This window comes from Lactiplantibacillus modestisalitolerans, from assembly GCF_005405425.1.
Taxonomy (GTDB): Bacteria; Bacillota; Bacilli; order Lactobacillales; family Lactobacillaceae; genus Lactiplantibacillus; species Lactiplantibacillus modestisalitolerans.
This window is the reverse complement of record NZ_BJEA01000002.1, coordinates 1-53,006: the sequence shown is the minus strand read 5'-3', so window position 1 is coordinate 53,006 and position 53,006 is coordinate 1. Positions and strand designations below refer to the sequence as shown.

Sequence of the window (53,006 nt, the reverse complement as noted above, 5' to 3'; positions counted from 1 at the left end):
CGGTTGCTGACTCGGCGGTTGCTGACTCGGCGGTTGCTGACTCGGCGGTTGCTGACTCGGCTGAATCCGCAGACCGCGCCGCCGAAGCGGCTAACGGCGTTGCGGATTCAGCACTACTGGTCGCGCTAACCGGCGCTAGATTAGTCGGTTCAAAGACTTCGGTCGGCGCGTTTGGCATCGCCGCCCGTACAACTGGCGCAACCGGTTGGACCGGCTCAAAAACTTCCACCGGCGCCACGGCCGATTGCGGTTGCGTGGGTTTAAACACGACGGTTGGGCCGGCGTCCGACTGGGGTGCCGCCTGACTTGCTGGTAGCGGCTGCTGGAGGTCAACGACGGTCGGGTCATCCGCCGTAGCGTCCGTAAACAGCAGAAAAGAATCGAGCTGTTTATGTAAACTAGCCTCGATTTCTAAATAGTTCCGGTCATCCGTTGAGCGAATGATCCCGCCATCGTTCAGCGCACTCTTCAGCTGTTCGGGCACGTGCGACGGGCGAAACGACCCGTGGGTGCCACCACTAAACGCCGCCTGGCTGGTCGCTTCGACCTGCCGCGGCCGCATCGGCGCTGCCGATTGGGCCCGTGTTGGCCGCGCTGGCTGCGCTGCTGAAGTTGGTGATTGACTGGCCGCGGCCGAACGATTCACTTGTGAATTTGGATTGCGATACTTCCGGAAAAACGCCGGACCATCATAATGGTTCATTTTCAATCATCCTAATTTATTGTCATCTTAATCGGTAAATAACGTTTGGGCGCGGTCAAAATCAAAGGCCGCCCCGACTGGCTGGTAATCAGCTGGTAAAATCAAAGCGCCGGGCCGTTGAGGAGCGTTTGGTAATTGCAATTCACGCCCAGACACGATCATCCCGTCACTTTCAACTCCCCGGAGTTCACCCGGCCAAATAATTAGTCCGTTCGGCATCATCGCGCCCACTTTAGCAACGACCACTAAAATGTCGGCTTGCATGTTGGGTGAGCCGCTCACGATTTGAAGCGGTTGGTCCGCCCCCACCTGCGTCTTGGTCACTTGTAAATGATCAGATTTCGGGTGGGCTTCGGCTGATTCAACGTAGCCGACCACGAACTTCGGGTCGGTATCTTGTTCTAATTCTGGTTCAAAATCATTAGCTTTTAATAATTGATTTAATTGCGCGACTTGTTCAGCCGTTAACTGAACTTGGCCGTTGGCGTCTAACGTCCCTAATGTCACTGAAACATTAAAGAAATTATAGCCGAGGGTTTGATCCGTTTTAACGTCGCTGATCCGAGTTACGTTAGCGTGTGATTCGACTTTTTGTTCGTCCGTATCCGGACGTAAAATTGCGATTAACGTGTCACCTAATTCGGTTGGATTATAACTTGTGATTAACATTAGAAACCCCTTTATTCTCTTTTTACGCGTTCAGTTACATATTATAGCGTATTTCAATGAAACTTACTGATTAATTATGACTTTTCTTTGTATTATCGTCAATCATTGGTATACTAAATTTAATGAAATAGTCCGTTTAGTTTGGTCGAAAGGAGTCCGAGATGATCATGAACAAACAATTACAATACGGCGGCTTATTAGCAGTTGGCATGGCTGGCATTGCCGGGGGCTTCTCCATTGGTGGCCTACTCAAACGACTACGCCGCCCCACCCCAAATCAGATTTTAAATCAAGTTAAGCGCGCCTTCTTAAAGGAAGCCCCAATTGAAGGTTCGTGGATTGAAATGAAAAAAGCACCGTTACAAAAATTTGCGCTCCGGACGGACGTCTACTACGGCGGGATTACCCGCTACGAAGACGGGCAACTCGTTCAGTACGAGTTCTTAGCTGACGCAAATACCGGGACGATTCTTGATATTTATCGTCTCTAATCAAAAGAAAACGTGAAGCTGACATTGGCTTCACGTCTTTTTTTGATTATTCGGCCGCATCCGCCGGTAAATACCACGCTTGAATGGTCCGAATCGTTGCCAAATCAAGGTAACGGACCGTCACCGTTTTCCGATCATCACCCGTCCGTAAGTCAATGATGAGGTGCGCGCTTTGGCGCCGTTTTAACCAGTAGGTTTGACTCGTTTCCAAGGATTGAATTTTTGAACGCGGAACGATTACAAGCTCACGGGTAAACCAGGAAGCCGTTTCCACGGCGAGACAATGCTGGTCCCGCAGGAGGGCCGCCCCACTGTGACGACTCGCGTAGCGTCCTTGAAGCCAAGCCCAAAGCAAGACAACGACGCTCACAGCAGCGAACAACGGCCACGCTTTGGTTGGTAACCAAATGAACAGCGGTACCGCCAATATTCCGAGCCCGAACGCCCCCACTAATAAACTATTGCGAACGAAGTACCAGCGCAACCGCGGGGGCACCATCGTCAGGTGCGGTGCTTGCGAAGGTAACCACGGGATAAAGGGCGCCGTAACCGCGAACGCCCGGGCAGTTTTAAGCACCGGAACTAGCAGTAATTGGTGATTAACGTTGGCCTGCCCAGCCTGACTAGCTGCAAGCGCCTGCACCGTGCTCAGCTTCAACCACTGCCGAATGACGTTTTGCTTAAAGACCACCGCCTGCAGTCGCTTCAACGGTGCGGTTACTTCGTTACGTTGAAAATAGCCGTGCGTCATGGTCAACGTTTGCCCACGCTTAGTTAACGTAAAGTGGTAATATTTTTGCACAATGTTTAAATAGGAAACTAAAAAACTCAGTACGATAATGAGTCCCGCAATGGCAATTAAAACTAACCCGGCGATCGCACTAATGCGCGCCCCAATGTCAGCTAACATTGCCTCTGGCATTAACTGTTGCGCCTTGTCGTAAAGCCACCAGAGCGCCACCACGATGGGGACGATTCCTAAGGAGCTGAGCGCGTACACGTTGAGGTCGTGCCAGTTTAGTTGGTACTGCCGTTCAACGTCGGCCAGATCAGTAGGCGTCGTTACCGCCGTTGCCCTAGTCGTTGCCGGTTGGGCTTGGCTGGTCACCCCGTCCACGCTCGCGCTAACTGCCGGTTGCGGCTGAGCTGTGCGCGCCGCCGTGCGGTAGTGCTCGATCAACTGTCCAACCCGGACTGGCACGGCCGGCAAGTGACCCTCGGCGTCGCTTTTGCCCGCGGTTTCTAACGTTAATTGTTCCAAATGGAATGGTTTTAAAAAGAACCACTGTTGGTGTTGAACCGTCTGCAACCGCTCGTACGGAATTTCCGTGACTTTGCGGACAAACAAGCCCTCCCGGATGGTCACGCCATTTTCGTCCACGCTATACGTAAAACAGCTATACGTTACGATTGGCGCCACGAGCATAATGGCAATGATTATCCCAATAATAAGCTTAGCCACCAGGTCACTGACGTTAATGCGGGCCATCAGCCACACGGCGCCTAAAATGAGCCAAAATAGCCACTGAAGCGTTGCGTACCAAAAGGTTCCCAACGCGACCCACGATAAGTGTTTATTGTGCATCGCGGGCCTCCTTTGCAAGCGCAATAATTTGGTGCCGTAAGCGGTCAGCAACCGCCGGCGTAACCCCCTCAATGTCGTAGCTAGAAGCCGCCGTCTCAACCGCGACCGCCTTTAACGCTTTAAGCTGCAGTAACGGTCCGGCTGACAAAGTCACGTTCTGAATGCGGCTAATTGGAATCGCGATTTCACGTTGAAAAATGACCCCCCGCTTAATGTAGACCGCGTCGGTTGTAATTTGGTAACGCCAAAACCGGTAGCGGTACGGGATTAATCCCAACTCGACAACCACGTCCAAAATGGTCAACCCTAATCCGGCCCAAACGAGCCACGGCCACCAGTTAAACCACTGGTGGGCAAGCCACAAGCCACCCGTAACACCGATGCCGATCACGCCGCTAATGAGTGCACTAAGTAGCCACACGCGCTTGATTGCTGCTGGTAATTGCTCCTCCATAAAATAACTCCCCTTAAATAAGTTAAGTTGAGTGTACCATACGCACTAAGCTCGTCGCCACCGCCGTTTGGGTCCTCAATGGGCTGCCCAGGCAAACTCTTTTTATTCGCCACGCGCCAGCAGTTGCATTTCCTGGTCAATTTTGTTAAGGTTAGCGACAATCAAAAAAATTATTGCCTATATAATGCCATGATAGGGATGGCGAGTTTCTACCCAGCGCCGTAAACGCTGGACTATAAGCGAATTGAGTCAACGGGTCCGTACCGCTCTATTTGCCGTACGGGCCCGTTTGCTTTTTTCCGGTAGGCGGAAAAGAGGACAAATTTTGAAAACTGTTGATATGGTGATTACTGGCGCCCAAGTCTTAAACGTGTTCACCCGAGAATTCGAAGCGACCAGCCTCTGGATCGATGCTGGTCACATCATTAGCAACCTCGCCGACGAGCCGTACCACGCCCGCCAGACGGTCGATGCTCGCGGTCAGTGGATCGTACCAGGGATGATCGACGCCCACGTCCACATGGAAAGTTCCATGGTTGCGCCTAGTGAACTAGGTAAGGTTTTGTTAAAACACGGTGTAACCGCAATCGCCACCGACCCGCACGAGCTGGCAAACGTCGCCGGTATTCCCGGCATCGAGTACTTAATTCAAGACGCCCGCCAAACGCCACTAGACGTCTTCTTTATGCTGCCATCGTCGGTCCCCTGCGTCCCCTTTGACGACAACGGCGCCACGCTCCATGCCGCCGACCTACGACCGCTATACGCCGAACCCGAAGTCCGGGGCCTAGCGGAAGTGATGGATTACGGTGCGGTGGCGCGCGGCGATGCCGATACCATGGCAAAAATCGACGATGCGTACGCAAACGGCACCCACGCGGACGGCCACGCCGCCGGTTTAAATCCGCACCAACTCAACGTAATGGTTAACGCGGGGCTGGACACCGATCACGAGTGTTCAACGGTTAAAGAAGCGCTGGACCGCGTTCGGGCCGGCATGCGGGTCTTCTTACGTGAAGGAACCGTTGAGCGGGACGTTTTGACGACCATTCAAGCGGTGACCGCCGCAAACGCGGACCGTTTCGCGTTTTGTACGGATGATAAAACCATCACCGACCTACTTCAGGAAGGCTCAATCGATTACAACGTCAAACTGGCGATTCAAAGCGGTATGCAGCCGGCCCTGGCTTACACTTTAGCTAGCTATAATGCGGCTCAGGCGCACCGCCTAACCGACCGCGGTAGCTTGAGCGCGGGCAAGTTGGCCGACCTCGTCGTTTTAGACGACGTTAAAAACGTCGCCGTGGCGCGCACCATGAAAAACGGCCAATGGATCACGCAGGAACCAATTTCTAAACCGCTCCCCTTTACCGCGACCCGGGTACGTCAACATGCGACCGTTGCTGATTTCAAGCTACCACTAACGACGGAGCGGGCGAACGTGATTGGCGTTCAACCTAACCATATTGAAACTGACCACTTAGTCTTACCGGTAACCCCAACCGCCAACTTCGAAGCTGACATTGATCACGACATTTTAAAAATGGTCGTCGTTGAACGTCACCACAATACCGGGAAAGTTGGCGTCGGCTTGGTTCACGGTTTCCACCTCACCCACGGTGCGGTAGCCGGCACCGTGGCCCACGATGCACATAACATTGTTGCCGTCGGAACGTCGAATGCCGCCATCATGCGGGCCATTCAACAAATTACCGCGACCAACGGCGGCATCGCCATCAGCGACGACCAGCAGATCAGTGCGTCAATGCCGCTTGCGGTTGGCGGGCTTTTATCCGCTGATTCTTACACCGTGGCTAACCAACAGCTAACCGCGTTACGCACCGCCTACCAGCAATTGTGTCGCGACGCCGTTACCTTTGATCCGTTCATCACCCTATCATTCATGACGCTCCCGGTCATTCCAACGATCAAGCTGACGGCGCGCGGCCTGTTCGATTACGACCAGTTTGACTTCATCCCGGTGTGCCAACCAATGCGGCCAACGGTGAAGGGCTAATACTTGCTAAGCACAATTAAACAAAAAACTACCAGTAAGGCCTGCACCCGGAATAATCGGATGCAGGCCTTATTGCTAGTTACAATTAACTTTATGTTGTTCAGTATTATTCAGCTTAAATTATTGCTATTCAGGCAAACCGTACTTCAAGATGCCTACCTAAGGCGAATGCGATTTTAGACATCGTATCAATTCAACGGATTATTTACAGTAAACCAACTAGCCACAATCAATTGTTGTTACTTACAAACGGCAACGGATGAGCCTTTTAGTCATGTTTCGGATGTTGTAGCGCTTGCTTCAATTGACGCTGCTTATATTCCCGATACACCGTGAAAATACGCAACGGATTACGATTATCCGGTTCATCCAATAAATCCAGTGCTAACAAACAGTCCCCCGCACGGTCAAGCCGCTCCCTGAGTTCCTGACCATGGTACGGTTCAAGTCCCATCATAATGTCATCCAGCTCAGCTCGTAACTGGACTCGGCGTTCAATTGAACTAGGTTGCTCATGCGTCATTAGATTCACCCCTTGATTGATAATTTTTCTTTATCAGTCTCAATTATATAATTGTTTTCCACCAAACAACGTGCAAACAACCAAAACTACTCTATTCAATATCATCCGCTTCAATCGTTTCGATTTTAACCTGCCTTACAGCTGATTTGCCACCATGCTCATTTACAAATTTTAAAATTTGTTCCGTCGTTGCGGACGTATCCTGCTCAAAATCATAGAGCCTCCGACCATCATTCACTGGCAAAGTAAAACCGGCTTCACCTTGCTGATCACCGTAAGCCATAACAATCGTTGCCCGACCGTTACCCCCCGCATTAATTTCAACCTGAAAAGTTTGATTACTACCTTGCCGTTCAAAGGCCTGATTATACTCAACCCAGCCACCCCCAGCATTCTTTAGACCATAAAATAACATAGTCTGATAATACAAGTGTGAGTCCTTCCAATCTGCAAGCGTAATCTTATCCGCCTTTGCCGCACCATTGTCGACCGTGACGGTCAGGTTACCAACACCTGACGCTACTTGATTGGGCTGAACATGATAATTGAGGTAAGTCACTATTTTTTTAATGGCGACCGTTGCAACGTTCGTCTTCCCATTAGCCTGATTCTGCACAAAGTAATTCACTTGTTCATTAGTCTCGCCAGTAAATCGATAGCCAATCTCAGAGTCCGCATTTAATGCAATAAGGTACTTGGTTTGACTACCGGTCCCCTTAACTTTTAAGGTTTGGGGTTGATTTAATATCGACTGATGATTCCGCCATACTTGATTAGGCAATTGATTAACACCGTAAAGAACGATACTAGTTGCAGCTAATTTTGGTTTGCTAGTTAAGTCTTCCACCGTGTAATTATTCAGGGCCGTAGATTGACTTGATGAACTTATACTTTCTTTAGAACGCTGATGCCTTTTTTGGTGCCTGCTAGTATTGGTACTACTAGTATTAGTCTCTTCAACGACCGTTTCTTTACTGGCACTTTGCCATAAGAAAACACCCGCTCCCCCTAATAACACGACGATAAGTAGCCCAATAATCAGCCCAAATTTTTTGCGTTTCATCCTTGATTTCCCCTTTTACATTACTACTATGTTTTACTAATTGAACTTAACTAATAACTACCGCTAACATCTACTTGGGCTAAAGCCCGTTGGCCGCCATGATGATTGCAAAAATCAACCATTGCATCAGCTGACGTTCCCGCATTACCAGCACCAACATCGTCTTTATTTTCCATAAAATCTACAACCGTCCCATCGCTTCCTAGATGGCTGAAGAAATAACGGTCTGGAGAACCACTAGCCGGGTTACCAGCACCAAAAATAAGCGCACAACCAGAATTACTACCATCGTCTAAGAAGATTAGCCCCCGTTCTTCCTGGTCTCCGTCCTCATCAAAGTAAATATGTCCGCCCTTTTGCACGTAAGCCTTTAAATTTTCCCAATCCGGGGTGATTCCGTTCATCAGGCCGTAGTAAACTGCCACTTTGGTTAGCGCGTTCTCCGAATTTTCTAAGTAATGCGCCGTAATTTTATTATTACTAGTAACGGGCGTCCCGTTTTGACGTGCCTGCTTTTCCTGAGTGCTTGGCCCATCTTTTGTATGATTGATCTGATCATCTACCGTCACTTGGCTAGCTAATTTATTAATCTCATTGGCCTTACCCTGCCGGTTAACATACGCGACGACCGTCTTTAGATTGGTCGTCTTAAGTACTCGATCATAATCATTGGCCTGATAAAAGTTGACGGTTTTGTCATTTTCGAGGGTATAACACGGATATGAAAAAAGTCCGGGGGCGTTAGTGCCATCCGACGTGGGTTGCAAATAATAGGCGACCCCCGTACCCGGCTTAACCATGTCCGCCACATTCTCAGTAGAAACATCAACCGTTAAACCAGCTTTCGTATCTAAAGAGTCATACATTGTAACGAAGGAGTCGTCAAAATGTCGACTACCATAAAAGGCAATTGCTGCCACCGTAGTTTTCGGTCCTAATTTAGTAGCCCTCAGATTATTGGCTGTTTTTTTAACTCGCGTTGGTTTAGTTACGTGTGACTTTTGGTTAGCCGTTGACTTTGACTTACTATTTTTAATTTTGGAGGTTGAAACCACTTGATTAGTTGCTTTTTTCTCGTGTGGTCGCTGTAACCACCAGAAAGTTCCCCCTAAAATAATAATAACGACAGCCATACTAGCAATCAGCCTGCGTTTCATGCCACTTTTCATATTGCTTGCCCCCTATTTTATTCTGTTAATACTGCCCATTTTGCTTCCTGCGACGCGCCCTTACCCGCGTTTCACAAACGGCACCTCCAAAATGTCCGTCAAATGAATCAATGATTAGTTTAAATATATACCTAAATTATAAGTAAGTTAACTAATCGTCGAAAGCGCTTGCACTTAACCTACTCAAAAACGCACAGCGGCATTAGCTCACACTGTGCGTTTAGTTTGCAATTTAATTTTAAGCCGTCGTTCCCACCGATAACTGCACTGGCAAAATGTATTCGGCCTTGGTCGGTTGTCCCGCAATCCGCTCCTGGAGCACCTTGACCGCGGTTGCCGCAATTTGATCCACCGGTTGAATCACGGTCGTCAATTGTGGCACGAGCTCGCGCACCAACTTGGTGCCATCATAACCAATCAGCAAGAGGTCCTCCGGGATGCGCAAACCGCGCTCCGCCGCCAGTTGCATGAGTAGCGCCGCATCCGTATCGTTAGAGGCAAAAATCCCCTCCACGTCCGGGTGCGCGGCTAAAATCTGCGCTAACTTTTGCTTTTTGACGGTTTCCGCAATGTTAAAGTCCACTTCATAGGTCAACGGCGTTAAGTGATGCGCGTTCATCACGTCTTCATAGGCTTCACGCCGCCGGGCTGCCGTGATTGGCAAGCTTTGCGGTCCGTTGATATGAATGATTTTTTGCGCGCCCCGTTCAATCAAGCGCTCGGTTGCGAGCCGACCGCCCGCGTAGTTGTCCGAGGCCACGGTCGGAATATCGCCGTTAACGATCCGATCAATCGAGACGATTGGCAAATTTAAATTTTGATACTCCTGGATTCCCTGGTTATGGGTCCCAACAATCAGCCCATCTACCTGCTTATTCAGCAGTTGTTCCAAGTAATCGGCTTCCTTACTCGGGTCGTTCATCGAATTCCCAATCAAGACTTTATAACCCAATTGATACAAGCGCCGTTCCAATTCGAGGGTGACCTCCCCGAAAAACGGGTTCGCGACCGTCGGCAACAGGATGCCAATCAAATTCGTCTGATTTTTATAGAGCTGTTGCGCGATTACGTTCGGCCGGTAGTTTAACTCCCGCATTGCCGCGTGCACCCGGTCAATTGTCTTTTGGCTCAGGTACCCCCGGTGATTCAGCACCCGCGAGACCGTCGTCTTCGAAACGTTCGCCAATTTTGCCACGTCTTCCAGTTTAGCCATGTTTCCACCCCTCAGTATAAGTTTCATTATACTATACTGACGGGCAAAACTCCGGGGAGATTATCCACGGAGCGCGTGACGCGCTAACGCAAAGTTTCCCAGCGTGGCCGACCCATTATCCGCCACCAGTGGCATGCATAAATAACTTTCAAGCGGCGGTACCGCCACGTAATCGTTTAACAGTTGTTTAAATTCCCGGCGAACCTTCACCAAAAACGCTTCGCTTACCACGCCCCCACCGAAGACGATTTTATCCGGCCGCAACGTCAAGGTTGTTTGAATCGCTGCCTGCGCCACGTAGTTTGCCATAATATCCCAAACGGGATCACTCAAAGGAACGTCCTTACCAGCGCGCCCCGTTCGGGCCTCAAAGGTCGGCCCCGCAACCAGCCCTTCCAGGCAATCGCCGTGAAACGGACAAATGCCCGCAAAGTCTTGGTCCGCTGGGTGGCGCTTCACAAAAACGTGCCCCATTTCCGGGTGCCCCAAACTACCAACTAATTGGCCGTTGATGACCGCACCGGCCCCAACACCGGTCCCAATCGTATAGTACACGAGCGACTGGACGTCCGCGTTACTCAACCGGGCCATGACCAGTTCACCGTATGCTGACCCGTTCACGTCGGTCGTCCAGCTGACCGGTACCTGCAGGGCGCGTTTCAACGGGCCGACGAAGTCGGTATTTTTCCAGTGGGGTTTGGGCGTGTTCGTCACGTAACCATAATGCGGATCAGTTTGCCGAATTTCAATCGGGCCAAACGAGGCAATTCCCAAAGCGTCTAACGAGAACTGCTCAAAATAAGCGCGCGTCCGTCGTAAGGTTTCCGCCGGCGTCGTGGTGGGAAAAACCTCCCGCGACTGGACCCGGTAATCTTCATCGCCGACCGCACAGACAAACTTCGTGCCACCCGCTTCAATACTGCCAATTAACATCTGCGTTTCCTCCTAATACGTCACTGCTTGTTGCGTCAAATCAAATAGTTGTACGTGTCCGCTCAGGGCTTGGTCACTTTGTAACTCAAAGTGGGGCTGACTTTGCGGGTAAAACCGTTCCGTAAAGGTGACCGCACCGTCGTTTAGGAACACTTCCAACGAACTCGTATCCAGCCACAGATCAAACGTCAAGGCCGTGGGCTGTCCCGAAACTTGGGCGTAGCGCGCGTCCGACCGGTCACTGCGGCGAAGCGTCAGTTCACCCCGCGCTTGGTCGTAGGTCAACGTCACGTTGACGGCGCCAGCCCGAACGGCCAACGTAACGACTGCGGGCGTAGTTGTTAAGTCCAGTTGCCCCTTAAATTCTGCTTGCCGGTGCGTCGGTTGAAAACGCTGCGGCGTCGCTTCGAGCGTAACGGTCGTATCGGTCAACGTTTGCGTTCGTAACGCCGTTAGCTCACGAGCCGGCTTCATCCGTAACTGCTTGCCAACCCGCGTCAACTCACGCGGGAAGGTCAACGCCCCGGCCCAACCGTCCGCCTGTTCAGGCATCACCGATTCCCACATGGCCATCCAACCAATCACGATGCGGCGGCCATCAGGTGTTAACGTCGTTTGCGAGGCGTAAAAATCATGCCCGTGGTCAAGTTCGCTAAACGCGCCCCGGTCAACCAGTTGGGGTTGCTGATAATCGAGCTCGCCGATAAAGTAACCGGTCTGGTTTAGATTTAAGAACCGCTTCGCTTCCGCTTGAATACCTTGCGGCGAAGTCAGTAACACCGTTTGACCATCTAATTCGAATAGGTCCGGGCACTCCCACATATAACCCTCAGTTTGCAAGTTAGTAGCCTGCGCAATCGGCCCTAAGTACGTCCAGTGCTTCAAATCACTGGACCGATATAAAATGACCCGTCCTAACTGATCTTGACCCTGGCTTCCTAAGATCATGTAATAGGCGTCCCCGTGTTGCCAAACCTTTGGGTCGCGGAAATGCTGCGTATTATCAGCTGGTGCCTGGGCAATCACGGGATTCTGCGCGTACTTCGTAAAGTGGACACCGTCCGTCGAATAAGCCATGTTCTGATTTTGCCAGAAGTGGTCCGGATCATTATCCCCGTAATAGTGGTGCCCCGTGTAAAGTAAGTATAAGCAGTCGTCCTTAACGATCGCGCTACCTGAAAAACAGCCATCTTGATCTTCCGGGTCACCCGGCGTCAAGGCAATTGGGAGGGTTTCCCAATGCACTAAATCGCGACTACGGGCATGGCCCCAGTGCATGGGCCCCCATTCGGCCCCGTATGGGTAATGTTGGTAAAAGACGTGGTAGTAACCCTTAAAATAGCAGAAACCATTCGGATCATTGATCCAGCCGGCCTTCGCCATTAAATGATCACCGAGCCGGTAACGGCTGTTCGTCACTGTAATTGGGGTTTGCGTTTGCATGTTATTTTCCTCCTAAAATTAATTGGTTTCGGCAACTTCCAGCGGTTGGCCGTTCACGTCCTGATCATCCTTCTTCAGGATAAAGAACGCGTAGACGCCAGCCAATAGAACGATTCCCGCGATAACTCGGAACGTGACGCTATAGCCAACGCTATCGCGGAGCATGCCGAGTGGCGTTGATAGGATGACTTGTCCCACCTGCGCGGCAACTTGGAAGCCGACCATGTAAAGCGTCGCGGATAACTTGGTATCAAAATGTAAGGTAAAGTAGCGAAACATCGGTAATGAGAACAGCGGCACTTCCAAAGCGTGCAACATTTTAATTAACGACACTGCAATTGGGTTCGTTGCCAAACCGCAACCACCGATGCGCACAAACATGACGAGCATCCCGAGTAACAGGGTCTTGCGGACCCCAATTTTCTTCATGATAATTGGGACGATTCCCATCATCAGGGCTTCCCCAAAGACTTGGACCGAATTCAAAGTCCCGTACATGTGCTGACCAAGCGCGGGCGTGGCAAACAGGTTCGTGTAAAATTCGGGGAACATTTGCTGATCAAAAACTGTGTAGAACGTCCAAGTAAACATGATGAAGGCAATAATCGCCCAGAGTTGCGGCATCTTCATGACACTCAACATTTCTTTGAGCGAGGGCGCCGACTTCTTAGCTAAGTCGCCAGCCAGCGCGTCCGCCTTCAAGGCCCGTTCCGCCTTGGGCTTCCAGAATAATAAGTTTAATAATAGCAATAAGCCAAATAACGATCCAAACCAGAAATTCAACTTAGGATCAATCACGAATAAGAAACCGGCCAAGAGCGCCACTAAGGCGTACCCAAACGACCCCCAAGCCCGGGCTTGACCGTATTCAAAGCCAAACTGACGACTAAACTTTTCGACCAGGGCTTCAAAAACGGGAGAAGCGGCCAAAAAGCCACACGAGAGAAAGACGGAGCCAACAATGATACCGATTACAAAATGGTGCGTTAATAGTGGTGCGTACACCCAAGTGAAGAACGGGCCAATCAACGTCCCCATCACCGCGCAGGCGATTAGGAGCGTCCGTTTCAAAACCAAGCGGTCTTGGAGGGCCCCGTAAACAAACATCAGAATCAAGGTAACCACCGAGTTGGCCGAATAAATCGTCCCAACCGCACTCCCGGATAAGCCGAGCCCATTTTTAGTCGACGTTAACCAGAGTTGGAAGAAGGACCACCAAACGCCCCACGAAGCAAAGAATAACAGCATTGTTAACGAACTTTGTAAATAAGATGGATTTTTCAACATCCGCAAATGACTATTTTTCATATTTTCCACGCTTTCCGTTGTAATTTGTGTCAACCGGTTGACAGTTCCTGAAAACGTTTACTATGATAAAGCGTTTTCATCGATATGTCAACCGGTTGTCATATATTTTTTTGACCTTGATTTGTCAAATCGCCCTAAAGCACCGTAACACCGATGAGGACTAACAAAAAAGACCTTATCCCAAACAGGATAAAGTCTTAGTGCTATTGGCTCAATTGTCGTTAAACGGCTGTGTGTCGCCACATATTAATAGCCCAAACGTGCACCAAAAGTCAGCTAATCGACTTTTGATACCCGCTCGTAACGCTACTTTGCCGCCGGGAAAGTCGCAATCAATTTATAGATTGGCCCCGCCTGACTAAATTTTTGCTCGTATTCAGTCTCGACGTTTTCTTCCGGCGTGACGACCGCGTGCAAGTCCAACCAGACCTGCTCAAACTGCATGCCGTAGTTATTCATGCTCGTTAACGAAAATTCAAACAAGCCGCGATTATCGGTCTTAAACTCAATCTGACCGTTGGGCTTCAACACTTCTTCGTACCCTTGGAGGAAGCTCTTGTAAGTTAAGCGCCGCTTTTCGTGCCGAGCTTTAGGCCACGGATCAGAAAAGTTCAGGTACAAGCGATCCACTTCGTGGGGTTCAAAAAACGCCGTAACCGCCTGCCCATCGGCGTGCGCAAGTGTCAAATTGGGGAGCGGTTCAGCCACCAATTTCTTCAAGATAATGGCAATCACTGACGTTTGGATCTCGATGGCCACGTAGTTGATTTCAGGGTGGCGCTTGGCCATTTCAATAATGAACTGGCCCTTCCCACTCCCAACTTCGATTTGGAGCGGCTGTGGCTTAGCAAAACGGCTCTGCCACTGACCCTTTAGTTGAGTGGGGTCTTCAGTAATGAGTTCTGGATGGGCGGCAATTAACTTTGGGGCCCACGGTTTGTTTCTAACGCGCATAAAATATAATCTCCTTAACGATTGCTGTAAAATCGCCGCGCAATCCGACTGGACCCGCGGCGACTAGGATATTCACTATTAAACTTCGTACTGCGATAACTTTTGTAAAAAGATAATTTCATGGTTCATTTGGTGATACTGACTCCGATAATAATTATCTTTGATATTTAGTAATAAATTAACCTTGGCATACCAGGCGACCCGTTGCCGTAACGCAGTCGTCATGGTCTCACCATACTGTTTGAACCACTGTTGCCAACCCGCTAGTGGCACGTACTCACAGAGCAACATGCTAATGTCGGAAGCCGGATCAGCAAACCGGGCGGAATCCCAGTCGACCAAGTATAGTTGGTGGTGGTCAGATAGTAACCAATTCTTATGATTTAAATCGCCGTGACAGACCCGGTAATCGGCCGTCGGGAGCGTTGGTAAGTTGCTTTGTAGTTCGGTCAGAATTGCGGCCATCAACGGATGCTGGCGCAAATCAGATGGTAGTTCACTGAGATACTGTTGGATAAAGTCGGTTGGTCGGACGACCTGTCCGCCGACCTTCGTTAACATTCGATGAAGCAACTTGGAATTGTGCACACGTGCCAATAAATGCGCCACTTCAGGCAGCCGCATTTGTTGCTTGGTTAAAGTTTGACCATTCAGCCATTCTTGGGCCGTCAACGTATCTCCACTGGAGATGCGTTTCGTCCAAATCAATCGCGGGGTAATTTCTTCCATCGACAGCGCCGCTAAAAACGGCGAGGCGTTTCGTTTTAAGAATAATCGTTGGTGATTTTTTTTGCCCATGAAAGCCTTGTTCGTATTTCCGTAGATTGGATAAACGTCCCAGCCATCATCAAGTTCGAAATCCATCAGCCCCACTCCTCTCAAAAAAATTTACTTATTCAACATACTTAACAATCACATTTTATAGACCAAATGCGCGCACGTCAAGTCCTTTTTAACCCTTGTTACGTCAACGTTTCAAGCCAATCGCATTTTGGCATACCACGCAACTAAGAGATAGATTTCAATCAGGTTAACGACCCCTAAAATCCCGACTTGAACTAACGGCGCGTTACTTAACGCCACCGCCAAAATAAAGATGATGGCCGTCGTCGTTAAGACAATTGTTAGTAAGCGTTGAAAGTTTCGTAAGCGTTGCTTTGCGCTTAATGGATAAATATGCGTAAAAACTATATTATCGTATCGTTTATAAAACGGCAACAATTGAAACCCAATTAAGTAGAGAAAAAGTACGTCGAGACCGATTGCTAACCAGCCGTGACCGCTGAAATACAGCAGAATGGCCCCGATAATCGTTAGCCGTGCGACCAGCCCACTAAATTCAGTGCCGCGAAGCATCCCGCGACCAAACAAGTAGCTAAACGCGTGCTGCTGATTTTTCGGAAGCCAGCGTAGCACCCAATCTAAGTAACGCCGCCGTTTAACGCTTCCCTGCACCATTGGGACGTCGGTAAACAGGTTAAAGAACCGGTAAATGCCGAGCATCCGGTTAGCTTCGAGTGTAACGTCTGCGCGCCACGCAACGGTACTTTGCGGCCAAAGCCGCCGGAACAACCCCCGGCTAACGAGCGCAACGATAACGGCCACGGCGAATCCCAACCAGGGACTGACTGCTAGTCCGAGCACTAGGAGCAGGCCACTGACCAGCCAGCTGGTCAAAGTTGACCAAGGCGCCAACCGCGGATGACGCCGATAGCGTCCCGAAAACGCGCCGTCAACTTGGTACAGTTTAATCATCGCTAAAGTGAGCTGATAGTCTTTAATGGCCAGTTGCAAGCCGACTAGTGCCACCAGCGCCCACCCGCTAGCACGGGTAATCAGGACAAAGAGGGGCATCACTAAAATCACGAGTGCCAATTGCACTAACTGCGCCAACCCCCAACTATAACGCCAAGCGCGGGCTAGGTACTGATGAAAATCTCGTTCCCGTGGTAACAAAAAGACCGTATCAGCCGGTTCAATTAAAGTGGCAATTCGACCGATTCGACTTCCAAGTAGGAGGATGCCCCCTAAAACCACGAGCAACCACTGATCATGAGGGCCAACCGTCTTCAGCCAGTTCGAATAGGCCAAACCAAGCCCGCCGACAAAGAACATTAGCGCAATGACGAAGTGATCATTAAAAACTAACCGTAAGTAACGGAGCATCCGCTGCAAGTGCCGGCCTAAACGTTGATGATAAAGCTCATTCATCGCGGGTCACCCCAGTCAATGCTAAGTAAATATCGTTCAAGGACGCGCCAGCATCTGGGTAGGCCGCCCGAATTTCTGCAAAGGTCCCCTGCGTCTGCACCTCACCCGAATGGAGCAAAACGAAGCGGTCACAGGCCTTTTCAGCCGTGTCCAAGACGTGCGTTGACATTAAGACCCCGGCCCCCTGAGCTTTTACTTCTTTAATGAGCGCGAGTAAGTCGTGAACCGCTAAGGGATCCAGCCCTAAAAACGGCTCGTCGATGATAAATAACTTGGCGTTCGTTAAAAACGCACACACGATCATAACTTTCTGTTTCATCCCCTTGGAAAAGTTCGCCGGGAACCAGCTCAGTTTATTATCGAGCCGGAAAATTTTTAATAGTTCGTGCGCGCGTTTCCAGGCTTGCGTTTGGTCAAGCCCGTATGCCAGCATGGTCATTTCTAAATGTTCTTTTAAAGTTAATTCTTCATATAAAATCGGCGTTTCAGGAATGTAGGCAATTTGAGCCTTATAAGCCTGCGGATTAGCCGCCAGCGTTTGCCCGTTCAACTCAATTGAGCCCTTCATCGGGGTTAGCAGACCAATAATATGGTTGATTGTGGTTGATTTACCCGCCCCGTTCAAGCCGATTAAACCAACCAGCTCACCGGGTTGAACCTCAAAACTAATATCTTTTAAAACTGGGATTTGTGAATAGCCACCTACGAGGTGCTTGATCGCTAGTGCCATGTCGTGAACCTCTTTCCGTGTGTTTTCAGTTTCTCTATTATAGCATAGGCGTTAACGGACTTTTTAAGTCAGCCCCCGCTTGCGACCGGGCTTTTGAATCATCCGCTTACATTAGTGTATAATGTAAGCAAATTCAAAGAAAAGAAGGTTATCTAATGGCAGCTTTTGATCCGAAATTTGATGATGATTGTATTTTTTGTAAAATTGTAAAGGGCGACATCCCGAGTTACACGATTTACGAAGATGACGTTGTGAAGGCCTTCCTCGATATTTCACAAGGCACCCCCGGCCACACGTTAGTCATTCCCAAAACCCACGTTGCGGATATTTTTGGCTACGACCGCGACCTCGCTAGCATCGTGTTTGCCCGGATTCCCGAAATTGCACGCGCCATTAAGGCTTCCGACGAACGGATCATTGGGATGAATATCGTTAATAATAACGGGGCCGTGGCTTACCAGTCGGTCTTCCATTCCCACTTCCATTTGATTCCGCGTTATAGCGATAAAGACGATTTCCGGATGATTTTCAAGGACAACGCTAAGAAGTATGATGAAACCGACTATACTCAATTGCAAAACGCAATCAAGGCGCAATTGAACCACTAGGAGGCACTGCCAGATGGCTAAATTTATTCGCAATAGTTTAATTGGACTGGGGCTTAGCGCCACGGCCTACATGCTCGTCAATCAAAAGACGCCTAAAGCGGTTTATCACGATATTAAGAGCTACGTGCAAGAAGTGCTCGACGCCGTGGACGATCTGCAAACGGCCAAAGAAGATTTAAGCGACGCAAACAGTAACCTCAGCGTGCAGTTTGCCCACGCGGCCGAAGTGCTCGACGATATTCAAACCGACATTGAAAAATTCCAGTTTAATATCGAACCACACCTCGCACTGATTAAAAAACATGGTGATCACTTGCAAGCAACCCTCGATAAACTGGGCGCCCATCCGCAGTCAAAATAGTCCCCCGACTCCCGTTTAGCGGGAGTTTTTTAATTCAGCAATATAAAGGAAGAACGCAAACCGCCCCCCGGCCTTAATCGCCCACCACGGCCTACTTATCACGGCTGGTCGTTCGCGTTTCAGTGCACTTTCTTCACAATCGCTTTACAATGTAAATTAGCAAGCCTGATTATTACCGCTTTATGAAGCGCGTGTGAATTCTCTGAAAATTTTGTAAAGATTTCGCTAGTTATGCAGGGAGCCGTTTAGATATGGTATAGTAGTCTGGTAAGTCTGTGAGAGCAGAACGATTTCAAGAATAGGATGTGTTTTCGGAATGAAAAAATGGCTAATCGCCCTCGCTGGTGTCTTGATGGCCTTTACATTGGCCGGCTGTGGTAGCAAGACAGTGGCATCGACTTCTGGTGGTAAAATTACCGAAAGTCAGTATTACAGTAGTATGAAGGGAACCTCTTCAGGTAAGCAAGTCTTACAACAAATGATCCTGAACAAAGTTCTTGAAAAAGATTACGGCTCAAAGGTTTCCAGCAAAACCGTTGACAAGCAATACAAGACTTATAAGTCCCAATACGGTAGCTCCTTCTCAACCGTCTTAACGCAAAACGGGTTAACGGCCAAGAGCTTTAAGGAACAACTCCGTTCAAACTTATTGCTTCGCGAAGCGGTTAAAGACAAGGTTAAAATTACCGACAAAACGTTGAAGAAGCAATGGAAGTCTTACGAACCAAAAGTTACAGTTCAACACATTTTGGTCAGCAAAGAAGACAAAGCTAACGAAGTCCTCGATGCTTTGAAGAAGGACTCCAGCCAAGCTAACTTTACGAAACTGGCGAAGAAGTATTCATCTGACACCACGACTAAGAACGATGGTGGTAAGTTGGCCGCTTTCGACAACACGAACACTAGCTACTCATCGAAATTCTTGAGTGCGGCGTTCAAGTTGAAGAACGGTGAATACACGACTTCCGCAGTTAAGACGAGCAACGGTTACGAAATCATTCGGATGATCAAGAACCCTGGTAAGGGTAAGATGTCTGATCATACCAAGGACCTGAAGGAACAAATTTGGGATAACGATATGAGCGATTCAACCGTCTTGCATAACGTCGTTTCAAAAGTCTTGAAGGGCGGGAACGTTTCAATTAAGGATAATGATTTGAAGGATATCTTATCATCATACCTTTCAACCTCCTCTTCAACGAGTTCTAATTAAATCAAATTAAGGCTTAACGGGCGCGCCTAGCAATTTGCTGGCGCGCCCGTTTTTAATACCAGTGATGTTGCGATTGCCGCCAGCAGCGGCTACTCAATTAAATTGACTTAATCTCGTTTGCTTATTTCGGCAGTCACAGCGAATTGATTGAAAATTTAATTAGCAGATCAACACTATCGAACATAAATCCATAAAAAACGCCCCACGAGCCATTGCTCGTGGGGTGCTTTGCTTAATGTGCCTACTAATTTGTTAATTTAAAACGGCTTCCCGGTCTGCCCACTGGTCGCCAGTGAATTTTTGATCATCGTAAATCAAAGTTGGGACGGTCGCAATTTCGTTTTGGAAGGTTTGTTGAGCCACCCGGTGCTTAACCTGTTCAGCGTGGGCGTATGGCCGAACCCCAAAGCGCTTTTCTAAGTATGCGGGGACGTCTTCGCAGTCGTATGAGCGTAAAATAGCTTGATTGTTAAAGACGGCATCCACGTACCGTAACGCCGTTTCAGGGTCATTGTAATCAATGAATTCCTGGGCGATGTTACCGTTAGTCAGGGCCGTCTTCTTTTTGTTCCAGAACTTCAAGTGGAGTACTAATTGGCCCTGGTCAGCAGCTTTCAATAGTTCCGCTTGGTTCGCCAACCACCATTTTTGCGATGCGGTACACCCTAAGTTTAAGACGGCGACTAACTTATGCGGAGCCGTAGCTGACCCGTACGTCAAAGTTTCTTGTTGATCAACGTTAAAATGAAACTCACTCATTGCGATAACCTCCTAAAATTGCGGCCGCTAATCGTTATGATAATAAAATCACAAGATAGCGGTCAAGCGAACACGACAACTGTTAACCTTTACCTTTAGTATAAAAGTCTCGCAAGCCACTGTCAATCCACTTTGTGCAATTTTGCACGTTAACAATCTAACCACCTATAATTAAATTGCGCCAACCGCAATCCCCATAATGGCGCAATTGAACGCGTGACCAGCACCGATACAAAAAAGTGACCCGGCCGTCTGGCTAGATCACTGCTTTACTAAGCCTCAATTGGAATCATTAAGGTTTGTTGTTCGCGTTGAATGTGCAAGTTTCCCGCCTCATCGTAGCTTAAGTGCTGCCAGCCCTGTTCATCAACCCCGTGGCGGTATAGCGCCATTTTGATCTGGGCAATCCACTCGCGATAAACTTGCGGATGGTGGGTCGCCAGTTCGTAAACGTCCGTACAATCATACTTCGTCATCAAATCAGCTAAGTGCGCGTCCACAAACGCCTGCCAAAATTGGTTAAAAGCTAAGCGTTGCTGGCCGCGAAGTTGCCGCACGACCTGATCAAATTGCTGACAAATTTTTTCTTCATCCATCATCAATGCCTCCGTACTCATTTCTAACTAGTATACGCCTTTTGTGGGATTGTGAACAATAATTTTAACCGTTTTCATTGTTGGTGTGACGCTTGCTCAGTGTTAATCAAGAGTGTGCTGACTTTTGGCGCACGTTTTGGCTACATGGCAACACCTACCGCCTAATCTTCTCTAACGACCACCCCCGCGCCAATTCATCAACCAGTTTATCCAAGATCCGAATTTTACGCATCAGTGGCTCTGTAATAGTTTCAACCCGTACACCACAGATCACTCCCGTTACCGCATCCGCACGGGGATTCAACGCTGGTGCTTGCTCGAAAAAGGCTGCCATAGTCACACCGCTCTCAATCTGCGCATTCAGAGTCGCATCCGAATAGCCAGTCAGCCAGTAAATTACTTGGCGTAAATCGGCTTCGGAACGCGCTTTACGGGTCACTTTATTGACGTAGGCCTCATAAATTTGTTTAAAGGTCATCTGATAGATTTTGGGGGTTGGCATTTGGAAGTCCTCCTTAGTGGTATTTTGGCTAATTCACTGATCCACTTAATTTTGCTTCTATCATACCGCATGAAGACCGCTCAAACAGCTAAAAACGCGTTTAGTGCTCCATAATCTAGTAGATTGTCCCCCTTAAATACAATAAAAACGACCAGCACTAGTCATTTCCAGCACATAGTCGTTCTTTGGTAAAAACCCATTCCTGTCATTATTAACCATTAGTATAAATCTGCCGTAACGCTGTTAGATCCGCCGTCGTCAATTTGGCCGTTCCCTGCTCGACTGGGTACATCACTGACGATTGGTCACTACTATGCGATAAACCAAGGGCGTGGCCAATTTCGTGGACCGCAACTGCCTCGGTTTGCTTACCCAAATAGGCCGTGTTGAGCTTCGCCGTTCCGTGGTTAGTTGGGTTGCCCCCGTTCCAAACGGTTTGGCTGACTTCCGGGCCACCGTGCCCCAGCTCAACCGTTCCCGAACTGTACGTCTGATGGTAAGTCCCTAAAGTCAGTTGATTTTGACCCAGTGGTGCCTTTCCCGCCACTAACTTAACAATACCGGTCTGATTATAAGTCTGAATGGCGGCCAAAAACGCGCGCTTCACTTTCGGGGTCACGTTGGCGCCAAATTGGTAATAGTACGTCCGCTTAAGCCCCGCCCCGTCAACTAACGAGTTAATCGGAGTTTGGCTGGTCGCGTCTTTCACGGTGTTCCCGCTTTGTTTAGAACTACTGGTTTGTTTCACATCAGTTTGCAAGGTCAACTGGTCTAAATCGGTTAAGCGTGCAAACCAGTTGACGTGTTTGCGCACCGTCTGCCACCCCGCCTGCCAGTCATTGGCCGATACGGACTGGGCTTGATTAACCCCAACGCCCGCGACGAAGAGCAGTGCACCCGTAACAATGGTCATTATTATTCGTTTTATTTTATACAACAAGGATACTCCAATCACAATTTAAAGCAGTAACATTTACCGATTTCACAAGTATACCGACATTGGTTTACAATGTGAAATACTTGTTGCTTATTTTCAAGTATAACTAACGGTTATTAAGCAAGTGGTAAGAAATTGTGACGAAAAATCAAAGATCGGGGATTCAGGGATTGTACACGACCCTAAATCTCCGATCTTAATTTAATCTCCATTTTACAACTGAGCTCAAATTCATTTAGGCACTTGCGCTATTACACTACGCACTTTTCGACGTCCTCAAAAAGCCCCCATACAGGAGTAGTGCCAGTAACGTCGTGACCACCCCAAATACAATGAAGGCGTTAGTCACACCAAACTTGGAAAATAAGCCCGAAACCAACATCGTTTCAACAAACATCAATCCCGCCGTCAGCGTGTTAACACTGGAAATCAAGGACGTCCGAATTCGATCGTTAGCAAGGTCTTGAATCACCGCGTTCAAAGCCACGTCAACGAACTCAAAACTAAACTGCATCATCAAGAAACCAACAATAACCCACGTGAACGCACCACTAAATAACGGCAGAAACATCAGCATCGTCACGATAAAAAAGGTAATAATTGAACGCTTAGTCCCAATTTTAAGCGAAATCTTTTCCAACATGACTGACGCGACCGCCGAAAAGCCGGTTGCGACCGTTAAAATAACGGCTGCCGCGTACGCCGAAAAATGTTTTGCCGAAAATAATAACTGTGCAAAGTTAATTAGAACCGATATCGAACCTTCAAACAAGGCGGCAGTCAGTACCAAGTAGCGAATATGCCGCATTTTAAGCGTGGCTAACAATGTCGCTAGCAACTGTTTGATTGATTGTGTTTCGTTTACGGGCTGGTCCGCCGAACTCGGACTAACTTTAATGAGCCCCAGTAAAATCATGGACCCCAGCTGAGTTACGATGCCAATCACAAAAATAGCCGACCACGCAATCGTCGTCAGGTAGCCACCAAGTAACGAGCTAAGCGCTAACCCAATAATTGTAATGGCTTCAAAGATACCAATCTTATGTTGATAGTTTTCCTCGGGATGAAATTGGTACAGTAAGGTCTGATCACTACCAGAAATTAACGATAGCCCCACCCCATAAGCAAGAAACCCAACGATCAAACTCGCATAATTAACCGCTAGTAACATTGATAATAAATAGACAATAATCAAAACATGGCCTAAATTCATCGTCCTTTTAGGCCCTAACCGATCCGTCAAGACGCCCGAAGGTAACTCACAAACAAACATGGCTAGGGTCAGTAACGTTTGTAACAAGCCAATTTGAATCGTCGTAAATCGCTGGTGCTGTAAGTAGTTAATCCAAATGGAACGCTCAAAAAATAAGGCCCCCCAAAACGCATAGATGTAAATCGTATTTTTCCTAATATGGCTCATGATCCGTCATCCCCTCACGTTGCTGTCTTCTTGCGTGCTACCGCAACGATTGCTTCAACCAACCGTACTCATAAAAAAACTTAACCAGGCTAAACGATGATCACCCCGGTTAAGTCCAACTCAAGTTTCTAATCGTATACAAGAAGATTTTAATTCTTAGCATTATTTAATGATAGGCGTACGATTCTAACGTGTCAATCACCATTTTATAATCATTGTGTCATTTTCATAAAATTAAAAAGGACCCACTCAAAGACGAGTTGGCCCTTACCCAAGCAGTTTCACCACCTTAGTCAATAGCTTATGACCAAGCCGCGGCTCACCGCTCGAACTTAATACACATTCATTTTTTTCATTAAAGCTAATCTTCAGAAACGCGATCCGTCAGCGCACTTTCCGCCGCAATCCGACCGAACGTAAAAATGTCAGCTAACGAGTTCCCGCCTAGGCGGTTACCGGCGTGAATCCCACCAGCAACTTCCCCAGCAGCGTATAACCCGTTAATGGTTTGACCACCAGCATTTAAGACGCGTGCGCCGGTATCGATTTTCAAACCACCCATCGTATGGTGGGTCGCTGGCTTCCGGGGCGTCGCGTAAAACGGCGCCACTTGGACCTTAAGGTCGAAGGCGTTCTTATGGAATTCAGGGTCGTCCCCCGCATCGACGTAGCGGTTATAATCCGCAATCGTCTGTTCTAACGCGGCGGGATCCATCTTGATCTGCTTGGCGAGGTCGGCCAAGCTGTCAGCTCTAAAGAGCGTACCGGCGGCAACTTGCTGATCAATTTTTTCCTGGGTCGTGTTGTAGGCAGTCTTCTTGATTTCATCATCCGCAATCAAGTAGAACAGGCTCCCATTATCGATGGCCGCCTGGGTCAATTCATCCCGGCTACCGTATTCGTTGACGAATCGGCGACCCTGTTGGTTGACCATCACGTAGTTCTGCGGTGGCACTTGCAAGCCACTGAAGAGCTCCCCAGTCTCCGGATCAGAGACCGGCATCATTTGTGAGAAGCCCATCCCAACGAGATCGGCCCCCACCCGGGTTCCAAGCTTAATTCCGTCACCAGTCATAGCTGGCGAGTTAGTTGTCTTGATGTCGTCATCAATCGCCGTCCAGTACGTATTGTAACGTTGGAGCATCTTGGTGTTCGCTGCAAAACCACCGGACGCCAGAATAACGGCCTTGGCGTGAACAACGACTTCTTCACCCTGAGGTCCGTTAGCGAGCACACCCGTAATTTGGCCGTCACTCGTCGTTAACTGCTGAACGTCGGTTTCAGTCATGATGGTGCCGCCATTATCGTTGACAAACTTTTTGAGGGTCTTAATGTAAGCAAAGCCGAGGTCGCCCATTGGCTTATGCCCGCGACGCCAAATGGCCCCAACCGGCATCGTGACCTGACTCTTATCAAACTGAACCCCGATACTTTCCAACCATTTTACGGAATCAAGCGCGTTATCCGTTAATTCCTTGACTAAATCGTACTGACCATAAATCTTATGGCCCTTTAAATCACGCCGCTTACCACCCAGGTAAGTTTGAATCCGGTGCAACAGCTTCGAATCAAACAAGTAGCCCGTTTGACCATCCGTTTGTTCGAGGTAGCGTTTGATTTCCGCCTTTAATTGCTGGAAATCAGCCAAGTATTCGGGGTCAATCGTGGCCTCGTCAATTGACGCTAGCGCCTGCAACGTGTGCTTTTCACCCGGAATGGCGTCAAATTGACTTTGCCAATCAGGATCCGCCGCATTCATTGGGCCCCCAGCCCGGACGGTGTTGCCACCAACGGACGGGAACTTCTCAAGCACGAGGGCGCGTTTACCTGCCTGCAAAACCTTGGCAGCCGCCGTTAAGCCGGCCCCACCGGCGCCCACGATTGCCACGTCAGTCGTGATTTCGTGGACGGCTGGTTCAGTTGTCTTAGCGGTTGTGCGTTGTTTTTTCAAAGCGTCGGGGTTGGCTCCGGCCTGCTTAATCGCCTGAGCGACCCCGTTAATGACCCCATTACTAGTAATCGAAGCCCCGGAGATCGCGTCAACGGCCAGCGTCTGACCATCAATAATTTCCTTCGGGATTCGCTCAAAGGCCACGTCCGCAATGCCTTCCGTTTCGGTCGAAGTATCAATATCGATCTTTTCAATTCGATCCTTGGACAAGGTAACCGCCATCGGCAACTCGCCGTTATGACCAACCGCCGTCACGTCGTAAGTCCCTGGCTGGTAGCTCACGGCATCCGGAACGTTCAATTCAGCAGCGATCCGCGCAAACTTTTGGAACTTCGCAAAGCAACTATCCAAAAAGTCCACGGTACCACTTACCTTTAGGTTGCCCTGATCGTCGAACGCATCCTGCGCCCGTCCCAGTAAAAATTCGGAACCAGGCATTACTATGGCGTTAACGCCTGGTGCGTCTAAAATCTGCCGTAAATGCAGTTGGGCCCGCGACGAACCTTGCACACTGTAAGCCGCACCGACGATCATGACCGGCTTACCATCCAGTGGGTGTAATTTAAACGATAACCATTCAAGAATGCTCTTCAAAGCGGACGGAATGGAATGGTTGTGTTCGGGCGTCGCAATAATTACCCCGTCGGCCGCTTCAATTTTTTGGTTAAAGCGCTGAATAACGGGACTATCCGACTGGTCATTTGATTCGTTAAAGAGCGGCACGTCGTCTAAGGATAGTAATTCAATCTCGGCTTGCGACTCAAAGTGCCGTTGCATAAAGGTTAGTAGTTGACGGTTAAACGAGTGCGCGGCATTCGTTCCGGCAATTCCAATTAATTTCATCGTTAGTCCTCCCCGTCCGTAATTTGTTTCCATGAAAATTGCTTAGTTTGATTAAAGAACTGGCTGCTAGGCAGCAATTTGTCAGCGAGCGTTACAAAGTTAACGAAGGCGTTAAAGGCGTTATCCAGTTCACCAACTTTGGCTTGATCAATCAAAGCGCCCTGCTCGTCAAAGGCTTGTAGCGAGTGCCCGAGCATGAACGAAACGTTCGGTACGATCAAAGCCTTTAATTCGGGGGCTTCTAAGATTTGCCGGAGGTGGGCCTGGGCACGCGAGGTGCCCAAAGCACCGTTAGACGCACCCACAATTAGGACCGGTTTATTGATCAATGGGCGGGTCGTATAGGATAACCATTCAATGGCACTCTTTAAAGCGGCTGGAATGGAATGGTCGTATTCCGGGGTGGCAAAAATCACCCCGTCGGCAGCCTCAATTTTATCTGATAGTTCCTGAACCGCAGCCGGAACGGTCCGGTCAGCGGGTTCGTTAAAAGCTGGTAAGTCTGCAATTTCACAAATAGTTAGCGTTGATTGGTTGGCAAAGTGCCGTTGCATGTATTGCAACAATTGCCGGTTGGTCGAGTGGGTCGCATTGGTTCCCACGAGTCCGACTAATTTCATCGTTCGACACCCTTTCTAAGGTTGTTCATCTTCATAACAAAAACATTATCTACCACATCACATGAGTTTAAAATTGCACTATTTTGTGGTCAAGATTAGTTTAGGGCAGGCGTCCTAGATTGTGAAATATTTATTTATCTATGCTATAATAGCAATATTGTTATCGCACTAAGGAGGAAGCTTCATTGCCACAGCCAAGTTCCATCAACATGTTGCGTTTTTTAGACGCGCTGTTAAAGCACGGCAACTTTACCCGCGCCGCTCGCGACCTATATATTTCCCAACCCTATTTAACCCAAACGATTCAACGAACGGAACAAAAATTAGGCGTCGCGATTATCAATCGGGACCGCAGTCCCTTAGCGTTAACGGCGGCCGGGCGCGTTTATTACCAATATTTAACGACCCTCGAAAGTGAAAAGGACCGTTTCGCCAAACAACTCAGCCAGTACACGACTCCCACCAACAACGTGGTCCGGGTGGGGGTGCTGGCCAGCTTGGGTTACTACTTGCTGCCACTGGTCTTGCCAACCTATTTAGCCCGCCACCCACAACTTCACCTTGAGCTGACCGAAGACACCGCCGAGCGCAACGAACAGCGTTTGTTACACGGTGAACTTGACTTTTTATTCGGTCAAAATCCAGAAACCGTTGCGCCCGGGCTGACCGTCCGTGACCGGGGTCAAGACGGTTACTACGCAATTATTCCCAAGACATCGCCGCTCTACCGGGCAAATCAGGCCACCCTCGAGGCTGATAGTCTCTCGATGCGCCAACTATTACAGGCCCCGTTACTAGTTTCACCGCGGGGGTCGTCAATTCGGCGCCAAGTCGACTACTTGCTGCAAAAATTTAAAATCGAGCCGCAAATCGTCCTTGAAAGTACGAATACGCTAACAATCGCAAAACTCGCCCAGCAAGGACTCGGCATCACCTTACTGCCGGATAGCGTGCACGTTGCACTCCAACCGGACGCGTATAACCTCTACCCGTTACCGCTGGACGTCGTTTCGTTGAACTACTTTATCGCCTACCCGACTGACAAACCCCTTAACGCGGTTGAACAGGACTTAGTCACCGTCTTCTTAGCCCAACTAACCGCAGCTTTAAAGCATTAAAAAACGTTGCCAACTTTTTTAGGCAACGTTTTTTTGACTAATTTTACTTATTTGACAGCAACTGCCAGGCTGGCGCTGGTTCACTGCTCGTTGGCGCGTGGATTGTCTTATCCCAACGGTGATCGCCACTCAGAAGTTTGTAAAGGGCCACGAACGGCACGATTGACAAGCAGACGTTATAACCCACCGCTTGCCAGCTTAATTTCACCGCCGTTGGAAAGGCCACGCCAGTCGTCTGCACGTATTCAAGCGCAAAGACGGTCCATAACAGCAGGGTTAGTAAAATAATAATTACAAACGCAAATATGACGGGATGCGGGTTACTAATCACCAGATTAACTAACTGGGTCCCCAGCGCAACTAAGTTCGCAATTAGTAGTACCATCGCACAAAACGGTAAGATTAAAAACAAGAGCAAATCACACTTGATCCGCGACAGCAGCTTGGGCGACTGCACAATTTGTTGTCCGTAGCGCACGAAGCACTGCATCGACCCCGTACACCAGCGAATTCGTTGGCGAAAAAGGGGCTTGAACCGCGTCACCGCTTCTTGGTAAACGACGGCGTTAGGTAAAAATAGGCCGTGGTAGCCCTTAAATAACCCCCGCACGGTAAACTCAAAGTCTTCGAGTAATGACGCACCCCAGCCGGTATCCAAAACCATCGCTAAGGTCATGAACTGCCCGTTTCCACTCGCAATCGCCGCCCCAATTCGGTTGCGGGCTTCCTGCATAAAGGCGTTGATCGCAATAAACTCAAAGTTTTGCATCCGGGTCAGCCAGTTGACCCGCGGATTAGTCATCGCAATGTTCGTTTGCACCATGGCGACCGGGTTCGCCGTAAAGGCCCGAAAAACCTTCATCAGGTCGGCCGAACTAATCAGCCCGTCCGCGTCAACTACCCCAATAATCGTCGTGGCCGGCGTTGCGTGCGCGGGCAGCGCCCGCTTAATTTGAGCGACCGCCGCATTCAACGCGGCGCCCTTACCTTGCTGAGCCTCCGGGAGCCGGCGCCGAATCAACTCAATCCGGGTCCGGTGCTGGGCCTGCGTTTGTTGTAAGGCCGCGACGTTGGCGGCCGTTGCATCCGTTGAGCCATCGTTAATCAACACCAAGTGTGGTGTAATTTGTGGCGCCAGCGCATCCAAGATTCGAAGTTGCTGCGCGACCGTCGTCAAAACACTTTCAGCCTCGTTTAATAGCGGCACCAGTAGATAAAACTGATACTTGGCGGAACGATTACTTAACGTGACCGAACGACGGCGCTGAAACTGAAAGGTCATAAACCAACCTAAACATGCGAAAAAGCCAATTGCCGAAATTACTAAAAAGCCGTTTCGAATTAAGATCATCTTAAATCCCCCTATCGAGTCAGGCGGGTTCATCAGGCGCTCCCGACTCGCATTCTGATTTAATGGTTGACCCCATTTTTACTTAACGGGGTTAACAATGTTAGTATAGCTTAATTCGTTCAACCGTCCAAGCATTTAATCATAAATGTTATATTATGTAAAAATACGTAAAAAAGGACTGTGACATTCGTCACAGTCCCCTATATGTCTAATGTTAATAGTCAAAACGGATGCTAACTTCTTTAACGACTAAAAATATGCTGCCGCCGCTCAATCAAGATACCAACCAGCGTAATCAAGGCGCCGAAGGCCCCACAAATAATGAGGGTGCTCGTCCAATTACCCCCGCTACTCTTAAGTAATCCAAAGCTAAACGGTCCGCCCGCCGCCAGTAGGTAGCCCAACGTTTGGGCCATTCCCGACACCTCGACCGTTTCGGCCGGGTTGCGCGTTTTCTGCGTGAAAAAGATGACCGCTAAGTTAAATGAAAACCCGGACGCAACGCCCATTAACAACGTTAAAGTCACCCCGTACCAGAGGACGTGACTCGGCCACAAAATACCCAGGGGGGCGAGTGTAAAGCCCACCCCAATCACCCATAATAGCCAACGCTTACCGTTAGTTGACTTAGCAAACCAAGGGGTCACGAAGGCACATACAAGGCAGGCAAGTTGGAGCAAAGTCACCAGCATGGCAGCGGTCACGGCCGAATACCCAGCCGTTTCAAAAATATTCGGTAACCACGTGACCAGCGAATAGTACAGCAACGCCTGAATCCCAAAGAACAGCGTGATCAACCACGCGAGCCGATCCGTCCACACCGATTGCGGTAACTTCACGGTTTGCGCCTCACGGGCCGTTTGTGCCGCACGCGGTTGCATTAATAAAAGACAACCCAGCACACTGACCAGCGATAAGCCGGCCAGCCCAATCATCGTCGTTCGCAACGAAAACCGCTGCGTCAGCAGGCCCACCGCCCCGGTCGCCAGCGAACTCATCAACACCATCGAAGTCGTGTACAGACTCACCCCAAACGTCGGCCGCTCGGGCAAACGATCCTTAATAATCGCCGGTAAAATTACGTTGCCACCGTCAATTCCCAGCCCAATCAGCAGGGTTCCCAGCAAGAGCGGCGCCACCTGCGGCATAATCCGCAAAAGCGAGCCCCCGGTAAGGATCAGAAAAGCCGTCAATAACACCGGGACGTGCCCGAAGCGCCGACTCAGTTTGGTAAAAGCGGTCGAAACAACCGCAAACGTCAGTAGCGGAATGGACGTCAGCAAGCCCGCCATCGTGGCCGACAAGCCGGTCGCTTGCTGAAGCTGGGCCATGATTGGTGGAATCGCCGTAATTGGTAACCGCATGTTGACCGCCACCAGAATGATTCCGAGACTAGTGACTACCTGTTTTCGTTGCATCTAACCGCCCCCTGACTGGCAGCCTGTTTAGACTACCAGTATCTTTCTACTTATTTAATAGTAGCACGCCAGCCCCTGCAAATTCTAACTTTTTCCGTCTTCTACCCCGGTTGAATTTCGGGTTGCAGTTGACGTCACCCCGAAAAATCCGTAAACTATGTCTTAATCTGTCAACGCTAATTAACCTTGAAGGAGTTTTTTAAATTATGGCTCAAATCTACATTGCAAGTCCCTTTTTCAGTCCCGAGCAGGTCGACCGGGTTAGTCGGCTTGAAGCCGCCTTGGAAAAGAACCCGACTGTTCGCGACTTTTACTCCCCGCGCCTACACCAGGACGCTCAGGCCGAACAATTCACTAAGCCGTGGGCAACCGAAATCTTCAAGCGCGACATGGCGCAAATTGCCGCGGCGGACGTAATCGTCACGGTGCTCGACTTTGAAGCTAAGAACCTTGATTCGGGAACGGCTTACGAATTGGGCGTTGCCACGATGCGTAACCTGCCAATCGTCGTGCTCCAAGAAAAGGACGAGGCCGTTAACTTAATGATTACCGAAAGTTTACATTGGTACACGAAGCAAGTTGCCGACTTTGAGCGCTATGACTTTAAAACCTTGCCGGCTGGCGAGTTCGTGGGCGAGATTTTATAGGCGGCAGCTTAGTTTGCGTTGCCTTCCAGAAACAGTTTCAGCCGGTAGCTGCGTTTCATTAACTAGTCAGCATTAACCATTCAAAAAAATACGCCATCGTTACTGACATTGAGTCGGTAATGATGGCGTTCTTTTTGCAGTACGGCTTTCCACCCCCGCGCCTGCGGGGAATACCGCACGATTAGCTCTGGATCAAGAATTGGAATAGGATCACCCCCGCGCCTGCGGGGAATACGCGAAAAATCGGCCTTCGTCGTACATTTCGACGGGATCACCCCCGCGCCTGCGGGGAATACAAAAGAGTGGACGCACCTTCCAGACGAAGGGAAGGATCACCCCCGCGCCTGCGGGGAATACTCTATACAAGTATGAGTTCCGGCGATTCGGCAAGGATCACCCCCGCGCCTGCGGGGAATACTTCCAACGATTAGCTAAATTGTATCACATGCAAGGATCACCCCCGCGCCTGCGGGGAATACGGATTGGCCGGTTACGGTTGTACTTTTTGAAAAGGATCACCCCCGCGCCTGCGGGGAATACAAAGGCCGGGTCAGACGCGCCGCCGCTCAAAAAGGATCACCCCCGCGCCTGCGGGGAATACCGTAGGCGGAACCCTCACCGCCCGGCCCTTCGAGGATCACCCCCGCGCCTGCGGGGAATACTGAACAGCGCCCCGGCGTTGCCTGATAATTTTAGGATCACCCCCGCGCCTGCGGGGAATACCTAGTTCGCTTCATGAAGGACAACGCAATTAAGGGATCACCCCCGCGCCTGCGGGGAATACAGTGGATCACTGCCAATATCTGGGGCGATCATGGGATCACCCCCGCGCCTGCGGGGAATACCAGGCTGTTTGCTTATTCAACTGCTCCGCTTGGGGATCACCCCCGCGCCTGCGGGGAATACGTTCCCACGGTATCGACGAACGTCAACAAACCGGGATCACCCCCGCGCCTGCGGGGAATACACTAACAGAAGCCCGTCAAATCAGCATTCTCAATTTCACATTTAGCCACTTTTTATTAGTTGCTTCGGTGTTAATAGAATAACATGTTGCTTGTAAAAACAACACTCATTTTTTACTTAAAACTAGATTAAAAATCAGCCTCAAAAGAAGCCAGGCCATCCTATGTTTAGAAAGCCCCGTCCCGCAGGCTGATTTACTCAGTATTAAACTTTAAATAATGCATTTCTTACTAGTACTTCGGACAGCTCAAACCCGCTGCGCCGTCCCCAACGGCGCCCCAATCGTCTGGTTCCACGCAAAGTACGCCGTTCCGCGGGTCAACTGCTCAAACTGGGGCACCGTTAACTGGCGCCAATCCCACGTTTGGGCCGCCAAATTCAGCGGGTCTTCCAACGCCAACGAAAATTCCTGCGCCCACGCCACCAACGCCGGAATTACGCTTAAATCGGTATTTAACAACCGGTAAGTCGCACTGGGTGTCGCAAGCGTCAGCATTAAGCGGTAGTGCGCGTGGTGGCGTGCTCCGGGACCCAGCTGGTGCACCTTCGCCCGGTATAATCCCAACCGCACCCCAGTAATCGCCGTCGGCACCGGCAATAGCGTTTGAAACGTCACGCCGTACTCGTCGGCCAACGTCAGCCGGTTCGGCGCAATCGTTAACCGGCCGTGGGCGGCGGCCCCCTCGTTGAGGGCCTTTAAAATGAACGGGGTCTTCTTGCGCGCCGTCGAATATTTATGCTGGTTCAGCACGATCGTCATGAACGCCGGCTGCCGCGCGATGTTCGTCGCAATGTCGGTGACTGCGATTGGCATTAATTTTTGCATTGTCTCGCCCCCGTAAAAAAACCGAAGCGCTAACCGCCTAACCGCGCGGAACGGCCGCTGGCGCTTCGGCGAACTTTAATCCCCTTGTTCGGGCTGGTCGCCCTTAGTGGCGTCGTGCAGTGGCCGGTAGAAGTTGCGACCGTCCATCGCGAAGATCCGTTCCGTGTACGTGCCGGGTTCGGCGTGACCAATCGACGTCTGCATCATCTGAATCGACGCGTCGAGTTCGTCTAAATCGTGTAAAATTTCCGCTTCCATGATGTGCGGCCGCACCGGCGAACCGTATTCCAATAGCCCGTGGTGCGCCAAAATCATGTGCCGTAGTAGCAACACCGATTCCGACTGTTCGTCAATTTTGAGTTGCTGGCACGCTTCCACGATCTGCTCGTCAATCAAAACGATGTGCCCAACTAAGTTACCAGCCAACGTGTACGTCGTTGAAACCGGCCCGGACATTTCAATCGTCTTGCCCATGTCGTGTAAAATCGCACCGGCGTACAGTAGCGCCCGGTTAACGTGCGGGTACTGTTCACTGACCGCCTGCGCCAACTTCAAAATGGATAAAGTGTGGTACGCCAAACCGCCCGCAAAGGCGTGGTGGTTTTTCTTAGCCGCCGGATAATTAAAGAAGTCGTCGTGGTACTTTGTCAGCAGCCGGCGCACGATCCGGTTCCAGTTGGGTTCCGTAATTGCGAACACGTACTGATTGATAGCTTCCTGCATCGTATCGGAATTTAGCGGGGCGTGTTCCACGAACTGCTGCACGTCCTGCGGCTCACCCGCGTGCGTTAGGCGCATCTGTTGAATCTTGATCTGCGGGTTGCCCTGATAATTTTCGCGCTTACCGTGCAGGTGCACCACCCGCCCGGCCTGAAAGTGGTCAACGTCCTGGTCGCTAGCGTCCCAAAATTTGGCCGAAATTTCACCCGAGGTATCCTGGAAATTAATCGCCAAAAATTTTTTACCGTTTTTCGCAATCCGCACTTCCGAATCCTTTAATAAAAAGTAGCCGTCGACCGTTTCATCTAGTTGGTAATCAAATAACTTTTTTGCCATGCTGTATAGCCCCCTATGCTAGTTCGTAAACTGCCGCACCTGGTATTGCCGTGCGCGCGGCCGGCTCGTTGGTGAAGTACAGTAGCTGGTGTGCTCCCGCGACCGTTGCTAATAACTGCCACGCCGCGCGCCGCCGCTCAACGTCAAAGTTCACTAACCCGTCGTCGATCATTAACGGCAGCTGGGCTTGTGGGCCGAGGTGCGCAATCAATGCTAAGCGGACGGCCAAGTACAGTTGTTCCTTCGTCGCGGTTGAAAGTTCCGCAACCGCAAACCGGCGTTGGTCCGTCGTCAAAACGACCAGCGTTGAACCGTTCAAACTAATTTTATTATACCGCTTCAAGGTCAGTTGCGCGAAGTAGGCGCTAGCCCGTTCTAGAACGGCTGGTAATTGTTGATCCGTTAGCCGTTGTAACGTCGTTTCAATCCACTGAGCACCCAGTTGCCGGGTCAGCCACTGGCGCGCCATGACCGTGATTTCCGTTTGCAAATCGGCCTGTTGCTGCCGCAAGCTGGTGTAGCGTCCGTCTTCCGTTAACCGGTTTAACTGGGTTTGGGCCGTCACTAAAGCCGCCGTTTTGGCGGTCAACTGTTCCTGCTGGTCAGCCTGCTGTTGCCGCAAACTGGTCATTTCAGCCTGCAACGCGTCAACGGACGCATACGCTGCGAGTGCAGTCCGGTCCGCGGCCGGCAGTTGCGCTTCTAGCTGGGCCGCCGCGCTCGTATTCGCCGTTTGCACCGCCTGGGCATCGACGGCTTGGGCTAGGGTATCCACGTCCGCCAACTGGTTGCGTTCCGCGAGGGCTTGGAGTTGGCCGGTCACTTGACGCACCCGTTCCGTTAACTGTTGGACCTGGCGCTGCGTATAGGCAAAGTCCGGTCCGGCCATCGTTTGGCGCTGCATCAACTGGTGTAACCGCTCGTAAAAGGCCGTCACCCGCTGAACGCTCCCCGCTAAATCCTGCTGGTCAACGGGGACCCAGTTAGCCGCAAATTGGTACGGTTCCAACTGGCGCCAAACCGTGGCGTGCTGGGCGGCTAGCTGCTGCTGCGCGTGCGTCGTGGCGGTCTGCGCCCGTTGCAAGGCCGCAATCAGTTCCAATTGCTCGCGGGCCTGGTTGGGCGAAAGCGTTGCCGGCAACCCGAGTGCCGTTAAACGTTCGGCCAGCGGATCACTGGTCGCCGCGGCAGTGGCGGGGTGCCCACCTAGTTCTTCATACCCGAGCCGGCCGAGTAATACTAAGCCGGCCACGATCAGCAGCCATTTAAACCCACCAAGTGGGAGAAAAATTCCCGCCACTAACGCAACCCCGCCAACCGGGAGTCGCCAATCCCAGCTAGTTCGGTGCTGCGTTTGTTGCTGCCGGGTCGGCGCTTCGTCGGCTAACGCCACCTTGAGTTGCGCCAGCGCGGTCCGCTTACTTGGGGCCAGGCAGGCCATGAGTTCCGGGTGTGCCGCCTGCTGGGCGTCGTAGGCGCTTTGCGCCGTTTGGGCCTGTTGTGCTAACGTTTGTGCTTGCCCGAGCGCTTGCTGCAAGGTCGGTAGTTCCGCCTCCAACGCCTCAAACTCCGTTTGGTGCTGCACGTAAAAGCCCATTAGGCCCTGCGACTCGTCGTCAACCGGCTGTTCGCTCAACTGTTGCCGCGCACTTGCTAGCGTGTGCTGCAACTCCGCGCGTTGTTGCGCCAGTGTCTGGTACTGCTGAACACTGGCTGCACTTAACTGCGCGTCGGCTTGCCCACTGGTGGCCGTCAAGCGCTGTAATTGCTGATAAACCGGCCACTGATTCCGTAAATTGGCCAACCGTTGCTGCTGCCCGTTTAGTTGCGTTTGCGCGCGTTGCAGCCGCGTTTGGTCCGCCTGTAAGTGCTGAATTTCGGCCTGCAAGCGCTGGTAGTCCTCGTAGTTCGCGCCCGCTGAGGCCACCTGGGCACTCAACTGCTGGTAGCGTTTGAGCGCAGCGTTTAGCTCCGGCTTACGTCCCCGGGGCTTATAGAGCTCGTCGGCCGTCGTCCGCAACGCGTCCTTCGTCGCGCGCCAGGGCGCACTCCCGACTAAGCCGACCTGCTGCAACTGCGCGTTCAAGTCGGCCGGACTCAGCGTCCGCAACGCCGTTAATTCCGCCTGGTTAAACGTAAACAACTGCTTATAGCGCGTTTGATCATAGGGCGCCAGCCACTTTTCCAGTAACGCCATTGGCTGCGCGACCCCGGTCGTCAAATTAACGAGCGTCGCCGGCTGGTCCCCTAGGCGCGTCAAGCGGTAAACGGTGCCGTTAACGACCAAATCTAAGGCGCCGCCGTACTGACTGGTCTCCTTCGGCTCGTAGCGTTCCAGCGGGTGCCGGCGCGACGGGAAGCCAAACAGCATCCCCAAAATAAACGCCCGCAGCGTCGACTTGCCGGATTCATTGGCCCCGTAAAGCACCTGCAGACCGTCCGCTAACTCAAATTCACGCTGTTTAAACTGACCAAAGCCAGCAATTTCAACCCGTTTAATCCACATCCTGCGGGCCCCCCGTCGTTAAGTGATACTGATCTTGCAATAAACGCAAGACCCGTGCTTGCCATTGTTGTGCGTCAAGGTCTTCTAGCAACGCGCGCGATAAAAAGTCCTCGTCTAGTAAGTGGCCCGCTAGCTCGGCGACCGCGCTTGCGGTCACTACCTGCTTGCCGGCCGCCTGCCAAGTCGCCTGATCCAGGCCAAACAACGGCGTCGCGGTATCGGCTGCTTGCGCCTGGTTCAGGGCTACCGGCCACCAGTGGTCGGTAGCGCGTTCACTGAGCTGGTGCAATAACGCTCCCTGGTCCAAGGCCAAGGTCGTCGCGTCGTCCAATTTCAAATCCGCCGGCAACGTCACCGTCACGAGTTGCGCGTCACTCGGATAAGCCGCGTTCAGCTGGGCCGTCAACTGTTCCAGCAGTTCGCGCCGACTCAATTCACCAGTCAACGGGGCCGTCCAGTCCCGCCACGTTAAGGTCGTCAACGCCTGAAACCGCGGCACCAACTGATTATCCCGGCTCGTCACCACTAAGCACCCCTTGGGCCCGCTTTCCGAACGGTTGCGACCCTGCGGATTACCCGGATAAACAATCGGCGGTTGCTGGTTCAAACTTTGGCGGTGATGAATGTGCCCTAACGCCCAGTAGTCGTAATGCTTAGCTAGCAACTCACCAACGTTAAACGGGGCGTAATGGTCACCGGCCGCCCCACTTTGCCCGTGCAACATCCCAATTTGGTAGTCCACGGCCGAACTTCTCGCCGGGTACTGCGCCACCATCGGCGTGGCGACCCAACGCTGCGCGTAACTAAACCCGCTAACCGCGACCCGGGTTTGATCAGCAGTCGTCAACGTGACCGTCGTCACTTGGGGACCAAACACGTGCACGTTAGCCGGAAAGTGCCAGCGGTTTAAATCGGGCTGATAATCGTGATTACCAAAGGATAACAGCACCGGAATCTGCGCGGCGTTCAACCGCGTTAAGGCGCGCATCAAGGCGGCTTGCGCCTGAACACTTTGCCCCTGCTGATCAAACAAATCACCGACTAGCAGCACGAAGTCGACTTGCTCCGCCAAAGCGGTATCCACCAAGTGACTCAGCGCCCGCGTCGGGGCCGTCAACAGGCGTTGCTGCCAATCAGCGCTCAGTCCGCTGACCCCTTGAAACGGGGTATCTAAATGTAAATCCGCAGCGTGTATAAATTTCATGCTAATTCCTCCACTAAAAAAAGAGCGTGTGCCAACAGGCGGCTGACCTTGGGCGCACGTTTCGGCGATTAAGATTCGACGACACAAAAAAGGCGGTGACGAATGTCACAGCCTCTTAATTCCACGTTGACTAGTTTTGGTAAAGTTCTTGAACTGGTTTCGTGATGATCTTGTTCAATTCGTTCATCAACTGGTTCAAGTTCCGTTCCTTACCCATTAACGCTTTAATTTCGTCAACGTTACCGACCTTGTCCGCAAGTTCATGGGCGTGTTTGACTTCGTCATCCGTCAAATCTTCCCCGTTCATTTGCTTTTGGGACAATTGCATCTGAATCTCTTGAAACTCTTTAAAGAGATCGTAAGCAGTCTTATTGGCTGCCATGGCGTCGTACGCCGTTTTTAATTCCCGGTATTCCTTCGTTTGACGTAATTGTTGTTCTAATTCGTTTGCAGTATCGTAAATATTCACGGCCATCAGTGATTCCTCCTCGAAGTATGTGTCAAAATAAGTTTATCATTTTTGGAACTAAATGGATAGCCACTAAGCTAGTTTCCAATTAACTTCTTGGCTTGTGAGAACCAGTCCTTAGCCGTGTCCTTGACCGCCTTGGCGCCCTTTTCAACGTTATCCCAAACTGACGAACCACTATCGGAATCATTCGAATCGTCGTCGGACTGGTTTGCTAACGTAGCGGCATCCTGCGTATCAAAACTGGTATTCTTCGTATTCGGCAGAATCCCCGTCAATTCATTTTTAAACAGGGCCGCCAGTTGGTTTTCAGACAGGCTCTTCAAATAGTGGGTACTGTTCGACGTATCGAAGCCGATCCAAGTCGTAACTACGATGTCGGGGGTGTAGGCAACCATCCACTGGTCCTTAGTCCCCGAACCAGTGTCGTAGTTGGCCTCGGTACTCCCCGTCTTACCGGCGATCTTGTAGCCGTACGGTTTCGCGGCCGCCCCGGTTCCACTATTGTATACGCCGAGCATCATACTGGTCATTTCCTTGGCGGTGCTAGCCGACATGATCCGCTTCGACTTCGTCTGGGTGTTGTCAACGATCGTCTTACCACTGGCATCCACGATTTTCGTAATGAAGTGGGCCGTGGTCTTCTTCCCACCGTTAGCAAAGGCCGTGTAGGCGCTCGTTAACTGCGCGGGTGAAACCCCGGTGGTTAAACCGCCAAGCGCAAGCGCCAAGTTTTTGTCGCCCTTTTTAACTGGCAAGCCAAATTTTTTAACCGATTGGTAACCCTTGTTGACCCCAATTTTATTCAGCAGCCAAACGGCCGGAATGTTCATACTTTGCGCCAACGCCGTATACATCGGGACCGAGTCACGATAAACGTTATCGTAGTTCTTAGGCGCATACTTATTGGCACCAAAGGTTTGTTGCTTATCGGATAAGTCGGAATCGTAAGTGTAGCCATTTTCCAGTGCCGGCGTGTAAACCGCCAACGGCTTGATCGTCGAACCCGGTTGCCGTCGGAGTTGGGTCGCCCGGTTAAAGCCACGGAAAACGTGCTTACCGCGGCCACCAACGACCGCTAAAACGCCACCGCTAGCCGGATCAACCGCAATTGAGGCCCCCTGGACCTTGGTGCCATCGTCCGCGTTAGCTGGAAACAGGGCGGTGTTTTCAAAGGAATCCTGCATCTGGGTCTGGTCGTCTTGGTCCAACGACGTATAAATCTTATAACCCCGGTTCATGATGTCCGATTCGCTTAACCCATACTTATTAATCGCTTCATTAATAACCGCATCAAAGTAGTACGGATAATTATAACTACTTTCATAATGGTAATTGTCGGTCAAGGTCATCGCCTTACTTGAATACGTTTGGTACTCACTCGCCGAAATCTTCTTATTATCAACCATCGTTTGTAACACGACGTTGCGGCGCTTCGTGGACGCCTGCGGATGGTTAATCGGATCATACCCACTCGGTGAGCTCAACATCCCGGCCAGCGTAGCGGCCTGATCAACCGTTAATTCCGACGCGTGCACGCCAAAGTAGCGCTCCGCGGCGTCTTCTGCGCCCCAAACACCGTGCCCGAAGTAGGCGTTATTCAAGTACATCGCTAAAATTTCCTGCTTACTGTACACGTTCTCAGTTTCGATAGCGAGAAAAATTTCACGCAGCTTCCGTGAAAAAGTTTGTTGTTGCGTCAGGTAGGCGTTTTTAACCAATTGTTGCGTCAGCGTACTCCCACCACCACTAATGTAGTCGCGTCCTAACAACTTATTGACCACCAACATGACCGAAGCGCGAGCAATCCCCTTAATGGAAAAGCCGTGCTCCTTATAAAAGTTGCGGTCCTCGGTCGAAATCACGGCGTCTTGTAAGTTCTGTGAAATATCTTTGAGGTGAACGTAAGTCCCCTTTTGCGAGTACAATGAGCCGGCCTTCTGGTTATCCTGATCATAAATGGTCGTGACCCGTTCCAGCTCAGCTTGCAAGTTGCCAATCTTAGCCGTTTTCGCTTCAAATGTTAAGTAGGCACTGACAATCAAGGTCGCCGTTAAAACTAGCACGATCAGCCAGCGCGTCAATTGACGACGGTGCCACTGATAACCAACAACGGCGGCAAACCGTTGCCAATATGGCTGTAACCAACGGCCAATGACGCGTAAACCGTCCTTGATAGTGGCCCAAAAACCATTCTTTTGCATAATCTTCCCCTTGTTTTGCAGGTCTCGAATGCGTGTACCTGGCGTCCGGCACTCGGTCGGTTGCGCCCCTGCGTGTCTTGTTAGCTTCAATTATTGTATCACAAAAGCTTAATCAGCCACCGATTGGCACCAACCTTGGCAAAATCTTCAGAAATCGGGCGGAAAACGGTTCTGTGCCATTGATGCTGAGCTTGCCGCCAGCAGATCAACCTCCCGTATCATAGAACCATAAAAAGTAACAAAAAAGCCCGATTACCCTAATCGGACTACTTTCGTCGAACCCCACGCCGGTTAGCGTTAAGTTCATTTTGTTGTTGCTTGAACTTTTCAAAGGTCGCATCGCGCTTCTTCTGATTATTGCGCGTCGATCTGCGTTTCGTATATTTCATTTTAGCGACTCCCTTCTTAATGATGATTACTTCTACTCTACCTTGCTTAGCGCTAAAATGCAAAAAATGTGCCAAAAAAGGTCCCGGCCCGGACCCCGTCCGGCAACCGTGACCTTAATCAAAGGACTGCATAATTGAGATTGATTCTAACACCAACAGCGGGTATCACCGGCTGGCGAAAAACCTACGGATCGTAGCGCCAATCAAAGCCAGTGCGCCTATTTAAGCTCACTGGGCCCCAACACACGCGCACCAGAGGCTGTGACATAAGTCACAGCCTCCCTTGCGTCCGAATGTTAATAGCCGAAACGTGCGCCAAAAGTCAGCTGGCTCCGCTTAACCCCGTAAGTCAAACAATCCAAACCCAGGATTATTCGCCTTACGCCGTTAATGCTCACCAGCTAACCGACTTTTGTCACACTCTTTCGCTCGGAATGTGGCTCGCAAAGGTGCGGTGCAACTGTTTCGCCACCTCAACACTCGGGCTCACGATAAAAATCGTGTCGTGGCCCGCCAACGTCCCGCTGACTTCGGGCAAGTCCAAATCATCAATAATCGCCGCTAACAAGTTCCCGTTACTAGGTAGGGTGTGGACGATGTTCATGAACTCGACCCGGTCAATGCCGGTAACCACGTCGTGCAGGCTTTCAAATAGCCGGTCCTGCTCGTTTGTGTTATTGGGCTTAAAAATCGCGTAACGGGCTTGGCCAGTTTCGTCGGGCGTTTTGACGATCTGCATTTCACGGATGTCGCGCGAAATGGTCGCTTGCGTGGCCGCGATACCGTCCGCCTTCAGTTTTGCCATCAGCTCTTCTTGAGTAGCGATGGGATATTGGTTAATCAATTGCGCAATGGCCGCTTGCCGATCAGACTTTTTCACTTCGCGGACCCCCCTTAATCTAATTGCCTACATTATAGCAAATATTCACTAGCCAAACTATCTTAAGAACGTTAAAAAAGGACATTTTTCAAGCTTTGAGCTCAAAATTGTCCTTGATTAGGTTGCATAACTATTTAATTTTTAGCATCAAATTGGCGTAAATAATCACTCAGCAACCGCAAGCCCCGTTGCAACGCCTGCGCGTCCGTGCAGTAGCCTAGCCGGGCGTGGCCCGGTAGGTCAAAGCGGCTCCCAGGGACGAGCAAGACGCCGGTATCCCGCAATAAGCGCAAGCAAAACGTTTCGTCGTCCAATGGAATGTCCAGCGCCACGCAGGACACCGGCACCCCGCGCGGAAAGACCATTTGGGCCCGCGGTTCGGCGGCGACCCACTTTTTAACAATCGCCAAGTTCGTGGTCATGATTTGGCGGTTACGCGCCAGGATTTTTTCCCGGTGCCGTAGGACCTGAACGGCCAGTCGGTCGCTGACGACACCGCCACAGATCATCGTATAGTCCCGGTACTTGCGAAAGCGGTCCGCCAAGGTCGCATCCGGCGTAGCCACCCAGCCGATCCGAATTCCGGGCACCGAATAAGTTTTCGACAAACTATTGACGGCAATTCCGTGTTCGTAAAGGTCCGCCACCGACGTAAACGGTGTGTCGTCGAGCGGTTGGTAAACCTCGTCGGCCAAAACGTAGGCCCCCACCGACCGGGCCAAAGCGACGACCTGCCGCAGCATCGCTTCGTCGAGTAACGCCCCGGTCGGGTTCATCGCGTTATTCAACAGAATCATCTTCGTGTCCGGCCGAATCAGTTGCTTCAGTTCGGCTAAAGTAGGTAACCAACCGCGTTCCTCGTGCAAACGCCAGTAATCAACCTGCGCCCCCAGCGATTTGGGGATGTCGTACAATTGCTGGTAGGTCGGGTATAACGCAATCACGTGGTCACCCGGTTCAATTAAACTATAAATCGCTAACTGGTTAGCCCCGGTCGCACCGTTAGTTTGTAAAACGTTGGCGGCGGGCACGTGCTGGTACTGACTGCTAACGAGCCGTTTGAATTCCGGGGAACCCTCAATCCAGCCGTAATCCAGGCGCACCGTTTGTAACTGTGTCGCCAAGGCCTGGCCGTCGTCACCATCCAGGGCGGCGACCTGCCCCAGTGTTAAGGCCGCCACCGAACTTTGACTAATGTCGGTCGTCGCTTCGCGTTCGTGTTCGTTCAACCACGCTTCGACCCCAAAACCGGCAATTTGCATGCTATCGTCCCTTCCATTCTCTAAAGTCCAATAGTTTTAGCATACCGATTCAGGCGCCACTCCGCAACTAAATTTTAGTCAAAAACGAGGCCAATAACTTCACGCCGTATAAAATAATCACTAAACCGCAAATGCGATTGATCCAAAGCAACACCCGAGGCTGCATCAAATGTTTAAACTTGCTAACTAGGCCGGTCAAGCCGATAAACCATACGATCGATGCGATAATGACGCCCAGCATGAAAAAGTGGCCCAGTTGATCCGGAATTGAGACCCGAAACGCGGCCAGCAGGACCGAACCGTCGATAATCGCCTGCGGGTTCAACCAGGCGACCGAAAACGCCGTAATGATGGCCGTGCGGTAGGAAAAATTCGTATCCAGCGTCCCCATTGCTTCCGCCTTTGCCCGTAATAGCCCCCATCCAATGTAGAAAACTAGTAAACTCCCGATGAGGAGTACCGCTAATTCCAACCAGGGCGTGCTTTGCAATACCTTTCCAATCCCGTAGAAACAGGCCAACGATAGTGACATATCAAAACCGATCACGATCAGCGCCACCCGGAGCGCTCGGCGGAGGGGTTGTTCAATCGCCGTCGAAACGACGAATAAGTTTTGCATCCCAATCGGCGCAATGTAAACAATCCCAAATAATAAGCCTTGTAAGAAAAACCGCATCAATTATCCCTCCAAATTCCAACCAATTTTAGCAATCGAAAGTACGGAAAGCTAGCATTGGCTTTTAATCCAGAGATGATTATAATGGAGACAATCAATTTTGTAGCCAACCAATTAGTAACTATTTACCCAACCACTCCAAGGAGGGATTTGATGGCAACGATTACAATTGACTGGCAGCCGGATAAAGCGGCCGCCGTCCCGATTTACCAACAAATTACGAATTATTTCCAGCACCAGATTGCCCGCGGCGACTGGCCGATGGGCGCCCAACTACCATCCCAGCGCAAATTAGCGGACCAGTTCGGCGTCAATCGCAGTACGCTGATTACCGCGCTCGAAGAACTAAGCGCGGTGGGCCTCATTACGAGCAACCCCGGCTCCGGCATGGTCGTTTCCGGGAACCACTGGTCAAGCCTGTTAGCCGAACACGTCGATTGGACCAAGTACGTCAAGGCCGGGCAGTTCAAGCCGAACTCGCACGCCCTGCAAAAAATCAACCAGTTTGAGACCGACGCGGTGATCCGATTGAGCACTGGCGAGCCGGCGCCCGAACAATTTCCGCGGGCCCTCTTTAAGCGGGCGTTTGCACACCTTGGCCAAAATTTAACCAGCTTAAACTACACGGAACCGGCGGGAATCCTCGCCCTGCGCCAACAAATTGCCCGTCATTTACAAAAAGTTGGGATTCAAACGCAACCCGCCAACATCCTGATTACTTCCGGTTCCCTGCAGGCCCTGCAACTCGTCTCCGTCTCGCTCTTCCCCAAAAACGCCACCATTTACACGGAAGCACCGACCTACGTTAAGTCGCTGCACGTCTTTCAGTCGGCCCACACCCGCTTGGCGGGCGTGCCGATGGATGATCAGGGCATGGCGTACTGGCAAATGACGCCGCCGACGCCCGACCAACACGCCATTATTTACTCGATTCCAACCTTCAATAATCCGACCGGAATCGTCATGAGCGCGACCCGCCGGCAACAATTATTGCAGTACGCTCAGGAACACCGCCTGCCCATTTTGGAAGACGCCGCTTACCAGGACGTATGGTTCGACCACCAGCCACCACAACCGCTCAAGGCCAACGATACCAGCGGCAACGTCATCTACTTTGGTAGCATTTCAAAATCGCTCGCACCGGGACTACGAATTGGCTGGACGGTCGCCAGTCAGCCAGTGATCGACCGCCTGACCGACGTACGGATGCAGACCGACTACGGTGCGAGTTCCCTCTCACAACTAGTCTTAGCCGAAATCTTAGCGGATCCCGACTATGAGACTTACCAGGCCCACTTCAGGACGGTATTGGCAGCCAAGGCCGCCCGTGCACAAGCGATTTTGACCCATTACTGGGGCGATTTTGCGACCTGGCAGGCGCCCAGCGGTGGCTTCTACTTGTGGGTGCGGTTAGCGGATTGGATCAACATTCCCAAGCTGTTTGACTTGGCAACCGCGCAAAACGTCCTGTTCAATCCGGGTAGTATTTACGATTTTCAACCTAACCAGTACGTGCGGCTCAGTTTTTCCTACGAATCGAGCGAGCGTTTTGAACGCGGCATTCAGATTTTAACCCGCCTGATTAAGGCGAACTTCCACCCTTAGGATACTGTCATTACCAGCCGGAAAAAGTGCCTTTAGACGCACCCCCGCTCAAGTGGTGGTAAGCTGGGTTTGTTTCAACTTAATAAGGGGGAGTTTTAATTATGAACGCAACACAAACGACCGTATTATCAATCTTGCAAGACTTAACCGGTGAAGATTTGAGTGACCACTTGGACACCAACCTCTTTGACGCCGGCTTACTCGACTCAATGGGTTCCGTCCAACTGTTACTAGCTTTGCAGGACCAACTCGGGGTGGAAGTCCCGGTATCCGAGTTTGAACGGAGTGAATGGGCAACCCCCGCTAAGATTGTGGCGAAGGTCGCCAGTCTACAATAACGTCAACATTAACGTGAATAACCTTAAAACGGGCGCCACAAGTCGACTGACTTTTGACGCCCGTTTCATGTTATTACCATTTGAAGATAACAAAATAAAGTTAGTCAAGCCCAGACAGTAAAAGCTTGCCGCCTTACCGGTTGGTCCTAAAGCGGCTGGAGCGTGGTGGACACGACTTTAAGCCAAGCAACCCACTTGTCTTAAAGCTCGGTCTTTGGGTAAGTCGGGAAACAACCCCGACTAACGCAAACGACACCACTGAGCCACTTTAGGACCGCCCTCACGGCTAAATGAGTGGTAACTAATCAAGGTTTTCTAATGATTGAGGTCGGCAATATTGATCATTTGAAGACTACTGAATTAGATTATCAAGTGCAAGCTTGATAAGCCATCACGATGATGGTTCGCGGATATTTGACGGCTTTATTCATGCAGACTGTCAGGTCCGATAATGCGTGGTGTTAATCTGCTAAAACAAGTGAGCAAGTTTGCACTCAATTTAGTGAACATGCCGCAAAACCAACTTTATCAGCTACAACTTATTGAAGTCAGCTGTAGAACTTAGTATTAGAGTCAATCTAGCCAGTAGCGGGAGGCTCAACATCAATTGGCACTTAGCTAATATTCCATTAAAATTCAAAAAGCGAGGCTGTGACGGAAATCACAGCCTCTTTTTGGGGTTTTTAAATTATTAGTACTCGCTAAGACCGCTTCGTCTTCGGCGTCCAAGCCAGCGCCATCAAGCTCACCGCTAAAACCGTGCCCACAACGACGACTGGCACCCAACCGTTACTCAACGTTACGGTTGGATGGTCCCACTTAACGTCGTACTGCGGGTAGGCGTGTGCTTGCGCGGTCACCCGCCCAGTTTGGGGTGCGTAGTGGGCAACCATCGCCCCGTAAGCCACTGGTCGTCGGCCCCGGTTCGTAATCGTCACCCGTAAGCGCCGTGCGGTCGTTGGCCGATACCGAATGGTCTGCAGTTGCGTAGCCGGCCCGAGTTTTCGGCCTAAGACCCGGTTCTTATCCCGGACGGTCACCGTTACCGGCTGATCGATTGCGGTCGTTCGTGGCGTTAATTGCAACCGGTCACTCGGACCACTCGTCTTAATGGTAAACCGCCAGTGCGCGCCAGCCGCCAGCCGGCGACTAGTTGGCAACACGTAGTCCCCATTTTCCTGCAACGCGACCCGGGTCTCCGTAAAACCGGTTGTCCGGCTCGTTTGCCACAACTCGGTGAGGCAAACCAGAGCCAGGCCACTCGCAAGGACCCGTAAACCCGCTTGGCGGTCCGGGACGCGTAGGCGCGGCCAGTCCGCCGCTCCCCGCGATGCGAGTAGCACCAACCCCGGCCACAACGGTAAGGCGTAACGCGGCTCAACTTCCCAGAAAAGGACGTGAAACGCGGTCAACCCCAGGATGGTGAGCGCCAAGTAACTGGTGGCCGCCCGCCAACGCCGCTGGGACCACAACACCCGGATGGCGAACAATAGGCAAGTCGCGTACAGGACCTGCGTCATGATCACCAACCAAAATTGAACCGTCCGTTGCTTTACCTGATACCATTGTGGCGCGTGGATCCACTGGGTCGTCAGCCGGAAACTATCAAAGTCCCCCATTGACCAGAACACCCGCAATTTTTGGGCCCAGTGACTCATCACACCACTCCAGCCCAACGTTTGGAAGTGTTGTTTGAGCAAGCGGTTCGCGGTTTGCCGTTTCGCTTTGGCGGTCGGTTGTAAATTCACGGTGTCAAAATCAGTGTGGTCGTACTCACCCGCAAAGCGGGGATCATAGCTCATCGCAATCCAACTAGTCGGTGGTAGTTGGCGGTCGGGGTTGCGTTTAAAGCCACTTTGGCGCTGCCAAGCGCTCATGAGACTAAAAACGAGTCCCAGCGTGGCAACGCTTAACAGTAGCGCCCCCACAGTTTTACGTCCCGACCAGTTACCTAAAAGTCGCTGAACCGCAAACGTCAAAACGAGGGCAATCCACACGACGACCATGTTTGACTTGACCGCTACCGCTAGCGCCACTAAGCCTAGCGCCAGTAACCGCAGGCCCCAAGCTCGCAGGCGCCGGGGGACCTGGGTGGCCCTCGTCAGCAACGCCAAACTATTGACCACGACCGGAAAAACTAGCGCATCCGTATACGCGTACAGTCCGTAGGCGTACAGCGGAACCGCCGTCAGCCACAGCAGTAGTAACCAAAAGTGCCCCGGTCGTGCGCGGTGCCAACGTTGCAACAGGTAAGCACTACTTAAAAGGGCGGTGTCCATCCACGCAAAGCGAACCACGTTTAATAGCCGCCACGGATTAGCAGTCACCAGCGCGCTGAGTTTCAGCGCAACCCCCGCAAGTAGCGTCCCATTAACGTTATTCGGGTAAATTTGAAAGTACGCCGACCAGTGCGTTTGCCCCTGACTGAGCCGCAGCGCCTGTTCCCGCACGAAAAAAGCGTCCGCCCGGCTGACGTCGACCCAGTTGAGCGCGACGACTAGCTGACTGATGAAGAGTACCAGTAGTAAGCCCACTAGCACGCGTCGGTAGGTCAGCGCCGACCAGCGGCGTAGCCACCAGCTCAACGCGTTGATCAAGATTAGCAAGGCAAGCCCAAAACAAAGTAACACGCTTGGCGCTGGCCAATCTTGATCCCCTAAAAACGCAACCGGTTCAACTAGCGCGACGATTAACGCCCAGCCTAAAATTAGACTGGCCGCCCCGGTGACTATCCGTAGCCCTTTCATGAATGGACCTGTTTAGATAACGGGGTTAAGTGGTCGGGCACCGCCGTAAAGTCGTCGGTTTCAATAATGTAGCGGGGCCGGTGCTTAACTTCGGCAAAAATCTTACCGACGTATTCCCCGACAACGCTAATCCCAATCAGTTGAATCCCACCGAGAAACCAGAGGCTGATCATCAGTGAAGCCCAGCCATCCACGGGTTGACCAAATAGCCGCTGAACGAATACGTACACCATCATTAATAAACTGCCGCAGCTGATCAGCGTACCAATCGATAGGATGGCCTTGATGGGAGCGATTGAAAACGACGTCACCCCGTCCATCGCAAAGTGGATCATTTTCTTGAGCGGATACTTCGTGGTGCCCGCTTCACGCGGCCGCCGCCGGTAGTACAGCTTTTTCGTTGGAAAGCCGAGTTGCGGGACGATCCCGCGTAAAAATAGATTCGTTTCTGAATATTCCATTAGGGCCGCCACCGCGCGCCGACTGAGTAACCGGAAATCCGCGTGGTCGGGTACCAGTTGAACCCCAATCTTCCGCATAAGGTCGTAAAAGCTCTCCGCCGTCCACCGTTTAAAGCGCGAATCACTCGAACGGTCGTTTCGCACGCCCAGGACCACGTCGTGCCCGTCCCGTAAGGCAGCCACCATTTTAGGAATGACTTGCGGATCATCTTGCAAGTCGGCGTCGATCGTAATCACGGCGTCGGACACTTGACCCGCCACCTTCATCCCCGCCATTAACGCGTTTTGATGGCCAAAGTTCCGGCTAAATTTAAGTCCGGTATAAATCGGTGCCCGCTTTTCGAGCGTCTGAATAATGTCCCAAGTGTGGTCCCGACTGCCATCGTCGACAAACAACAGCTTGCTGGCCGCACTAATCTGATTCTCACTAATTAACCGTGTTAAGATGCCCCCCAGCACCTCGGCAGAAGTTGGTAAAACTTCTTCTTCGTTAAAACACGGGACGATAATCGTTAATCTTGGTTCTAACATCCTTAGTTGCCCCCTCTAACTTAAATGCACATTAACCATTAAAATCAGTATAAAAAAAGTGTTCCCAAAACGCTAGCTAAGCCGCTCGGCATCTTTAGATAATTCACTTAACGAGGCCGCGCCAATCTTTAAGATTCAGTTAAGTGAACTACCCAGCTAGCGCACCCACGCGCGAAATTTTTCGAGTTGTAATACCATTAGTTTAGAGCGTGTGCCAAAAGTTGGTTAGCTGGGTCGTACTTACGGGGGTAAGCGCGACCAGCTGACTTTAAACGCACGTTGCAGCCATTGTCATTCAACGGCAAAAATGAGGTGTGACTAACCGCCACAGCCTCATTAACATCAAAATATGGGGTGTTATTTTGAAAATTTTCCGGGACATCAAGTGGAGCCGCACCATCGCGGCCAGCCTGTTGGCACTGGTATTAATTAGTGTCATTTTTGCATTTCAGGGCGTGACGCCCTTTGGTAATCACAATTTATTAATTAGCGACATGGGTGGTCAGTACCTCTCATTTTTTACGGCTTACCGGCACGCGCTGCTTAATCATAGCTTGCAGTTATACTCGTTCTCGCAGTCACTGGGCGGTAGCGTGGTGCCCACCGTAGCCTACTACCTGCTTAGTCCGTTTAACTTGTTGATTCTGCCCTTTCCGGCGGCTAACATTCCAACCGGACTGAGTTTAATCATCATGGTCAAAATTGCGGCGATTGCGTTTACGATGGCTTTGTTCTTACAGTGGCACTACCACACGGCCAGCTTCAAAACGGTCCTGCTCGCCAACGCCTACGCACTGTGCGGCTTTGTCACCCTCAACTATTTCACGATCATGTGGCTAGATGCGCTGATCTGGCTGCCACTGGTCATCCTCGGCCTCGAACATTTGATTCAAACCGGCCGCCCGGGGATGTTTTTCGGCTGGCTGTGGTTGAGCATCGTCACCGATTATTACCTTGGTTATATGACTTGTTTATTTGTCATCTATTATTTTATTTATCAGCTAGCCGAGATGCGGGCACCGCGGCAGTCGTTCTGGCAAAGCTTAAAGATGCAGGCCCCGCTGATTCGTAAAGTTGCTTTGACTGGCTTTTTAAGTGGACTGAGTAGTTTGTTTCTTTTAATTCCGACCCTGCTCGGTATGTTAAAAACGGCTAAAACCGCAGTCAACCTTGATAACTACCTGCCGACCATTCAGTTCGGCCCGAGCGTGTTCAGTCAACTGGGACTCGGTGCCAACGACTTTGCGACCCGTTTGGCGCACGCCCCGACCCTGTTCAGTAGTACGCTGGTACTTTTGCTGGTCCTGGTTTTCTTCGCGCATCCTGACCTGCAGCCGGCCCACCGGCGCCACGTTGCCGGGTTAGTGGTGGCGCTCTTTTTGACAATGGCGATTCGAACCTTGGATACGGCGTGGCACATGTTCCAGCGGCCAGCCGGCTTCCCGTATCGTGAAGCCTTCTTCTTCAGTTTTGTGTTAGTCATGATTGCTTGTGAGGCCTGGCTAGCCAATCCGCGCCGGCTCGCACCAAAGTGGCGTGTGGCGGTCCTGCTCGTACCGTTGGTTCTACTAATTAGTGGCTGGTTCAGTCGCCAAGCGCAGGGGAACCCGCTGCCCCTCAGCACCGGGATTGCGAGTTTGCTAATCGTGATCATCACGGCTAACGGGCTATTTGCGGCCCAGCGCTGGCTCCGGGTGAGCGTTATCCCGTCAATTTTAGCCGTTGAATTAGTCGGCAACGCGGTCCTCAACATGCAGGGCTCCCCCTATGGTAACCAAAAGGTTTACGCGGAAGCCTACCGGACCGAGTACCGGCAAATGCAAGCCGTCGACGATCCTGAGGGCCAACTCTACCGGGTTGAAAACCGGAATACCTTGATCAACCGGGCGTACAATTACGACAGTCAGTACCGTAACTATAACGACCCGATGCTGTTTAATTTCCACGACATTGCCTATTACAGCTCAACTTTTAATAATCAAACCCGCCAGTTTTTAACCAACCTCGGGTTATTTAGTAAAAACGTTCGCCGGGTCAGCTCCGAAGGGTTGAATCCGGTGAGTGAACTGTTACTCGGTGTGAAATACAACGTCACGTTAAACGCCGTTAGCAACGCCAGCACCACCCGGACGGCCAGTTACGCTGGAATGGGCTTTCCGGTGGGCTTGCCCTTTACGCGCCTGACGCTCAAACCGCATCAAGCCCTTCCTAACCAGGAAAAAATTTTACAAAGCCTCCGGCCACAACCGCAGCCCTATTTTAACCAGGCAACGGTTTTAAAAGACCGCGTCACTTACGATCAACACGCAGCCAGCTACCCGTACCTGCACCGGCTAACGCTGCGGGTCACCGCTAGCGGGCGGCTATTCTACGACGACCCGCACCCGGATAGCAAGTACACCACCATGCGGGTCAACGGCCAATTAGTCCCAACGAAGTTCAACGCAAACGGCGGCACCGTCATCCGCACGCTCGGCACTTTCAAACGCGGCGACGTTGTGCAGCTGACCGTTAAGCGTACGACTAAACAGTGGAGGCACGTACGGCTTGCCAGTCTGGATCAACGCCACTTCGACACCGTCGTCCGCGCAGCGCAGGCGCAAGCTTTCATTCCGCGCTACCACGCGGTGGGCTTGAACACGGTCGTTAGCGGCCGCATTAATAATCAGCGACACGCCCCCTACTTGTACGTCGCCATTCCGAGTGACGCCGGCTGGCAAGTCCGCGTTAACGGTCGCAAGGTCACGTCCCACGTTAAGACGGTGTTGGGCGGCATGCTCGCAGTGCCGTTAGCGGCCGGAACCAACCAAGTTCAACTCGTCTACCACGTGCCGGGTGCCCGGATTGGGATTGCGATTTCACTGCTCAGCCTGCTCAGTTTTGCGGGTCTCACTTGGCGCTGGCGACGGATTTAGCCGGTCGGTTTGACTGTCTTACTTTTTCGGCGCACGTTTTAGTTATTAATGTGTGGCGACACAAATGCAAGATTGGGGTTTAGCTTGCCGCCAGCAGCGGGGATAACCGGTTGGCTGGAACACTGCGGGCATCGATTTGAGCTCACTCAGCAAACCACTGA

At 51.1% G+C, this 53,006-nt stretch carries 45 protein-coding genes, 1 pseudogene, 1 CRISPR repeat array and 1 riboswitch; of the genes and pseudogenes, 10 read left to right on the top strand and 36 right to left on the bottom strand.

Going from position 1 to position 53,006, the window contains the following annotated elements:
* Window positions 1-703, bottom strand: a pseudogene (locus FFM79_RS01660) (DNA translocase FtsK); the annotation flags it as partial.
* Between the two features lie 27 nt (window positions 704-730).
* Window positions 731-1,372 (bottom strand): YtpR family tRNA-binding protein, encoded by a 642-nt coding sequence (gene ytpR, locus FFM79_RS01655; protein WP_137641731.1) that lies wholly within the window; start codon window positions 1,370-1,372, stop codon window positions 731-733.
* A gap of 167 nt (window positions 1,373-1,539) precedes the next feature.
* Between ytpR and FFM79_RS01650 the strand changes: the two genes are divergently transcribed.
* Window positions 1,540-1,863, top strand: a complete 324-nt coding sequence (locus FFM79_RS01650; RefSeq protein WP_137641730.1) for a PepSY domain-containing protein — start codon at window positions 1,540-1,542, stop codon at window positions 1,861-1,863.
* Between the two features lie 46 nt (window positions 1,864-1,909).
* Here FFM79_RS01650 and FFM79_RS01645 read toward each other — a convergent pair whose 3' ends face one another.
* Entirely contained in the window at window positions 1,910-3,448 is a 1,539-nt protein-coding gene (locus FFM79_RS01645; protein ID WP_137641729.1) for a PH domain-containing protein, read from the bottom strand.
* Window positions 3,438-3,902: a PH domain-containing protein gene (locus tag FFM79_RS01640; RefSeq protein ID WP_137641728.1), complete on the bottom strand. Its 465-nt coding sequence runs from the start codon at window positions 3,900-3,902 to the stop codon at window positions 3,438-3,440. The genes FFM79_RS01645 and FFM79_RS01640 overlap by 11 nt, the downstream gene beginning before the upstream one ends.
* 157 nt (window positions 3,903-4,059) lie before the next feature.
* A riboswitch (purine riboswitch) is annotated at window positions 4,060-4,158 on the top strand.
* A 66-nt stretch (window positions 4,159-4,224) separates the two neighbouring features.
* Here FFM79_RS01640 and ade point away from each other — a divergent pair.
* Window positions 4,225-5,919, top strand: coding sequence for an adenine deaminase (ade, locus tag FFM79_RS01635; RefSeq protein ID WP_137641734.1), 1,695 nt, complete (start codon window positions 4,225-4,227; stop codon window positions 5,917-5,919).
* Between the two features lie 268 nt (window positions 5,920-6,187).
* Here ade and FFM79_RS01630 read toward each other — a convergent pair whose 3' ends face one another.
* From FFM79_RS01630 to FFM79_RS01580, 11 genes are all read right to left on the bottom strand, one after another.
* On the bottom strand, window positions 6,188-6,442 hold the full coding sequence (locus FFM79_RS01630; RefSeq protein WP_137641727.1) for a hypothetical protein: 255 nt from the start codon (window positions 6,440-6,442) through the stop codon (window positions 6,188-6,190).
* Window positions 6,443-6,533: 91 nt separating this feature from the next.
* Window positions 6,534-7,505: a hypothetical protein gene (locus tag FFM79_RS01625; protein WP_137641726.1), complete on the bottom strand. Its 972-nt coding sequence runs from the start codon at window positions 7,503-7,505 to the stop codon at window positions 6,534-6,536.
* A 50-nt stretch (window positions 7,506-7,555) separates the two neighbouring features.
* Complete coding sequence (locus tag FFM79_RS01620; RefSeq protein WP_137641725.1) at window positions 7,556-8,425, bottom strand: hypothetical protein; 870 nt, start codon at window positions 8,423-8,425, stop codon at window positions 7,556-7,558.
* A gap of 487 nt (window positions 8,426-8,912) precedes the next feature.
* Window positions 8,913-9,887: a LacI family DNA-binding transcriptional regulator gene (locus tag FFM79_RS01615; RefSeq protein WP_137641724.1), complete on the bottom strand. Its 975-nt coding sequence runs from the start codon at window positions 9,885-9,887 to the stop codon at window positions 8,913-8,915.
* 60 nt (window positions 9,888-9,947) lie between these two features.
* The gene (scrK, locus tag FFM79_RS01610; RefSeq protein ID WP_137641723.1) at window positions 9,948-10,820 is read right to left on the bottom strand and encodes a fructokinase ScrK; all 873 of its coding nucleotides are present in this window, start codon (window positions 10,818-10,820) and stop codon (window positions 9,948-9,950) included.
* Window positions 10,821-10,832: 12 nt separating this feature from the next.
* Window positions 10,833-12,263 (bottom strand): glycoside hydrolase family 32 protein, encoded by a 1,431-nt coding sequence (locus tag FFM79_RS01605; protein ID WP_137641722.1) that lies wholly within the window; start codon window positions 12,261-12,263, stop codon window positions 10,833-10,835.
* Between the two features lie 18 nt (window positions 12,264-12,281).
* Complete coding sequence (locus tag FFM79_RS01600) at window positions 12,282-13,571, bottom strand: MFS transporter (RefSeq protein WP_137641733.1); 1,290 nt, start codon at window positions 13,569-13,571, stop codon at window positions 12,282-12,284.
* Between the two features lie 306 nt (window positions 13,572-13,877).
* The gene (gene trmB, locus FFM79_RS01595; protein WP_137641721.1) at window positions 13,878-14,525 is read right to left on the bottom strand and encodes a tRNA (guanosine(46)-N7)-methyltransferase TrmB; all 648 of its coding nucleotides are present in this window, start codon (window positions 14,523-14,525) and stop codon (window positions 13,878-13,880) included.
* A 78-nt stretch (window positions 14,526-14,603) separates the two neighbouring features.
* Window positions 14,604-15,389: a phosphotransferase family protein gene (locus FFM79_RS01590; RefSeq protein ID WP_137641720.1), complete on the bottom strand. Its 786-nt coding sequence runs from the start codon at window positions 15,387-15,389 to the stop codon at window positions 14,604-14,606.
* 111 nt (window positions 15,390-15,500) lie between these two features.
* A complete protein-coding gene (locus FFM79_RS01585) occupies window positions 15,501-16,736 on the bottom strand; it encodes an ABC transporter permease (protein ID WP_137641719.1) in 1,236 nt (411 codons plus the stop codon).
* Entirely contained in the window at window positions 16,729-17,466 is a 738-nt protein-coding gene (locus FFM79_RS01580) for an ABC transporter ATP-binding protein (protein ID WP_137641718.1), read from the bottom strand. Before FFM79_RS01580 ends, FFM79_RS01585 begins: the two co-directional genes overlap by 8 nt.
* A gap of 155 nt (window positions 17,467-17,621) precedes the next feature.
* Between FFM79_RS01580 and FFM79_RS01575 the strand changes: the two genes are divergently transcribed.
* The 3 genes from FFM79_RS01575 to FFM79_RS01565 all read left to right on the top strand — a co-directional run bounded on the left by FFM79_RS01575 (window position 17,622) and on the right by FFM79_RS01565 (window position 19,648).
* Window positions 17,622-18,074, top strand: a complete 453-nt coding sequence (locus FFM79_RS01575) for an HIT family protein (protein WP_137641717.1) — start codon at window positions 17,622-17,624, stop codon at window positions 18,072-18,074.
* Window positions 18,075-18,087: 13 nt separating this feature from the next.
* Window positions 18,088-18,435: a hypothetical protein gene (locus FFM79_RS01570; RefSeq protein WP_137641716.1), complete on the top strand. Its 348-nt coding sequence runs from the start codon at window positions 18,088-18,090 to the stop codon at window positions 18,433-18,435.
* A 316-nt stretch (window positions 18,436-18,751) separates the two neighbouring features.
* Window positions 18,752-19,648, top strand: a complete 897-nt coding sequence (locus FFM79_RS01565) for a peptidylprolyl isomerase PrsA (RefSeq protein WP_137641715.1) — start codon at window positions 18,752-18,754, stop codon at window positions 19,646-19,648.
* A gap of 252 nt (window positions 19,649-19,900) precedes the next feature.
* On the opposite strand, the gene FFM79_RS01560 is transcribed toward FFM79_RS01565, so the two are convergent.
* From FFM79_RS01560 to FFM79_RS01530, 7 genes are all read right to left on the bottom strand, one after another.
* The gene (locus tag FFM79_RS01560) at window positions 19,901-20,407 is read right to left on the bottom strand and encodes a thioredoxin domain-containing protein (protein ID WP_137641714.1); all 507 of its coding nucleotides are present in this window, start codon (window positions 20,405-20,407) and stop codon (window positions 19,901-19,903) included.
* Window positions 20,408-20,679: 272 nt separating this feature from the next.
* A complete protein-coding gene (locus FFM79_RS01555) occupies window positions 20,680-21,003 on the bottom strand; it encodes a hypothetical protein (protein WP_137641713.1) in 324 nt (107 codons plus the stop codon).
* Between the two features lie 154 nt (window positions 21,004-21,157).
* Complete coding sequence (locus FFM79_RS01550) at window positions 21,158-21,505, bottom strand: DUF2200 domain-containing protein (RefSeq protein ID WP_137641712.1); 348 nt, start codon at window positions 21,503-21,505, stop codon at window positions 21,158-21,160.
* Between the two features lie 211 nt (window positions 21,506-21,716).
* Window positions 21,717-22,418: a M57 family metalloprotease gene (locus tag FFM79_RS01545; RefSeq protein ID WP_137641711.1), complete on the bottom strand. Its 702-nt coding sequence runs from the start codon at window positions 22,416-22,418 to the stop codon at window positions 21,717-21,719.
* A 280-nt stretch (window positions 22,419-22,698) separates the two neighbouring features.
* Window positions 22,699-23,862 carry an MFS transporter gene (locus tag FFM79_RS01540; protein ID WP_137641710.1) on the bottom strand — a complete coding sequence of 388 codons (1,164 nt, stop codon included), beginning with the start codon at window positions 23,860-23,862 and terminating at the stop codon, window positions 22,699-22,701.
* Between the two features lie 361 nt (window positions 23,863-24,223).
* Complete coding sequence (locus FFM79_RS01535) at window positions 24,224-26,656, bottom strand: flavocytochrome c (RefSeq protein WP_137641709.1); 2,433 nt, start codon at window positions 26,654-26,656, stop codon at window positions 24,224-24,226.
* A gap of 2 nt (window positions 26,657-26,658) precedes the next feature.
* Window positions 26,659-27,276, bottom strand: a complete 618-nt coding sequence (locus FFM79_RS01530; protein ID WP_137641708.1) for an NADPH-dependent FMN reductase — start codon at window positions 27,274-27,276, stop codon at window positions 26,659-26,661.
* A gap of 185 nt (window positions 27,277-27,461) precedes the next feature.
* Between FFM79_RS01530 and FFM79_RS01525 the strand changes: the two genes are divergently transcribed.
* Complete coding sequence (locus FFM79_RS01525) at window positions 27,462-28,394, top strand: LysR family transcriptional regulator (RefSeq protein ID WP_137641707.1); 933 nt, start codon at window positions 27,462-27,464, stop codon at window positions 28,392-28,394.
* A 43-nt stretch (window positions 28,395-28,437) separates the two neighbouring features.
* Here FFM79_RS01525 and FFM79_RS01520 read toward each other — a convergent pair whose 3' ends face one another.
* Window positions 28,438-29,745, bottom strand: coding sequence for a glycosyltransferase family 2 protein (locus FFM79_RS01520; protein WP_170177345.1), 1,308 nt, complete (start codon window positions 29,743-29,745; stop codon window positions 28,438-28,440).
* Between the two features lie 242 nt (window positions 29,746-29,987).
* Window positions 29,988-31,163 carry an MFS transporter gene (locus FFM79_RS01515; RefSeq protein WP_137641705.1) on the bottom strand — a complete coding sequence of 392 codons (1,176 nt, stop codon included), beginning with the start codon at window positions 31,161-31,163 and terminating at the stop codon, window positions 29,988-29,990.
* Between the two features lie 206 nt (window positions 31,164-31,369).
* Here FFM79_RS01515 and FFM79_RS01510 point away from each other — a divergent pair, with 206 nt between their 5' ends.
* On the top strand, window positions 31,370-31,810 hold the full coding sequence (locus FFM79_RS01510) for a nucleoside 2-deoxyribosyltransferase (protein ID WP_137641704.1): 441 nt from the start codon (window positions 31,370-31,372) through the stop codon (window positions 31,808-31,810).
* 146 nt (window positions 31,811-31,956) lie between these two features.
* Window positions 31,957-32,777: direct repeats of the CRISPR family, unit length 28 nt; unit sequence GGATCACCCCCGCGCCTGCGGGGAATAC.
* Between the two features lie 246 nt (window positions 32,778-33,023).
* Here FFM79_RS01510 and FFM79_RS01505 read toward each other — a convergent pair.
* The 10 genes from FFM79_RS01505 to FFM79_RS01460 all read right to left on the bottom strand — a co-directional run bounded on the left by FFM79_RS01505 (window position 33,024) and on the right by FFM79_RS01460 (window position 44,248).
* Window positions 33,024-33,602, bottom strand: a complete 579-nt coding sequence (locus tag FFM79_RS01505; RefSeq protein WP_137641703.1) for a hypothetical protein — start codon at window positions 33,600-33,602, stop codon at window positions 33,024-33,026.
* 75 nt (window positions 33,603-33,677) lie between these two features.
* The gene (locus tag FFM79_RS01500) at window positions 33,678-34,658 is read right to left on the bottom strand and encodes a 3'-5' exoribonuclease YhaM family protein (protein WP_137641702.1); all 981 of its coding nucleotides are present in this window, start codon (window positions 34,656-34,658) and stop codon (window positions 33,678-33,680) included.
* Between the two features lie 13 nt (window positions 34,659-34,671).
* Window positions 34,672-37,164, bottom strand: coding sequence for an ATP-binding protein (locus FFM79_RS01495; protein WP_137641701.1), 2,493 nt, complete (start codon window positions 37,162-37,164; stop codon window positions 34,672-34,674).
* Window positions 37,154-38,368, bottom strand: a complete 1,215-nt coding sequence (locus tag FFM79_RS01490; RefSeq protein WP_137641700.1) for a metallophosphoesterase family protein — start codon at window positions 38,366-38,368, stop codon at window positions 37,154-37,156. Before FFM79_RS01490 ends, FFM79_RS01495 begins: the two co-directional genes overlap by 11 nt.
* Before the next feature lie 130 nt (window positions 38,369-38,498).
* A complete protein-coding gene (locus FFM79_RS01485) occupies window positions 38,499-38,843 on the bottom strand; it encodes a YlbF/YmcA family competence regulator (protein WP_137641699.1) in 345 nt (114 codons plus the stop codon).
* Between the two features lie 71 nt (window positions 38,844-38,914).
* On the bottom strand, window positions 38,915-41,041 hold the full coding sequence (locus tag FFM79_RS01480) for a transglycosylase domain-containing protein (RefSeq protein ID WP_137641698.1): 2,127 nt from the start codon (window positions 41,039-41,041) through the stop codon (window positions 38,915-38,917).
* Window positions 41,042-41,307: 266 nt separating this feature from the next.
* Entirely contained in the window at window positions 41,308-41,430 is a 123-nt protein-coding gene (locus FFM79_RS12785) for a hypothetical protein (RefSeq protein ID WP_137641697.1), read from the bottom strand.
* Window positions 41,431-41,845: 415 nt separating this feature from the next.
* On the bottom strand, window positions 41,846-42,310 hold the full coding sequence (argR, locus tag FFM79_RS01470; protein WP_137641696.1) for an arginine repressor: 465 nt from the start codon (window positions 42,308-42,310) through the stop codon (window positions 41,846-41,848).
* 134 nt (window positions 42,311-42,444) lie between these two features.
* Window positions 42,445-43,572, bottom strand: a complete 1,128-nt coding sequence (locus tag FFM79_RS01465) for an aminotransferase (protein WP_137641695.1) — start codon at window positions 43,570-43,572, stop codon at window positions 42,445-42,447.
* A gap of 67 nt (window positions 43,573-43,639) precedes the next feature.
* Complete coding sequence (locus FFM79_RS01460) at window positions 43,640-44,248, bottom strand: LysE/ArgO family amino acid transporter (RefSeq protein ID WP_137641694.1); 609 nt, start codon at window positions 44,246-44,248, stop codon at window positions 43,640-43,642.
* Window positions 44,249-44,401: 153 nt separating this feature from the next.
* Between FFM79_RS01460 and FFM79_RS01455 the strand changes: the two genes are divergently transcribed.
* Both FFM79_RS01455 and dltC read left to right on the top strand, forming a co-directional pair.
* Complete coding sequence (locus FFM79_RS01455) at window positions 44,402-45,853, top strand: aminotransferase-like domain-containing protein (RefSeq protein WP_137641693.1); 1,452 nt, start codon at window positions 44,402-44,404, stop codon at window positions 45,851-45,853.
* Window positions 45,854-45,954: 101 nt separating this feature from the next.
* A complete protein-coding gene (dltC, locus tag FFM79_RS01450; protein ID WP_137641692.1) occupies window positions 45,955-46,191 on the top strand; it encodes a D-alanine--poly(phosphoribitol) ligase subunit DltC in 237 nt (78 codons plus the stop codon).
* A gap of 701 nt (window positions 46,192-46,892) precedes the next feature.
* Here the strand turns inward: dltC and FFM79_RS01445 are convergent.
* Window positions 46,893-48,938, bottom strand: coding sequence for a hypothetical protein (locus tag FFM79_RS01445; RefSeq protein ID WP_137641691.1), 2,046 nt, complete (start codon window positions 48,936-48,938; stop codon window positions 46,893-46,895).
* Window positions 48,935-49,930, bottom strand: a complete 996-nt coding sequence (locus FFM79_RS01440) for a glycosyltransferase family 2 protein (protein WP_137641690.1) — start codon at window positions 49,928-49,930, stop codon at window positions 48,935-48,937. Before FFM79_RS01440 ends, FFM79_RS01445 begins: the two co-directional genes overlap by 4 nt.
* 362 nt (window positions 49,931-50,292) lie before the next feature.
* Here FFM79_RS01440 and FFM79_RS01435 point away from each other — a divergent pair, with 362 nt between their 5' ends.
* A complete protein-coding gene (locus FFM79_RS01435) occupies window positions 50,293-52,845 on the top strand; it encodes a YfhO family protein (protein WP_225424351.1) in 2,553 nt (850 codons plus the stop codon).
* Window positions 52,846-53,006: the final 161 nt, after the last annotated feature.

What these genes read in the sequence shown, in the direction of transcription:
- FFM79_RS01520 (WP_170177345.1), bottom strand. Translation starts at nt 29,745, where the DNA reads ATGATCTTAATTCGAAACGGCTTTTTAGTAATTTCGGCAATTGGCTTT.
- FFM79_RS01600 (WP_137641733.1), bottom strand. Translation starts at nt 13,571, where the DNA reads ATGAAAAATAGTCATTTGCGGATGTTGAAAAATCCATCTTATTTACAA.
- trmB (WP_137641721.1), bottom strand. Translation starts at nt 14,525, where the DNA reads ATGCGCGTTAGAAACAAACCGTGGGCCCCAAAGTTAATTGCCGCCCAT.
- FFM79_RS01500 (WP_137641702.1), bottom strand. Translation starts at nt 34,658, where the DNA reads ATGGCAAAAAAGTTATTTGATTACCAACTAGATGAAACGGTCGACGGC.
- FFM79_RS01485 (WP_137641699.1), bottom strand. Translation starts at nt 38,843, where the DNA reads ATGGCCGTGAATATTTACGATACTGCAAACGAATTAGAACAACAATTA.
- FFM79_RS01645 (WP_137641729.1), bottom strand. Translation starts at nt 3,448, where the DNA reads ATGCACAATAAACACTTATCGTGGGTCGCGTTGGGAACCTTTTGGTAC.
- FFM79_RS01490 (WP_137641700.1), bottom strand. Translation starts at nt 38,368, where the DNA reads ATGAAATTTATACACGCTGCGGATTTACATTTAGATACCCCGTTTCAA.
- FFM79_RS01640 (WP_137641728.1), bottom strand. Translation starts at nt 3,902, where the DNA reads ATGGAGGAGCAATTACCAGCAGCAATCAAGCGCGTGTGGCTACTTAGT.
- FFM79_RS01555 (WP_137641713.1), bottom strand. Translation starts at nt 21,003, where the DNA reads ATGGATGAAGAAAAAATTTGTCAGCAATTTGATCAGGTCGTGCGGCAA.
- FFM79_RS01585 (WP_137641719.1), bottom strand. Translation starts at nt 16,736, where the DNA reads ATGAATGAGCTTTATCATCAACGTTTAGGCCGGCACTTGCAGCGGATG.
- FFM79_RS01445 (WP_137641691.1), bottom strand. Translation starts at nt 48,938, where the DNA reads ATGAAAGGGCTACGGATAGTCACCGGGGCGGCCAGTCTAATTTTAGGC.
- FFM79_RS01545 (WP_137641711.1), bottom strand. Translation starts at nt 22,418, where the DNA reads ATGACCATTGTTACGGGTGCACTGCTCTTCGTCGCGGGCGTTGGGGTT.
- FFM79_RS01625 (WP_137641726.1), bottom strand. Translation starts at nt 7,505, where the DNA reads ATGAAACGCAAAAAATTTGGGCTGATTATTGGGCTACTTATCGTCGTG.
- FFM79_RS01465 (WP_137641695.1), bottom strand. Translation starts at nt 43,572, where the DNA reads ATGCAAATTGCCGGTTTTGGGGTCGAAGCGTGGTTGAACGAACACGAA.
- FFM79_RS01605 (WP_137641722.1), bottom strand. Translation starts at nt 12,263, where the DNA reads ATGCAAACGCAAACCCCAATTACAGTGACGAACAGCCGTTACCGGCTC.
- FFM79_RS01530 (WP_137641708.1), bottom strand. Translation starts at nt 27,276, where the DNA reads ATGAAATTAGTCGGACTCGTGGGAACCAATGCGACCCACTCGACCAAC.
- FFM79_RS01550 (WP_137641712.1), bottom strand. Translation starts at nt 21,505, where the DNA reads ATGCCAACCCCCAAAATCTATCAGATGACCTTTAAACAAATTTATGAG.
- FFM79_RS01440 (WP_137641690.1), bottom strand. Translation starts at nt 49,930, where the DNA reads ATGTTAGAACCAAGATTAACGATTATCGTCCCGTGTTTTAACGAAGAA.
- FFM79_RS01505 (WP_137641703.1), bottom strand. Translation starts at nt 33,602, where the DNA reads ATGCAAAAATTAATGCCAATCGCAGTCACCGACATTGCGACGAACATC.
- FFM79_RS01615 (WP_137641724.1), bottom strand. Translation starts at nt 9,887, where the DNA reads ATGGCTAAACTGGAAGACGTGGCAAAATTGGCGAACGTTTCGAAGACG.
- scrK (WP_137641723.1), bottom strand. Translation starts at nt 10,820, where the DNA reads ATGTTAATTGGCAGTATTGAAGCGGGTGGCACGAAGTTTGTCTGTGCG.
- FFM79_RS01460 (WP_137641694.1), bottom strand. Translation starts at nt 44,248, where the DNA reads ATGCGGTTTTTCTTACAAGGCTTATTATTTGGGATTGTTTACATTGCG.
- FFM79_RS01570 (WP_137641716.1), top strand. Translation starts at nt 18,088, where the DNA reads ATGGCTAAATTTATTCGCAATAGTTTAATTGGACTGGGGCTTAGCGCC.
- ytpR (WP_137641731.1), bottom strand. Translation starts at nt 1,372, where the DNA reads ATGTTAATCACAAGTTATAATCCAACCGAATTAGGTGACACGTTAATC.
- FFM79_RS01455 (WP_137641693.1), top strand. Translation starts at nt 44,402, where the DNA reads ATGGCAACGATTACAATTGACTGGCAGCCGGATAAAGCGGCCGCCGTC.
- FFM79_RS01510 (WP_137641704.1), top strand. Translation starts at nt 31,370, where the DNA reads ATGGCTCAAATCTACATTGCAAGTCCCTTTTTCAGTCCCGAGCAGGTC.
- FFM79_RS01590 (WP_137641720.1), bottom strand. Translation starts at nt 15,389, where the DNA reads ATGGATTTCGAACTTGATGATGGCTGGGACGTTTATCCAATCTACGGA.
- FFM79_RS01495 (WP_137641701.1), bottom strand. Translation starts at nt 37,164, where the DNA reads ATGTGGATTAAACGGGTTGAAATTGCTGGCTTTGGTCAGTTTAAACAG.
- dltC (WP_137641692.1), top strand. Translation starts at nt 45,955, where the DNA reads ATGAACGCAACACAAACGACCGTATTATCAATCTTGCAAGACTTAACC.
- FFM79_RS01580 (WP_137641718.1), bottom strand. Translation starts at nt 17,466, where the DNA reads ATGGCACTAGCGATCAAGCACCTCGTAGGTGGCTATTCACAAATCCCA.
- FFM79_RS01575 (WP_137641717.1), top strand. Translation starts at nt 17,622, where the DNA reads ATGGCAGCTTTTGATCCGAAATTTGATGATGATTGTATTTTTTGTAAA.
- FFM79_RS01540 (WP_137641710.1), bottom strand. Translation starts at nt 23,862, where the DNA reads ATGAGCCATATTAGGAAAAATACGATTTACATCTATGCGTTTTGGGGG.
- FFM79_RS01630 (WP_137641727.1), bottom strand. Translation starts at nt 6,442, where the DNA reads ATGACGCATGAGCAACCTAGTTCAATTGAACGCCGAGTCCAGTTACGA.
- FFM79_RS12785 (WP_137641697.1), bottom strand. Translation starts at nt 41,430, where the DNA reads ATGAAATATACGAAACGCAGATCGACGCGCAATAATCAGAAGAAGCGC.
- FFM79_RS01560 (WP_137641714.1), bottom strand. Translation starts at nt 20,407, where the DNA reads ATGAGTGAGTTTCATTTTAACGTTGATCAACAAGAAACTTTGACGTAC.
- FFM79_RS01650 (WP_137641730.1), top strand. Translation starts at nt 1,540, where the DNA reads ATGAACAAACAATTACAATACGGCGGCTTATTAGCAGTTGGCATGGCT.
- FFM79_RS01565 (WP_137641715.1), top strand. Translation starts at nt 18,752, where the DNA reads ATGAAAAAATGGCTAATCGCCCTCGCTGGTGTCTTGATGGCCTTTACA.
- FFM79_RS01535 (WP_137641709.1), bottom strand. Translation starts at nt 26,656, where the DNA reads ATGAAATTAATTGGAATTGCCGGAACGAATGCCGCGCACTCGTTTAAC.
- FFM79_RS01480 (WP_137641698.1), bottom strand. Translation starts at nt 41,041, where the DNA reads ATGCAAAAGAATGGTTTTTGGGCCACTATCAAGGACGGTTTACGCGTC.
- FFM79_RS01515 (WP_137641705.1), bottom strand. Translation starts at nt 31,163, where the DNA reads ATGCAACGAAAACAGGTAGTCACTAGTCTCGGAATCATTCTGGTGGCG.